General features: G+C 56.1%; 32 protein-coding genes (1 of these 32 running past the window's edge). 11 read left to right on the top strand and 21 right to left on the bottom strand.

Annotated features, from left to right (window positions below; translation table 11 throughout):
* Both envZ and ompR read right to left on the bottom strand, forming a co-directional pair.
* On the bottom strand, positions 1-1164 hold a 1164-nt coding region (gene envZ, locus GRPL_RS19310), incomplete at its 3' end, for a two-component system sensor histidine kinase EnvZ (protein WP_032698669.1).
* Positions 1161-1880, bottom strand: a complete 720-nt coding sequence (gene ompR / locus GRPL_RS19315; protein ID WP_001157751.1) for an osmolarity response regulator transcription factor OmpR — start codon at positions 1878-1880, stop codon at positions 1161-1163. The genes ompR and envZ, both read right to left, overlap by 4 nt.
* Positions 1881-2127: 247 nt before the next feature.
* Between ompR and greB the strand changes: the two genes are divergently transcribed.
* The 5 genes from greB to feoC all read left to right on the top strand — a co-directional run bounded on the left by greB (position 2128) and on the right by feoC (position 8262).
* Positions 2128-2601: a transcription elongation factor GreB gene (gene greB, locus GRPL_RS19320; RefSeq protein WP_032690445.1), complete on the top strand. Its 474-nt coding sequence runs from the start codon at positions 2128-2130 to the stop codon at positions 2599-2601.
* Positions 2602-2702: 101 nt separating this feature from the next.
* The gene (locus GRPL_RS19325; protein ID WP_032698667.1) at positions 2703-5033 is read left to right on the top strand and encodes a Tex family protein; all 2331 of its coding nucleotides are present in this window, start codon (positions 2703-2705) and stop codon (positions 5031-5033) included.
* Between the two features lie 407 nt (positions 5034-5440).
* Positions 5441-5668: a ferrous iron transporter A gene (gene feoA / locus GRPL_RS0125545; RefSeq protein ID WP_004868486.1), complete on the top strand. Its 228-nt coding sequence runs from the start codon at positions 5441-5443 to the stop codon at positions 5666-5668.
* 29 nt (positions 5669-5697) lie between these two features.
* Positions 5698-8016 (top strand): Fe(2+) transporter permease subunit FeoB, encoded by a 2319-nt coding sequence (gene feoB, locus GRPL_RS19330; RefSeq protein ID WP_032690443.1) that lies wholly within the window; start codon positions 5698-5700, stop codon positions 8014-8016.
* Positions 8017-8025: 9 nt separating this feature from the next.
* Complete coding sequence (gene feoC, locus GRPL_RS19335; protein ID WP_032690442.1) at positions 8026-8262, top strand: [Fe-S]-dependent transcriptional repressor FeoC; 237 nt, start codon at positions 8026-8028, stop codon at positions 8260-8262.
* A 63-nt stretch (positions 8263-8325) separates the two neighbouring features.
* Here feoC and GRPL_RS19340 read toward each other — a convergent pair whose 3' ends face one another.
* Together GRPL_RS19340 and bioH are read right to left on the bottom strand one after the other, a co-directional pair.
* On the bottom strand, positions 8326-8595 hold the full coding sequence (locus GRPL_RS19340; protein ID WP_004868491.1) for a YdgH/BhsA/McbA-like domain containing protein: 270 nt from the start codon (positions 8593-8595) through the stop codon (positions 8326-8328).
* A 109-nt stretch (positions 8596-8704) separates the two neighbouring features.
* On the bottom strand, positions 8705-9487 hold the full coding sequence (gene bioH, locus GRPL_RS19345; protein ID WP_032696903.1) for a pimeloyl-ACP methyl ester esterase BioH: 783 nt from the start codon (positions 9485-9487) through the stop codon (positions 8705-8707).
* Between the two features lie 37 nt (positions 9488-9524).
* Between bioH and gntX the strand changes: the two genes are divergently transcribed.
* The 3 genes from gntX to gntT all read left to right on the top strand — a co-directional run bounded on the left by gntX (position 9525) and on the right by gntT (position 12497).
* Positions 9525-10199: a DNA utilization protein GntX gene (gntX, locus tag GRPL_RS26580; protein WP_072010663.1), complete on the top strand. Its 675-nt coding sequence runs from the start codon at positions 9525-9527 to the stop codon at positions 10197-10199.
* Positions 10200-10257: 58 nt separating this feature from the next.
* Positions 10258-10833: a Fe-S biogenesis protein NfuA gene (nfuA, locus tag GRPL_RS19350; protein ID WP_032690439.1), complete on the top strand. Its 576-nt coding sequence runs from the start codon at positions 10258-10260 to the stop codon at positions 10831-10833.
* A gap of 347 nt (positions 10834-11180) precedes the next feature.
* Complete coding sequence (gene gntT, locus GRPL_RS19355; protein WP_032690438.1) at positions 11181-12497, top strand: gluconate transporter; 1317 nt, start codon at positions 11181-11183, stop codon at positions 12495-12497.
* A 104-nt stretch (positions 12498-12601) separates the two neighbouring features.
* On the opposite strand, the gene malQ is transcribed toward gntT, so the two are convergent.
* Both malQ and malP read right to left on the bottom strand, forming a co-directional pair.
* The gene (malQ, locus tag GRPL_RS19360; protein ID WP_032698665.1) at positions 12602-14689 is read right to left on the bottom strand and encodes a 4-alpha-glucanotransferase; all 2088 of its coding nucleotides are present in this window, start codon (positions 14687-14689) and stop codon (positions 12602-12604) included.
* A 10-nt stretch (positions 14690-14699) separates the two neighbouring features.
* On the bottom strand, positions 14700-17090 hold the full coding sequence (malP, locus tag GRPL_RS19365; RefSeq protein ID WP_032698660.1) for a maltodextrin phosphorylase: 2391 nt from the start codon (positions 17088-17090) through the stop codon (positions 14700-14702).
* 621 nt (positions 17091-17711) lie between these two features.
* Here malP and malT point away from each other — a divergent pair.
* Positions 17712-20417, top strand: a complete 2706-nt coding sequence (malT, locus tag GRPL_RS19370; protein WP_032690435.1) for an HTH-type transcriptional regulator MalT — start codon at positions 17712-17714, stop codon at positions 20415-20417.
* A 6-nt stretch (positions 20418-20423) separates the two neighbouring features.
* On the opposite strand, the gene GRPL_RS19375 is transcribed toward malT, so the two are convergent.
* From GRPL_RS19375 to glpE, 3 genes are all read right to left on the bottom strand, one after another.
* Positions 20424-21182 (bottom strand): DeoR/GlpR family transcriptional regulator, encoded by a 759-nt coding sequence (locus GRPL_RS19375; protein WP_004868507.1) that lies wholly within the window; start codon positions 21180-21182, stop codon positions 20424-20426.
* A 68-nt stretch (positions 21183-21250) separates the two neighbouring features.
* Positions 21251-22081: a rhomboid family intramembrane serine protease GlpG gene (gene glpG, locus GRPL_RS19380; RefSeq protein ID WP_032698658.1), complete on the bottom strand. Its 831-nt coding sequence runs from the start codon at positions 22079-22081 to the stop codon at positions 21251-21253.
* Between the two features lie 141 nt (positions 22082-22222).
* Positions 22223-22552: a thiosulfate sulfurtransferase GlpE gene (glpE, locus tag GRPL_RS19385; RefSeq protein ID WP_032690433.1), complete on the bottom strand. Its 330-nt coding sequence runs from the start codon at positions 22550-22552 to the stop codon at positions 22223-22225.
* A 213-nt stretch (positions 22553-22765) separates the two neighbouring features.
* Between glpE and glpD the strand changes: the two genes are divergently transcribed.
* The gene (gene glpD / locus GRPL_RS19390) at positions 22766-24274 is read left to right on the top strand and encodes a glycerol-3-phosphate dehydrogenase (protein WP_032698656.1); all 1509 of its coding nucleotides are present in this window, start codon (positions 22766-22768) and stop codon (positions 24272-24274) included.
* Between the two features lie 86 nt (positions 24275-24360).
* Here the strand turns inward: glpD and glgP are convergent, their stop codons facing one another.
* The 11 genes from glgP to GRPL_RS19450 form a co-directional block, all read right to left on the bottom strand.
* Positions 24361-26808: a glycogen phosphorylase gene (gene glgP / locus GRPL_RS19395; RefSeq protein ID WP_032698655.1), complete on the bottom strand. Its 2448-nt coding sequence runs from the start codon at positions 26806-26808 to the stop codon at positions 24361-24363.
* Between the two features lie 17 nt (positions 26809-26825).
* Positions 26826-28259, bottom strand: a complete 1434-nt coding sequence (gene glgA, locus GRPL_RS19400) for a glycogen synthase GlgA (RefSeq protein ID WP_032698654.1) — start codon at positions 28257-28259, stop codon at positions 26826-26828.
* Positions 28259-29554, bottom strand: coding sequence for a glucose-1-phosphate adenylyltransferase (gene glgC / locus GRPL_RS19405; protein WP_032690430.1), 1296 nt, complete (start codon positions 29552-29554; stop codon positions 28259-28261). The genes glgA and glgC overlap by 1 nt, the downstream gene beginning before the upstream one ends.
* An 80-nt stretch (positions 29555-29634) precedes the next feature.
* Positions 29635-31611, bottom strand: a complete 1977-nt coding sequence (gene glgX, locus GRPL_RS19410; RefSeq protein WP_032698653.1) for a glycogen debranching protein GlgX — start codon at positions 31609-31611, stop codon at positions 29635-29637.
* Positions 31608-33794, bottom strand: coding sequence for a 1,4-alpha-glucan branching enzyme (glgB, locus tag GRPL_RS19415; RefSeq protein ID WP_032698652.1), 2187 nt, complete (start codon positions 33792-33794; stop codon positions 31608-31610). Before glgB ends, glgX begins: the two co-directional genes overlap by 4 nt.
* A gap of 247 nt (positions 33795-34041) precedes the next feature.
* The gene (asd, locus tag GRPL_RS19420) at positions 34042-35148 is read right to left on the bottom strand and encodes an aspartate-semialdehyde dehydrogenase (protein WP_004868528.1); all 1107 of its coding nucleotides are present in this window, start codon (positions 35146-35148) and stop codon (positions 34042-34044) included.
* A gap of 426 nt (positions 35149-35574) precedes the next feature.
* On the bottom strand, positions 35575-36915 hold the full coding sequence (gene gntU / locus GRPL_RS19430) for a gluconate transporter (protein WP_032690426.1): 1341 nt from the start codon (positions 36913-36915) through the stop codon (positions 35575-35577).
* Positions 36915-37445 (bottom strand): gluconokinase, encoded by a 531-nt coding sequence (gntK, locus tag GRPL_RS19435; RefSeq protein WP_004868532.1) that lies wholly within the window; start codon positions 37443-37445, stop codon positions 36915-36917. The genes gntU and gntK overlap by 1 nt, the downstream gene beginning before the upstream one ends.
* A 186-nt stretch (positions 37446-37631) precedes the next feature.
* Positions 37632-38627, bottom strand: a complete 996-nt coding sequence (gntR, locus tag GRPL_RS19440; RefSeq protein WP_004868533.1) for a gluconate operon transcriptional repressor GntR — start codon at positions 38625-38627, stop codon at positions 37632-37634.
* Positions 38628-38741: 114 nt separating this feature from the next.
* On the bottom strand, positions 38742-39437 hold the full coding sequence (yhhW, locus tag GRPL_RS19445; protein WP_032690425.1) for a quercetin 2,3-dioxygenase: 696 nt from the start codon (positions 39435-39437) through the stop codon (positions 38742-38744).
* A 121-nt stretch (positions 39438-39558) separates the two neighbouring features.
* Complete coding sequence (locus GRPL_RS19450; protein ID WP_032698651.1) at positions 39559-40596, bottom strand: oxidoreductase; 1038 nt, start codon at positions 40594-40596, stop codon at positions 39559-39561.
* Positions 40597-40953: 357 nt separating this feature from the next.
* Here GRPL_RS19450 and yhhY point away from each other — a divergent pair, with 357 nt between their 5' ends.
* Positions 40954-41430, top strand: a complete 477-nt coding sequence (gene yhhY, locus GRPL_RS19455) for an N-acetyltransferase (protein ID WP_162180063.1) — start codon at positions 40954-40956, stop codon at positions 41428-41430.
* A 236-nt stretch (positions 41431-41666) separates the two neighbouring features.
* Here the strand turns inward: yhhY and ggt are convergent, their stop codons facing one another.
* Positions 41667-43298, bottom strand: the 3' portion of a protein-coding gene (ggt, locus tag GRPL_RS19460) for a gamma-glutamyltransferase (RefSeq protein ID WP_032690422.1). 111 nt of this gene lie beyond the right edge of the window; the window shows 1632 of its 1743 coding nt (coding positions 112-1743); the start codon falls outside the window, past its right edge — the gene reads right to left on this strand; it ends in the stop codon at positions 41667-41669.

The raw sequence follows: 43298 nt of genomic DNA, 5'->3' as shown, positions 1-43298 counted from the left end.
CTGGAACAGATGCTCGCGTTGTTCCGGCTTAATCCCCGGACCATCATCCTCAACCTGGAACCAGGCGCTGCTGGCTTCGCTACCGCTGCTGACCTTAATCCAGCCGTTGCCATACCGCGCGGCGTTAACCACCATATTAGCCAGCGCACGCTTGATAGAGAGCGGATGGATGCGCAGCGGAATCTCGCCGGCCTGCAGGTCCGTCGCGATTTCACGTTCGTAACCGCTTTCTGCCGCGATAACCTCACCCAGCACGGAGTTAAGGTCCGCCAGCTCCATCGGCATCTCCTGGCCCGTGCGCAGGTAATCAATAAACTGCTCGATGATGGCGTTACACTCTTCGATATCTTTATTGATCGACTCGGCAAGGTAACCGTCCTCTTCCCCCATCATCTCCGTCGCCAGACGAATACGCGTCAGCGGCGTACGCAGATCGTGGCTGACGCCGGCCATTAACAGCGTACGATCGTCTGCCAGCTGTTTTACGCCTGCGGCCATGTGGTTAAAGGCCCGGGTGACCGAACGCACTTCGGATGCACCGTACTCCCGCAGCGGCGGCGGAATGATGCCTCGCCCGACCTGCAACGCCGCATGTTCAAGATCGACCAGCGGCCGGTTCTGAATACGGATAAACAGCCAGGCGCCGCCGATCGCCAGCAGCATAATCGCCAGGGTATAGCGGAACAGCGGCGAGAAGTCGCCCTGGTGGATTTCCGTCAGCGGTACGCGTACCCAAATATTGGGCGACAGCCAGGTTTTCAACCACACCACGGGGGAGCTTTTGTTAACCTCGACCCGCACTTCGGTTGGCCCACCGAGCTGGTGCGCCATCTGCTGACTTAAAAACTCATAATGCTGCGCCCAGCGCAGGCCTGCGTCTTCCGCCGCTTCATTGGAATAGAGCGAAATGCCCAGCTCGCGATAAATTTCGCGGCGAAACGCCGGCGGTACCACCAGCTGGGTACCATCCTCCAGCTGCAGTTTATCGGTCATCAGCATACGCACTTCGTATGCCAGCACCTTATTAAACTGCTGGAGGCTCGGTAGAATCGCAAAATTCAGCACCACCAGATAGGTCGTCACCAGGCTGACAAACAGCAAGGTGACAATCAATAACAGGGTGCGAGCAAACGAGCTTCGCGGCGAAAAGCGCACGCGTTTCATGCCTTAGAGCCGTCCGGTACGAAGACGTAGCCTAGCCCCCACACGGTCTGGATGTAACGCGGATGTGCCGGGTCCTCTTCGACCATGCGGCGCAGGCGGGAGATTTGTACATCGATGGAACGCTCCATCGCGGAATATTCACGACCGCGAGCGAGGTTCATCAGTTTATCGCGGGAAAGCGGCTCGCGCGGATGGCTCACCAGCGCTTTCAGTACCGCAAATTCACCGCTGGTGAGCGGCATCGGTTCATCTTCGCGGAACATCTCGCGGGTGCCGAGATTCAGCTTGAATTTACCAAAGGCGATGACCGCCTCTTCCTGCGACGGCGCACCCGGCAACTCATTGGCCTGGCGACGCAGCACGGCGCGGATACGGGCCAGCAGTTCACGCGGGTTGAACGGTTTTGGAATATAGTCATCCGCACCGATTTCGAGGCCCACAATACGGTCAACCTCTTCCCCTTTCGCCGTGACCATAATGATCGGCATCGGGTTGCTTTGGCTACGCAGACGACGACAAATGGAGAGGCCATCTTCGCCCGGCAGCATCAAATCCAGTACCATCAGGTGGAAGGACTCACGAGTCAACAGACGATCCATTTGTTCAGCGTTGGCGACGCTTCGAACCTGGAAGCCTTGCTCGGTCAGATAACGTTCGAGCAGCGCACGCAGGCGCATGTCGTCGTCGACAACCAGAATCTTATAATTCTCTTGCATTGTTTATACTCCCAAAGGTTCACTGCAATTGTCAGTGCGTATTCTCAAAAAAGCCCGGGTCGCCGACCAGCTAAATCTGGTATATATTCCAGGCTAAATTGTTACAAAGCATATTTAACAGCAGCTTAAGTATACATTTAATCATAAGACACATTATTTATCCTGTCGGTATTATTACGCACTACGAATTGTGCGCAACCGCACATCGCCGCGCACCGTGTCCGACAATCAGAAGGTAGAACGATAAATGAAAACGCCGCTGATCACCCGTGAAGGGTATGAAAACCTTAAAAAAGAAATGGATTATTTGTGGCGTGAAGAGCGTCCCGAGGTCACCAAAAAAGTGACCTGGGCGGCCAGCCTTGGCGACCGTAGCGAAAATGCTGATTACCAGTACAACAAAAAACGTCTGCGTGAAATCGACCGCCGGGTACGCTATCTCACCAAATGTCTGGAAAATCTGAAAATCGTCGATTACTCCCCGCAGCAGGAGGGCAAAGTGTTTTTCGGCGCGTGGGTTGAAATCGAAAACGATGATGGCGACACCAGACGCTTTCGCATCGTCGGTTACGATGAAATTTTCGGACGTAAAGACTACATCTCTATCGACTCGCCGATGGCCCGCGCGCTGCTGAAAAAAGAGGTCGGCGACCTGGCGGTTGTCAACACGCCCGCCGGCGAAGCCAGCTGGTACGTCAACAATATCGAATATGTGAAATAGCGCGTCCGGAACAATCTGAGAGCCTCGTGTCACGACTGGCATTTTGCCGTGCCAGTCCGTATAACTATCCCCTGATTTTCGATCCACAAGATGAAATAGACATGATGAATGATTCGCTCTGCCGCATTATTGCGGGTGAACTTCAGGCCAGGTCTGAACAGGTAGAAGCTGCCGTTCGCCTGCTTGATGAAGGGAACACCGTGCCGTTTATCGCACGCTATCGTAAAGAAGTCACCGGCGGTCTGGATGACACGCAGCTGCGTAATCTGGAAACCCGCCTTGGTTATCTGCGTGAACTGGAAGACCGTCGTCAATCCATCCTCAAGTCGATCGGCGAGCAGGGCAAGCTGACCGATGCGCTGGAAAAGGCGATTACCACCACGCTGAGCAAAACCGAGCTCGAAGACCTTTACCTGCCCTATAAACCGAAGCGCCGTACCCGCGGGCAAATCGCCATTGAAGCCGGACTGGAGCCGCTGGCGGACCTGCTATGGAACGAACCGTCCCACGATCCGGAAACAGAAGCCGCGAAGTTTGTCGATGCCGATAAAGGCGTCGCCGATACCAAAGCCGCACTGGATGGCGCGCGTTATATCCTGATGGAGCGTTTTGCTGAAGATGCCGCGCTGCTGGCGAAGGTGCGTGACTACCTGTGGAAGAATGCGCACCTGGTTGCCACGGTGGTGAGCGGCAAAGAAGAGGAAGGGGCAAAATTCCGCGACTACTTCGATCACCACGAGCCTATCGCTACCGTCCCTTCGCACCGCGCGCTGGCCATGTTCCGCGGCCGTAACGAAGGCATCCTGCAGCTGGCCCTGAATGCCGACCCGCAGTTTGACGAGCCGCCGAAAGAGAGCCACTGCGAACAGATTATTATCGACCATCTCGGTTTACGGTTGAACCACGCCGTAGCCGACAGCTGGCGCAAAGGGGTTGTCAGCTGGACATGGCGCATCAAGGTACTGATGCACCTGGAGACCGAGCTGATGGGCACCGTGCGTGAACGCGCGGAAGATGAAGCCATCAACGTGTTTGCCCGTAACCTGCACGATCTGCTGATGGCCGCCCCCGCCGGGTTGCGCGCCACGATGGGCCTCGACCCGGGTCTGCGTACCGGCGTGAAAGTCGCCGTGGTAGATGGCACCGGTAAACTGGTTGCCACAGACACCATCTATCCGCACACCGGACAGGCTGCCAAAGCGGCGGTTGTCGTCGCAGCGCTGTGTGAAAAACACAACGTTGAGCTGGTTGCTATCGGCAACGGCACCGCCTCCCGCGAAACCGAGCGCTTCTTCCTCGATGTGCAGCAACAGTTCCCGAAAGTCACCGCGCAGAAAGTGATCGTCAGCGAAGCCGGGGCCTCCGTCTACTCGGCTTCCGAGCTGGCGGCCCTGGAGTTCCCGGACCTCGATGTTTCTCTGCGCGGCGCTGTTTCAATCGCCCGCCGTCTGCAAGATCCGCTGGCCGAGCTGGTTAAAATCGATCCGAAGTCCATCGGCGTGGGCCAGTACCAGCACGACGTCAGCCAGTCACAGCTGGCGCGCAAGCTGGATGCGGTGGTCGAAGACTGTGTTAACGCCGTCGGCGTGGATCTAAATACCGCATCCGTGCCACTGCTCACCCGCGTAGCGGGTCTGACGCGGATGATGGCGCAGAACATCGTCGCCTGGCGTGATGAAAACGGCCAGTTCCAGAACCGTCAGCAGCTGCTGAAAGTCAGCCGCCTGGGTCCCAAAGCCTTCGAGCAGTGCGCCGGGTTCCTGCGCATCAACCACGGCGACAACCCGCTGGACGCCTCCACCGTTCACCCGGAAGCATACCCTATCGTCGAGCGCATTCTGGCCGCCACCCGGCAGGCGTTAAACGATCTGATGGGCAACAGCAGCGAGTTACGCCATCTGAAAGCGGCCGACTTCACCGATGACAAATTCGGTGTGCCAACCGTCACCGACATCATCAAAGAGCTGGAAAAACCTGGTCGCGACCCGCGTCCGGAGTTTAAAACCGCGAAGTTCGCCGATGGTGTGGAAACCATGAACGACCTGCTGCCGGGCATGGTACTTGAAGGTGCGGTCACCAACGTCACTAACTTTGGCGCCTTTGTCGATATCGGCGTACACCAGGATGGTCTGGTGCATATTTCGTCGCTGTCGAATAAATTCGTCGACGATCCGCATACCGTCGTCAAAGCTGGCGACATCGTGCAGGTTAAAGTGATGGAGGTCGACCTGCAGCGTAAACGCATCGCACTGACCATGCGTCTGGACGAGCAGCCAGGCGAGAGTAACGCCCGGCGCGGCGGCGGGAGCGATCGTGCGCAGGGCAACCGCCCGGCGGCGAAGACGGCTAAACCGCGCGGCCGTGAGGCGCAGTCAGCTGGCAACAGCGCCATGATGGACGCGCTGGCAGCGGCCATGGGTAAAAAACGCTAATCTTTTCCCGGCCCCTCATTGCAGGGGCCATTTTCCCGCCCTTATTCTCTGACCCCGTGTTGGTATACTCCGAAAACCGATTAGCTCCGGTTAATACAGGCGAGTAAATAAGTTATTTATTAAGATTTCATTTTGTTAACCAATGAAACCTTAATTACACATTAAATGACAAAATAAATATTACCCTTATTTATCGCTACAGTGCAGACCTTGCGTCATATCAAAAAAACAGTATATTTCCGGCAAATGTCGATTATTAAACCATTTATGTATTGATGATAAAAACCATTATCATTATCATCATTCATAGTAAATATATCTTCTTCTCCGTTGACTATGCTCCCCGGTGCTGCGCGATGACCGCACACGGTAAACTCTCGTTCAGTTAGCGATTACAGGTAGGCCCTATGCAATTCACTCCTGATAGTGCGTGGAAAATCACGGGTTTCTCTCGCGATATTAGTCCGGCTTATCGTCAGAAACTGTTGTCCCTTGGAATGCTGCCAGGATCCTCTTTTAATGTGGTCCGCGTCGCGCCGCTCGGCGATCCCGTGCATATCGAAACCCGGCGTGTAAGCCTGGTATTACGCAAAAAAGATCTCGATTTAATAGAACTGGAAGCGGTTGCACAATAACACCTGACCCGGTACGCAGAGTCTGAAATATGAAAAAGTTAACTCTTGGTTTAATTGGTAATCCGAACTCCGGCAAGACAACATTATTTAATCAGCTTACCGGCGCCCGTCAGCGCGTCGGCAACTGGGCCGGGGTCACCGTCGAGCGCAAAGAAGGAGCCTTTACCACCACTGACCACCAGGTCACGCTGGTGGACCTGCCCGGCACCTATTCGCTGACGACGATCTCTTCACAGACCTCTTTAGATGAGCAGATTGCCTGTCACTATATCCTCAGCGGCGATGCCGACATGCTGATTAACGTGGTTGACGCCTCAAATCTGGAACGCAACCTCTATCTGACGCTGCAGCTACTGGAGCTGGGCATCCCCTGTATCGTTGCGTTGAATATGCTGGATATTGCCGAGAAGCAAAAAATCCGCATCGACGTTGACGCGCTGGCCGCCCGCCTGGGTTGCCCGGTGATTCCGCTGGTCTCGACGCGCGGACGCGGTATCGAAGCCTTAAAAATGGCCGTCGACCGCCACCAGCAAAATACGTCGCTTGAACTGGTGCACTACCCGCAGCCGCTGCTGCGTGAAGCCGAAAAGCTGGCTCAGGAGATGGCGCGGGAGATCCCGCAGCGTCAGCGTTGCTGGCTGGGTCTGCAGATGCTGGAGGGCGATATTTACAGCCGCGAGTACGCCGGAAACGCTGCGCATAAGCTCGACGATGCCCTGGCAAATCTGAGCGCGGAAATTGACGATCCGGCGCTGCATATCGCGGATGCCCGCTATCAGAGCATTGCCGCCATCTGCGATGCCGTCAGCAACACGCTCACCGCTGAGCCAAGCCGCTTCACCACAGCGATGGACAAAATCATCCTCAGCCGCGTGCTGGGGCTGCCCATCTTCTTATTTGTCATGTACCTGATGTTCCTGCTGGCGATCAACATCGGCGGCGCATTACAACCCATCTTTGACGCCGGGTCCGTGGCTATCTTTATTCACGGTATTCAGTGGCTGGGCTATACCCTGCATTTACCGGACTGGCTAACCGTTTTCCTTGCCCAGGGGCTGGGTGGCGGTATCAACACCGTGCTGCCGCTGGTCCCGCAAATCGGCATGATGTATCTGTTCCTCTCCTTCCTTGAAGATTCCGGCTATATGGCGCGAGCGGCATTCGTCATGGACCGCTTGATGCAGGCGCTGGGGCTACCGGGGAAATCCTTCGTTCCGCTGATTGTCGGCTTCGGCTGCAACGTGCCGTCGGTCATGGGCGCACGCACGCTGGATGCGCCTCGCGAACGCCTGATGACCATCATGATGGCGCCGTTTATGTCCTGCGGCGCGCGCCTGGCGATCTTCGCCGTGTTCGCCGCCGCGTTCTTTGGCCAGAATGGCGCGCTGGCGGTCTTCTCGCTGTATCTGCTCGGCATCGTGATGGCTATCCTGACCGGTCTGATGCTCAAACACACCATTATGCGCGGCGAAGCATCGCCGTTTGTGATGGAGCTGCCGGTCTACCACGTCCCGCATGTCAAAAGCCTGGTCATCCAGACCTGGCAGCGGCTGAAAGGCTTTGTGCTGCGCGCGGGTAAAGTTATCGTCATCGTCAGTATCTTCCTTAGCGCCCTGAACAGCTTCTCGCTCAACGGTAAGCTGGTGGATAACATTAACGATTCGGCGCTGGCCTCCGTCAGTCGTATTATCACGCCGATTTTTAAACCGATCGGCGTGCATGAAGACAACTGGCAGGCCACCGTCGGGCTGTTTACCGGCGCAATGGCGAAAGAAGTGGTCGTCGGCACGCTGAACACGCTCTACACCGCCGAAGACATTCAGAACGAAGCGTTTAATCCGCAGGAATTCCACCTCGGCGACGAACTGCTGGCCGCGCTGGACGAAACCTGGCAGAGCCTGAAAGATACCTTCAGCCTGAGCGTCCTGGCTAACCCTATCGAAGCCAGCAAAGGCGATGGTGAAATGGAAACCGGCGCCATGGGCGTCATGGGCAGCAAATTCGGCAGCGCGGCCGCCGCCTACAGCTACCTGATTTTCGTTCTGCTCTATATTCCGTGCATCTCGGTGATGGGGGCTATCGCTCGCGAATCCAGCCGTGGCTGGATGTCATTCTCCATCCTGTGGGGACTGAACATCGCCTACTCGCTCTCGACGCTGTACTACCAGACCGTGAGTTTCAGCCAGCATCCGCGCTACAGCCTGGTGTGTATCCTGGCGGTGGTGCTGTTTAACATCCTGGTCTTTGCTCTGTTACGCCGGGCACGCAGCCGGGTTGATATCTCTCTGCTGGCCACGCGTAAAACGCCGTCATCCTGCTGTCAGAGTCCGGCAGGCGATTGTCACTAAGGAGTCATCATGGCGTCGTTGATTGAAGTACGCGATATGCTGGCCCTGCAGGGGCGTATGCAGGCGACACAACTCAGCGCTCACCTGCATGCTCCGCAGCCGCTGGTCGAGGCCATGCTGAGTCGTCTGGAAGCCATGGGGAAAGCCGTGCGTATAACGGAAGACGCGGACGGCTGTTTGTCCGGCAGCTGCAAAAGTTGCCCTGAGGGAAAAGCCTGCTTGCAAGAGTGGTGGGCGCTACGCTGATCGCCCTTGGGCAATCAGCCTCTGAGCAATAAAACCAAAGCGGGTCCTGAGACCCGCTTTTGCTTATTTGTAGACGTCGGCGTTAGCGTGAACGGTTTTCTCGTTTTTCGAACCGGCAATCACCACAAAGTACTTGCCGCCCAGCTCATCCGCCTTCTTCGACAGATCGCGCTTTGCATCCATCGGTGACGTTGTTTTTGAGGTCGTAATGCTGCCGATTTTCGTCAGCTTCATTGACGCCACTTCATCTTTTTGAATCTCTTTCGCTGCAAACGCGCCAAAAGACAGGGACCCAATCACCAGAGATGCGACAATACCCGTAATAAGTTTCATAGCCTGAACTCTCCATAAGGTTGTTTTTATAGGCCACGGCGGCGACAGAAACGCATGCTCCCCGTGACAACCTAAGTATTGCTATGGTCGGGATTTTTGCCACAGCCGGCTAAAAATAATTGCGCAGGCGATTTTTCAACGCCACCAGCGGCTCACAGAACGCCTGCGGGTGCGAGATGAACGGCGCATGGGCCGCTTTTTCAAAGACCATAGATTCACTCTGCGGCCATAATGCATCCAGAACCGGCACAATTTTGCGCGGTACCAGGCCATCCAGTCGGCCATACAGCCGCAGGAATGGCAGGGTGATTGCGGCCAGAGGCTGGCGTAAATCGGCCGTTTTAAGGATCTCCAGTCCGCCGTTCAACACTTCTGCGGACGGCATCGGCAACGACAGCACGGTACTTTTCAACGCCCGGGCATCCTGGCGAGCGCTTTCCGTCCCCAGCGTTTGCAGCGCCAGAAACCGCTCTACGGTACGCTGGAAATCTTCGCTCAACTGCTGCTGAAAGCCACTTAGCACCTCCGCTTTGATCCCGGGCCAGTCGCCATCGGCGCCAAAACAGGGTGAGGACGCCACGGTGACCAGCGCCTGTACGCGTCCGGGGTGTTGCAAGGCAATCTGACTGGCCACCAACCCGCCGAGGCTCCAGCCCAGCCAGATAGCCTGCTCCGGGGCCTGGCTCAGTACCTGCTGTGCCATCTCTTCCAGCGACAGAGCGCCAAAGCCGCTGCTACGACCATATCCCGGCAGGTCAACCAGATGCAGCGTAAAGTGCGAGGCCAGTTCCGGCGTCACGCAATCCCATACCCTGGCATTCAGCCCCCATCCGTGCAGGAGCACAAGATGACAATTTCCTTCCCCCACGGTTTGCCACCAGATGTCGTTCATCAGTTACTGTTCTCTTTCCACCATTACGAGGTGAAATATGCTAACAGCACACAGCTTATGCTGGCTATGCCAAATGCCGGTGGCGATCGACAACTGGGGAATCTGCTCCTGCTGCGCGACCTCGCTGGCGCTTACCCATTCGCTTTGCCCACGGTGCGGTCTGCCTGCAGCGGTCAGCAGAGTCCCCTGCGGCCGCTGCCTGCGGAATCCGCCGCCGTGGCAACGGCTGGTGACGGTCAATGATTACCGGCCACCGCTGAGCGGTTTGATCCATCAGCTTAAGTTTTCCCGTCGCCCGGAACTGGCGTCAGCGCTGGCACGACTGCTGCTATTACGCGTTCGCCAGAGGGAAGGATTCCCTCGACCAGACCGGCTCGTCAGCGTCCCGCTATGGCAGCGACGTCAATGGCGACGAGGCTTCAATCAAAGCGACCTGCTATGCCGACCGTTGGCTTACTGGCTGCAGTGCGCCTGGCACCATGACGCTGTACGTCGCCAGCGACGCACTGCGACCCAGCACCACCTCTCTGCACGCTTGCGTAAACAGAACCTGAAAAATGCCTTTCAGCTTGAAATATCGGTGCGCGGCCTCCATATCGCCATTGTGGATGATGTCGTCACAACCGGAAGCACCGTCGCTGAAATATCCCGCCTGCTTTTGCGAAACGGCGCCGCGACGGTTCAGGTATGGTGTATATGCCGTACCTTGTAGACCCCTGCTGATGGGCGTATTATAACCAAGTAAAATAGTCAACTATTAGGCCAACGCTATGATCCGTATTTCCGATGCTGCACAAGCGCACTTTGCCAAATTGCTGGTAAATCAGGAAGAAGGGACACAAATTCGCGTATTTGTGATTAATCCCGGCACCCCAAACGCTGAGTGCGGCGTATCCTATTGCCCACCGGATGCGGTGGAAGACACCGACACGGCGCTGAAGTTTGAGCAACTGACTGCGTATGTCGACGAACTCAGCGCGCCGTATCTGGAAGACGCTGAAATTGACTTCGTTACCGATCAGCTTGGCTCTCAGCTGACGCTGAAAGCACCGAACGCCAAGATGCGCAAAGTTTCCGACGATGCTCCGCTGATGGAACGCGTTGAATACCTGCTGCAATCACAGATTAACCCGCAGCTGGCCGGCCACGGCGGACGCGTTACGCTGATGGAAATCACCGAAGACGGTCTGGCCATCCTGCAGTTCGGCGGCGGTTGTAACGGCTGTTCAATGGTCGATGTGACCCTGAAAGAAGGGATCGAGAAACAGCTGCTCAACGAATTCCCTGAGCTTAAAGGCGTGCGCGATCTGACCGAACACCAGCGCGGCGAGCACTCTTACTACTAAGTCCCCCCCCTCTTCCCGATGTTAAGCCCGGCGGCATTTGCCCAGCCGGGCCGCCCCTGCCGATGTTACCGCACAACATTTCCCCCTGAACCACCCGGCAAAAACCCGGGAAAGAGTATGACTTAAGTCTCATATTTAAAATTTTACCCCGACGGGTGATTCTCAACCTGCATATGTTACCCGTATCATCTCTTTCAGGCACCGCTGCTATAAAAATAGCCAGCTATCCTTTCCTACAGGAGTGATAGTCGATTTTATGGCGCCACACCGTTTGCCGGCTCAGGCAGAGCAAACGAAAAAAATTGAAATTTGACGTTACCCATAACAAATGTAAGGCCAGGTAAATTATGCCATTAGTCATCGTTGCTATCGGGGTTGCCCTGCTGTTGCTGCTGATGATCCGTTTCAAGATGAACGGCTTCATCGCTCTGGTTCTGGTGGCACTCGCCGTCGGACTTATGCAAGGTATGCCTCTGGATAAAGTCATCGTATCCATTAAAAACGGCGTTGGGGGAACCCTCGGCAGTCTCGCGCTGATCATGGGCTTTGGCGCTATGCTCGGTAAGCTGTTGGCGGATTGCGGCGGCGCTCAGCGAATTGCCACAACCTTAATCGCTAAGTTCGGGAAAAAGCACATCCAGTGGGCAGTCGTGCTGACCGGTTTTACCGTCGGCTTCGCGCTGTTCTACGAAGTGGGCTTTGTGCTGATGCTGCCGCTGGTGTTCACCATTGCCGCGTCTGCCCGCATTCCGCTGCTGTACGTCGGCGTTCCAATGGCGGCCGCGCTCTCCGTGACTCACGGTTTCCTGCCTCCGCACCCGGGCCCAACGGCGATTGCCACTATCTTCCACGCTGATATGGGTAAGACCCTGCTGTACGGTACGATTCTGGCTATCCCGACGGTTATCCTTGCCGGTCCGGTTTTCGCTCGCTTCCTGAAAGGCATTGATAAGCCGATTCCGGAAGGGCTGCACAACCCGAAAACCTTCAGCGAAGAAGAGATGCCGGGCTTTGGCGTCAGCGTCTGGACTTCACTGGTACCGGTGATCCTGATGGCGATGCGTGCCGTTGCCGAGATGATCCTGCCGAAAGGCCACGCCTTCCTGCCGGTTGCCGAGTTCTTCGGCGACCCGGTAATGGCGACCCTGATTGCGGTTCTCATCGCCCTGTTCACCTTCGGCCTGAACCGTGGGCGTTCCATGGAGCAGATCAACGACACGCTGACCTCTTCGATCAAAATTATCGCCATGATGCTGTTGATCATCGGCGGCGGCGGCGCCTTCAAACAGGTGCTGGTGGATAGCGGCATGGATAAATACATCGCCTCTATCATGCATGAATCCAACATGTCCCCGCTGTTTATGGCCTGGTCTATCGCGGCGGTACTGCGTATTGCGCTCGGTTCTGCGACCGTTGCCGCCATCACCGCCGGCGGGATTGCTGCACCGCTGATTGCCACCACCGGCGTCAGCCCGGAACTGATGGTTATTGCGGTTGGTTCCGGCAGCGTTATCTTCTCTCACGTGAACGATCCGGGCTTCTGGCTGTTTAAGGAATACTTCAACCTGACCATCGGCGAAACCATCCGGTCGTGGTCGGTGCTGGAAACCATTATCTCAGTCTGCGGCCTGGTTGGCTGTCTGCTGCTGGGGATGGTGGTGTAAGCCAGACGTCAGCATAAAAAAGGCCGGGTCCGCATACGCGACCCGGCCTTTTTGTTGGCCCTTTCTCACACCGTTTCCCCGGTGTCACCGGAGAAACGGCGGCACTATTTCTTCTTAGCGACCGCTTTGCGCCGCTTATCCAGATCCTTAATCAGCTTATTCACCCGCTCATCGGCAAACATCTGCTCAAGGGTCGTGGAGAGCTTACGCCGCCAGTTCGGATATTCGCTGCTGGTTCCCGGGATATTGACCGGGGTGGCCATTTCCAGCCAGTCTTCCGGCTGTAGCCCCAACAATGCGCTGTTGCTGTCCGCAATGTAACGCTGCATACCGCGATTGAGGGTCGAGGTCATCGCCATCAGCGAGGCATTATGCCCGGCGCGTTTAGGCAGGCAGCCATATTGATGCAGCGCATCCAGCAGCCCCTGCTTCGCCAGTTCACGATCCTGATACAGGCCACGCAGAACCCCTTCATCAGGATACAGACCTAACGATTTACCCAGCGTCAGGTCTCCGCTTTCCCAGTAACCGCGCAGCGTTGGCAGGTCATGCGTTGTCGCCACCGCCATTGATTGTTCCGGATACGTCTGCGGCGCGCGGAACGTCTTCTCATGGTCATTTTCGAAATAGAGCACTTTGTAGGAATAGACGCCGCTCTTACGCAGCTTGCCGACAATCTCCACCGGTACGGTACCCAGATCTTCGCCAATCACCATACAGCGATGACGCTGACTTTCCAGCGCCATAATCGATAACAGATCATCGACCGGATACTGCACATAGGCACCGTGGTCAGCGGTTTCACCATACGGAATCCACCACAGACGCAGAACCGACATCACATGGTCGATGCGCAAGGCACCGCAGTTTTGCATGTTGGCGCGCAGCAGCTCAATAAACGGCTCATAGGCACGGGCGACGATGATATGCGGATCCATCGGCGGCAGACCCCAGTTTTGTCCCAGCGGGCCAAGAATGTCCGGCGGCGCCCCGACGGAGGCTTTCAGACAATACAGCTCGCGGTCGCACCAGGTTTCCGAACCGCCTTCCGCCACGCCCACCGCCAGATCGCGGTACAGGCCAATCGGCATCGCGTCGTGCTGGCTGGTGTGCCAACATTCGGCGAACTGGCAATACGCCAGCCACTGCAGCCAGAGGTAGAAACTCACCTCGTCGGCCTGCTCGGTGCAGAACGCTTTCACTTCCGGGCTGTTGATATCCTGATACGCTTTTGGCCAGGCAGGCCAGCCCCAGCGCAGCGGATCTTGCTGTACCTGCCAGGCGTGCAGGGCGTCATACGCCGCCTGCCAGTACAGGCTTTCACCTTCACGAAGCACGAACTGGCGGAACTCCGTCATCGCCTCATCGTGACGGGCGGAAAATCGCTTCCAGGCCATGCGCAGCGCGGTCATTTTCAACGCGGTCACGGCGGTATAATCCACATCATCGGTTTGACGCGCGGCCTGTAATGCCCGCTGCGTCTCCGGCGATTGCCACCAGGCCTGCGCCTCTTTGCTCAGGCGAAAATCATCGACCGCGTTAACGTCAATATAGATAACGTTCAGCCAGCGGCGTGAGGATGGGCTGTAGGGACTGGCGCTCTCCGGGTTGGCCGGGTAGAGCGCATGAATCGGGTTAAGGCCGATAAACGCGCCGCCGCGCCGGGAAATCTCCGGCAGCATGGTGCGTAAATCGCCAAAATCGCCGATTCCCCAGTTTTTCTCCGAGCGCAGCGTATAAAGCTGTACGCAGGCGCCCCACAGTTTTTTCCCCTCTTTCAGGGCCTGTGGCTCATAGCAACGCACCGGCGTCACAATCGCCCGACAATGCCAGCGTTCGCCATCCTGAGTCAGGGTCAGCGAATGATAGCCTTCCGGCAGTTTGGCCGGCAGCGGGAGGGTCTCCCCTCCACGCACTTTGCCTTGATACTGTTTCCCCTCTTCGGTGGTGAGGATCCACTGGAATTCCCCACGACCGGCGACCGGCAGCGACATTTTCTTGCCGTGTGTGAAAACCTGCACCGGCGGCAGCGGGTCAACCGCCACTTTCGTGGCGGTTGTTGTACGATGCATCGCATCCAGCAGACGTTGTTTAGTCGCCGCAGCAATTGACTGCGGCTTACCGTGCGCATTGATGTAGTCAGGACTTATTCCCGCCGCCAGCGCGGCGTTATCAAGGCGTTTAGTCTCCATAGGCCTGTCCTTAGCGTTTTGCCTGCCAGATACGTTGTTGATAGTCGCGAATTGAGCGGTCGGAGCTGAACATGCCGCAGCGCGCGGTATTCAGAATCGTCGCGCGAGTCCAGGCTTCCTGGTCACGGTATAACTCATCCACCTGTTTCTGCGCGGCAACATACGCTTCGAAGTCCGCCAGCACCAGGTACGGGTCGCCGCCTTTCAGCAGGCTGTGCAGCATCTGGTCGAAAGCATGCTTGTCGCCATCGCTATACTTGCCGCTTTCCAGCTCTTTCAGGACCGCATCCAGCAGCTTGTCCTTTTTACGCCATTTCAGCGGGTCATAACCTTTCGCTTTCAGCGCCTTAACTTCTTCAACGGTGTTACCAAAGATAAAGATATTCTCTTCGCCGACCTGTTCGGCGATTTCAACGTTCGCACCATCAAGAGTCCCGACGGTCAGCGCGCCGTTCAGCGCCAGCTTCATGTTGCCGGTACCGGAGGCTTCTTTCCCCGCCGTGGAGATCTGTTCTGAGACATCCGCCGCTGGAATCAGCATTTCCGCCGCAGAGACGCAGTAATCCGGCAGGAAGACCACTTTCAGCTTGTCGCCCACCAGCGGATCGTTATTCACCGCCTGCGCCACCTTGTTGATAGCAAAAATAATATTTTTCGCCAGGTAGTAGCCCGGTGCGGCTTTCGCCCCGAACAGGAACACGCGTGGCACGCGGTCCGCCTGCGGGTTTTCACGAATCTCTTTGTACTGCGCCAGAATGTTCAGCAGATTGAGATGCTGACGCTTGTACTCGTGCAGACGCTTAATCTGGATATCGAAAATCGCCTGCGGGTTGATCTCGATGCCGGTACGCGTCTTAACAAACTCAGCCAGGCGAACTTTGTTAGCCAGCTTAATCTCACGGTAGGTCTGGCGGAACGCAGCATCGTCAGCATATTTCTCCAGATGGATCAGCTGATCGAGGTCGTTAGCCCACTCTTTCTTCAGCGTCTTATCCAGCAGCGCGGCCAGTTCCGGGTTGCACTGTTTAATCCAGCGGCGCGGCGTAATGCCGTTGGTCACGTTGTGGAACTTATTCGGCCACAGCTGGTGATATTCCGGGAACAGATCTTTCACCACCAGGTCGGAGTGCAGCGCGGCAACGCCGTTGACCGCAAATCCGCTGACCACGCACATGTTCGCCATGCGAACCTGCTTGTCATGCACCACCGCCAGTTTCGCCCACACCTGCTTATCGCCAGGCCAGGTTTTCTCGACCAGCTTCTTAAATCTGTCATTAATCTCTTTAATGATCTGCATATGACGCGGCAGCAGGGCTTTTACCAGCTTCTCGTCCCAGCACTCCAGCGCTTCAGGCATCAGCGTGTGGTTGGTATAGGCGAAAGTTTTGCTGGTGATGGCCCAGGCATCATCCCAGCTCAGCTGGTGCTCATCGATCAGCACGCGCAGCAGTTCAGGAATGGCGATGGTCGGGTGGGTATCGTTGAGCTGGATTACTTCGTAATCCGCCAGCTCTGCCAGCTTACGACCCGCAAGATGGTGGCGACGCAAAATATCGGCAACCGAACAGGCGCACTGGAAGTATTGCTGCATTAAGCGCAGCTTTTTCCCTGCCTGATGGTTATCGTTCGGGTAAAGCACTTTAGTCAGTTTTTCCGCGTCGATACCCTGCTGCTCTGCGCGCAGGAAATCGCCATCGTTAAATTTGGTCAGGTTAAATGGATGCGCATGGGTCGCCTGCCACAGACGCAGCGGCTGCGCCACGTTATTGCGGTACCCCAGCACCGGCAGATCCCAGGCCTGGCCGGTAATCACGAACGCCGGTTCCCAGGCGCCGCTTTTGCTGACCTTACCGCCGATCCCAACCTGCACATCCAGCTGTTCGTTATGACGGAACCACGGGTAGCGGCTACGCCCCCAGTCATCCGGCGCTTCAACCTGCTGGCCATCTTCGAAAGACTGGCGGAACAGACCATACTGATAATTCAGGCCATAGCCGGTTGCCGACTGGCCAACGGTCGCCATGGAGTCGAGGAAACATGCTGCCAGACGGCCCAGACCACCGTTGCCGAGGCCCGGATCGATCTCTTCTTCCAGCAGATCGGTCAGGTGAATGTCATGAGCCTTCAGCTCATCGCTCACCCCTTGATACCAACCCAGGTTCAACAGGTTGTTGCCGGTCAGGCGACCGATCAAAAACTCCATAGAGATGTAGTTGACGTGACGCTGCCCTTTGGCCGGTTTCGCCACCGGTTGAGCGGCCAACAGCTCGGCAAGCGCGCCGCTTACGGCGTGCCACCACTGACGCTGAGTCATCTCAGAAGCGGACTGTAAGCCAAAATGCTGCCACTGACGGGTCAGTGCAGCCTGAAACTGATCTTTATTAAAAGAAGTCTGTGACATAAGAAATCCGGGTCCTTTACTAAAACGTTGGCGTTAGTGTGCCGACCTCCTGAAGCAACGTCCTCATCCCGATGGGGATTAGGCAGGGAGGAGCAGCAGGGATGAGCGAAAAGTGTGATCGTGGCCACTATAACGGTAGCTCTCCGTCAGAAACATGCTGAAAAATTCACCACACAGAAACACTATGTTGCTCTTCACCATCAGAAGAATATTTGTTACAGGCCGAGACAAAGCGTTGGATAAAACACCATTCCGCAATTATCACGAAATAAAAATAAGCATTGTGTAAAAATAATCCTGCCTGATGACACAAATACGCCAAAACGATTATTTATAAGATTTCCCTTAAATTAACTTAATAAAAACATACAACTACGAAAAAATGGAGTGAATGCCATTTTACTTGTGCCGGGCGCGGGGAAAACCCAGTAACCACGCACGCTGGTACCGGTTTTACAACGAAAGGACTTTAATTGGGAATTTGTGACCTGGTGCAAATTCAAGAGCATAAAATTCGGACATAACTTGCAATAATTTTCATTATCGCCGACCTTAATAGTCATTAATTACGAAGCGCAAAAAAAATCGCAAATCCTCTCTTGCACAGCGAAATGATTAACTATGTTGATTCCGTCTAAATTAAGTCGCCCAGTCCGCCTTGAACACACCGTGGTTCGCGAGCGATTGCTGGCTAAACTTTCCGGCGCGAACAATTACCGTCTCGTGTTGGTCACCAGCCCCGCTGGGTACGGCAAGACAACGCTCATCTCTCAGTGGGCGGCGGGGAAAAATGAACTTGGCTGGTTTTCGCTGGATGAAGGCGATAACCAACAGGAGCGTTTTGCCAGTTATCTGATTGCCTCTGTTCAACAGGCTACCGGCGGCCACTGCGTGGCCAGCGAAACCATGGTGCAGAAACGCCAGTATGCCAGCCTGCCCTCGCTTTTCGCGCAGCTGTTTATTGAGCTTGCCGACTGGCAGCGCCCGCTGTATCTGGTGATTGATGATTATCATCTGATCAACAATCCGGTGATTCACGATGCGATGCGCTTCTTCCTCCGTCATCAACCGGAGAATATGACCCTGGTGGTGCTCTCGCGTAACCTGCCGCAGCTCGGCATTGCCAACCTGCGCGTGCGCGATCAGCTGCTGGAAATCGGCAGCCAACAGCTGGCATTTACCCATCAGGAAGCAAAACTCTTTTTCGACTGTCGTCTGGCTTCGCCGATTGAAGCTGAAGACAGCAGCAGGCTGTGCGACGACGTCGCCGGCTGGGCCACGGCGCTTCAGCTTATTGCTCTGTCCGCCCGCCAGAATAACTCCTCCGCCCACCACTCAGCCCGTCGTCTTGCCGGTATTAATGCCAGCCATCTCTCCGATTATCTGGTGGATGAGGTCCTGGATAATGTCGACGCGCGGACGCGTAACGTTTTGCTGAAAAGCTCGCTGCTGCGTTCAATGAACGATGCGCTCATCGTTCGCGTGACCGGGGAAGAAAACGGGCAAATGCAGCTGGAAGAGATTGAACGTCAGGGCCTGTTCATGCAGCGGATGGACGATTCCGGCGAATGGTTCCGCTATCACCCCCTGTTTGGCAATTTCCTGCGCCAGCGCTGCCAGTGGGAGCTGGCAACCGAATTACCTGAAATTCACCGCTCTGCCGCCGAAGGCTGGATGGCTCTGGGCTTCCCGAGTGAAGCCATTCATCATGCGCTGGCGGCCGGCGATGCGAAAATGCTGCGCGATATTTTACTGAATCATGCCTGGGGCATGTTTAACCACAGCGAACTGGGACTGCTCGAACAATCGCTGGCGGCGCTGCCGTGGTCAAACCTGCTGGAAAATCCGCGTCTGCTCCTGCTGCAGGCCTGGCTGATGCAAAGCCAGCACCGTTACAGCGAAGTCAACACCCTGCTGGCGCGCGCCGAGCAGGAGATGGACATGAAAATGGATACCGCGATGCATGGCGATTTCAACGCCCTGCGTGCACAGGTGGCCATTAATGCGGGCGATCAGGAAGAGGCCGAGCGTCTGGCCATGGTCGCGTTAGAAGAGCTGCCGTTGGCCAGCTACTATAGCCGAATTGTTGCGACATCGGTCCACGGTGAAGTGCTGCATTGTAAAGGCCAGTTAAGTAAATCTCTGGCGGTCATGCAACAGACGGAACAGATGGCCCGCCGCCACGATATCTGGCACTACGCGCTGTGGAGCATGATCCAGCAAAGCGAGATTCTCTTTGCCCAGGGCTTCCTGCAGGCCGCCTGGGAAGTGCAGGAGAAAGCTTTCCAGCTTATCCGCGAACAGCATCTCGAGCAGCTGCCGATGCATGAATTCCTGCTACGTATTCGCTCACAGCTGCTGTGGGCCTGGGCGCGGCTGGATGAAGCGGAAGCGTCCGCACGTAATGGCATGGATGTCCTGTCAAGCTATCAGCCGCAGCAGCAGCTGCAGTGTCTGGCCCTGATGGTGCAGTGCTCGCTGGCCCGCGGCGATCTGGATAACGCCCGCAGCCACCTCAACCGCCTGGAGAACCTACTCGGCAATGGTCACTATCATAGCGACTGGGTATCAAACGCCGATAAAGTCCGGGTGATCTACTGGCAGATGGTCGGTGATAAAGCCGCGGCCGCCAACTGGCTGCGCCAGACGCCGAAACCGGAATTCGCCAATAACCACTTCCTGCAAAGCCAGTGGCGCAACATTGCCCGGGCGCAAATTCTGCTGGGTGATTTTGACTCGGCGGAAATGGTGCTGGAAGAGTTGAACGACAATGCCCGCTCTTTGCGTTTGATGAGCGATATTAACCGCAACCTGCTGCTGCTCAACCAGCTTTACTGGCAGGCGGGACGGAAAAGCGAAGCGCAAAAAGTCCTGCTGGAGGCGCTCGCACTCGCCAACCGCACCGGGTTTATCAACCACTTTGTGATTGAAGGCGAAGCCATGGCGCAGCAGCTGCGCCAGCTGATTCAGCTTAATACGCTGCCGGAGCTGGAACAGCATCGCGCCCAGCGCATCCTGCGCGATATCAACCAGCACCATCGCCACAAGTTTGCCCACTTTGATGAGGGCTTTGTCGAACGGCTACTGAGTCATCCGGAAGTCCCGGAACTGATTCGCACCAGCCCGCTGACCCAGCGTGAATGGCAGGTACTGGGGCTGATCTATTCCGGCTACAGCAACGAACAGATTGCCGGTGAGCTGGACGTGGCGGCCACGACCATTAAAACCCACATTCGTAATCTGTATCAGAAGCTGGGAGTCGCCCACCGCCAGGATGCGGTACAGCACGCCCAGCGGCTGCTTAAAATGATGGGATACGGCGTTTAACGCCGTTTAGCACAGTTCCAGCTGAAGGTTGTTGTCCGTAATCACCTTCAGTACGCCTGCCGGCGGCATCACATCGGTGTAGACCGCATCGACCATGCTGATGCTGCCCATATTCACCATCGCATTGCGGCCAAATTTCGAGTGATCCACTACCAGCATCACGTGGCGCGAGTTTTCAATAATCGCGCGTTTGGTGCGAACTTCGTGGTAATCAAACTCCAGCAGCGAACCGTCGCTGTCTACGCCGCTGATACCGAGAATGCCGAAATCAAGGCGAAACTGGGAGATAAAGTCCAGCGTCGCCTCGCCGATAATGCCGCCATCCCGACTGCGCAGCTCGCCGCCCGCCAGAATAATGCGGAAATCCTCTTTCACCATCAGCGTGGTGGCCACGTTCAGGTTGTTGGTGACGATACGCAGATCGTTATGCTCCAGCAGCGCATGTGCAACCGCTTCCGGCGTGGTGCCGATATCGATAAACAGCGTCGCGCCATCGGGGATCTGGCTGGCCACCTTGCGGGCAATACGCTCTTTTTCCTGCGTCTGGGTGGCCTTCCTGTCGTGCCAGGAGGTATTTACCGAACTGGAAGGCAGCGCGGCTCCGCCGTGGTGGCGCAGGATCATCTTCTGTTCGGCGAGGTCGTTCAGGTCACGACGAATGGTCTGTGGGCTGACGGCAAACTGCTCAACCAGCTCTTCCGTACTGACATATCCCTGTTTTTTTACCAGCTCGATAATGGCGTCATGACGTTGTGTTTGTTTCATGAAATATCCCTGGGATTATAAGACTCGCATAAAGGCGCTGTCGTTGCAGAGAGCCGGGTAAGACGGCCCTATGTTCGCTTTCGCACATGTTGCGTATCGACAAACGCCATCGCCAGCCCGGTCAGGAGACCCGCCACATGCGCACCGTTCGCAATCGACATGCCAAAAACATCAAACCATCCAGCAATTAACCACACTAAAGAGAAGAGTATCAAGCCACGCTGCAAATAGACGCCGCTTTGCGGATCCCGTTCTCCACGCAGCCAGACATAGCCCATCAGCGCATACACGACGCCGGATAACCCACCAAACCAGGGGCCGCTAAACTGGTGCTGAATAAACCCGCTTAGCAAGGCGCTAATGACGGTAATGACCACCAGCTTGCCGCTGCCGATGCGTTTCTCCACCGCCCCGCCAAGGTACCACCACCATAGCAGGTTAAACAGGATATGCATCAGCGAGAAGTGCATGAAAGCATGGCTAAAGTAGCGCCAGACTTCAAATTTCAGCGACGGGTCATACGGCCAGGCCAGCAGCAACATTACCGGCTGGTCGCCGAGGATATTTTGCAGCGCAAAGACCGCAATGCAGACGAGCAGAATCGCCCATGTAAACGGCCCGGCGTTGTGGCGCAGGGTGGCAAAAAAGGGAAAGCGCTGGTAGCGCAGCCCGCTATTGGTGTGCCCGGATTGCCAGCTGGCCGCCAGATAACGCGGATCGGCAGGGTTTTCCAGGAAGCGAGCCAGTTCAGCCTGCACCCGCCCGGCCTGACTCTCATCGGCCAGCCAGACATCACTCTGATCATGCTGCTGAATGGTCAGGATAACGCCCTGTGTCGCCATGTAGTCGACAAACGCCTGGGCCACACGCGGGTTAGCAAAAGAGGTAATCATTAACATACAGCGGATCGCTTATTCCACACAAAGGGGGCTAGTATATACGAGTTTGCAGGAGTGGCGCGCCCGGGACGTCCTTGAACAACACATCCGCAGCCATGCCATCTGAAACAAGACGGGAATAACGGTATGACGTGCTAACGCTTAAAGCGCGCCATGTTCCACTTCCGCCGGGAAATGACGATGCCACGCATCGAAGCCGCCATCCACGCTGTAAACCTTGTCATAGCCCTGCTGTAGCAGATACTGCGCGGCGCCTTTACTGCTATTGCCGTGGTAACACATCACCATCACCGCGGTGTCAACGTCGTTATCGCGCATGAACGCGCCCAGCGTATCGTTGGTCAGATGAAACGCACCCGGCGTATGTCCCATCGCAAAACTCTGCGGATCGCGGATATCCACCAGCACCGCCATTGCCTGATGCAGTTTCTGGTGCGCTTCTTCAACATTGATACATTCAAAGTGGTCCATGTGCTCTTTCTCTATATAGCGGAATGATATTGCTGACCCGTTACCGGCCATGATTCTACTGCCTAGTTTACCGTCAGACGGGAAATAAACGCCAATATGTTACACGCATCACTCTGAAATGTTTTTTTGATGTTACCAATGGCGCGTTTGTTTGCTATATTGAGCGATAACGAACATTTATGAGCTTAAACGAAAGTGCCAGAGGTAGCGAACGTGGAAACCAAAGATCTGATTGTGATAGGGGGAGGCATCAACGGTGCCGGTATCGCGGCAGACGCCGCCGGGCGTGGTTTATCCGTACTGATGCTGGAAGCACGCGATCTCGCCTGCGCCACTTCCAGCGCCAGTTCGAAGCTGATTCACGGCGGGCTGCGCTACCTCGAACACTACGAATTCCGCCTCGTCAGCGAAGCGCTGGCCGAACGTGAAGTGCTGTTAAAAATGGCGCCGCATCTCGCCTTTCCGATGCGCTTTCGTCTGCCGCATCGCCCGCACCTGCGTCCGGCATGGATGATCCGTATTGGTCTGTTTATGTACGATCACCTGGGGAAACGTACCAGCTTACCCGGCTCAACCGGCTTGCGATTTGGCGCAGAATCGGTATTAAAACCTGAAATCGTGCGCGGTTTCGAATATTCCGACTGCTGGGTCGACGATGCGCGTCTGGTACTGGCTAACGCGCAGATGGTGGTACGCAAAGGTGGCGAGGTCCGGACCCGTACCCGGGCAATTTCGGCGAAACGTGAAAACGGCCTGTGGATTGTCGAGGCGGAGGATATCGATACCGGCGAGAAATTCACCTGGCAGGCCCGTGGCCTGGTCAATGCGACCGGCCCGTGGGTCAAACACTTCTTTGACGAAGGGATGCACCTGCGCTCACCGTACGGCATTCGCTTGATTAAGGGCAGCCATATTGTTGTGCCGCGCGTGCACACCCAGAAGCAGGCCTACATTCTGCAAAACGAAGACAAACGCATTGTGTTCGTGATCCCATGGATGGATGAGTTCTCGATAATCGGCACCACCGACGTTGAGTACAACGGCGATCCGCAGAAAGTGGCGATCGATGACAACGAGATCAACTATCTGCTGAACGCCTATAACGCACACTTCAAAAAGACGCTGTCCCGTGACGATATCGTCTGGACCTACTCCGGCGTCCGTCCGCTGTGCGACGATGAATCGGATTCGCCGCAGGCGATTACCCGCGATTACACCCTGGATATCCATGACGAACAGGGCCAGGCGCCGCTGCTGTCGGTATTTGGCGGCAAGCTGACGACCTATCGCAAGCTGGCCGAGCACGCGCTGGAAAAACTAACGCCCTACTACAAAGGCATCGGTCCGGCCTGGACCAAAACCGCGGTGCTGCCCGGCGGAGATATCGACGGTGACCGCGACGATTACGCGGCCAAACTGCGCCGCCGGTTCTCATTTATCAGCGAATCGATGGCGCGTCACTATGCCCGCACCTACGGCAGCAACAGCGAGCTGCTCCTCGCAGAGGCGGCATCGGTAGCGGATTTGGGTGAAGATTTTGGTCATGAGTTCTATGAAGCCGAGCTGAAATACCTGGTGGAGCATGAGTGGGTACGCACTCTTGAGGATGCCATCTGGCGCCGGACGAAACAGGGCATGTGGCTGAATGACCAGCAGCAGGCGCGGATCGGCGAATGGCTGGCGCAGCACGCGGGAAAGTCTGAGCTTTCGCTGGCGTCGTAAGCCACCACAACCTGCGCCTGCGGGGAGTTTACGCATAGAATGCATAAAAAACGGGGCCTGTGGCCCCGTTTTCACTGCGTAACCGGCTACAGCCTTACCGGGTCGATATGCCAGATATGGTCGGCGTATTCCTGAATCGTACGGTCAGAAGAGAAATAGCCCATGTTGGCGATATTATGCATCGCTTTCATCGCCCACTCTTCCGGATGACGATACAACTCATCCACCTTATCCTGGCAATCCACATAGCTACGATAATCAGCCAGCACCTGATAATGGTCACCGAAGTTGATCAGCGAATCCAGCAGATCGCGATAGCGACCCGGTTCCGACGGGCTGAACAGTCCGGTACCGATTTGCGTCAGCGCCTGATGCAGCTCCGGATCCTGTTCGTAAAATTCCCGCGGCTTGTAGCCGTTACGACGCAACGCCTCCACCTGTTCCGCGGTATTGCCGAAGATAAAAATATTATCCTCGCCCACGTGCTCCAGCATCTCGACGTTCGCGCCGTCCAGGGTACCGATGGTCAAGGCGCCGTTAAGCGCAAATTTCATATTACTGGTTCCGGAAGCTTCCGTACCCGCCAGCGAGATCTGCTCTGAAAGATCCGCCGCCGGAATAATCAGCTGCGCAAGGCTAACGCTGTAGTTCGGGACAAACACCACTTTTAGCTTATCGCCAATCTGCGGATCGTTGTTCACCACCGCCGCCACATCGTTAATGAGGTGAATAATGTGCTTGGCCATGTAATAAGCGGAGGCGGCTTTACCCGCAAAGATATTCACGCGCGGCACCCATTCGGCGTCAGGATCGGCCTTAATACGGTTGTAGCGGGTAATGACGTGCAGGACGTTCATCAGCTGACGTTTGTATTCGTGGATACGTTTGATTTGCACGTCAAACAGCGCTTTCGGGTTCACCACCACGTTCAGCTGATGGGCAATCACGTTTGCCAGCCGCTGCTTGTTCTCCAGCTTCGCCTGACGTACGGCCTGATTCACCGTCGGATAGTCAATATGCTGCTCCAGCTCCTTGAGCTGGCTCAGATCGGTACGCCAGGTACGGCCGATGTTCTCGTCCAGCACCTTCGACAACGGCGGATTCGCCAGCGCCAGCCAGCGGCGCGGCGTCACGCCGTTGGTGACGTTAATAAAGCGCATCGGGAAAATCTTCGCGAAGTCGGCAAACAACGACTCCACCATCAGCCGGGAGTGCAGTTCGGAAACGCCGTTCACCTTATGACTAATCACCACCGCCAGCCATGCCATGCGCACGCGACGGCCGTTGGATTCGTCGATGATCGACGTGCGACTCAGCAGCGCGGTATCATTGGGATACTGCTCCTGCAGCGTCTTCAGGAAGTAGTCATTGATCTCGAAAATAATCTGCAAATGGCGCGGCAGAATTTTCCCCAGCATATCGACAGGCCAGGTCTCGAGCGCTTCACTCATCAACGTATGGTTGGTGTAGGAGAAGACCTGGCAGGTGACTTCAAACGCCTCATCCCAGCCGAACTTATGCTCGTCAATCAGCAGGCGCATCAGCTCCGGAATCGACAGCACCGGATGGGTGTCGTTGAGGTGAATCGCAATTTTGTCTGCCAGGTTAGCAAAGGTTTTATGCAGCTGATAATGGCGGTTGAGAATATCCTGCACCGTCGCGGAGACGAGGAAATATTCCTGCCGCAGACGCAGCTCGCGCCCGGAGTAGGTCGAGTCGTCCGGATACAGTACCCGGGAGACGTTTTCGGAATGGTTTTTATCTTCTACCGCCGCGAAGTAATCACCCTGATTAAATTTACCGAGGTTAATCTCGCTGCTGGCCTGGGCGCTCCACAGACGGAGCGTGTTGGTCGCGTCGGTATCAAAGCCCGGGATAATCTGATCGTAGGCTTCCGCCAGGATCTCTTCGGTTTCAACCCAGCGCGCCTGTTTACCTTCCTGCTGAATGCGTCCGCCAAAGCGCACTTTGTAACGCGTATTATGCCGTTCAAATTCCCACGGGTTGCCGTATTCGAGCCAGTAATCCGGGGACTCTTTCTGCCGCCCGTCAACGATGTTTTGCTTAAACATCCCGTAGTCATAGCGGATACCGTAACCACGGCCAGGCAGGCCCAGCGCCGCCAGCGAGTCGAGGAAACAGGCGGCCAGGCGCCCAAGACCGCCATTGCCCAGCCCCGGGTCATTCTCTTCGTCAATCAGCTCTTCAAGGTTCAGCCCCATCTCTTCCAGCGCGCTGTTCACATCTTCGTAGATGCCCAACGACAGCAAGGCGTTCGAAAGCGTACGGCCAATCAGAAATTCCATCGACAGGTAATAAACCTGGCGTACTTCCTGAGAAAGCTGAGCGCGATTCGAGCGCAGCCAGCGCTCCACCATACGGTCGCGGACGGCAAACAGCGTGGCGTTGAGCCACTCATGCTTATTGGCGATGGCCGGATCTTTACCAATGATAAACATCAGCTTATAGGCAATAGAGTGCTTTAATGCCTCAACGCTCAGCGTGGGTGATGCATAGCTAAAGGGTACATTCATCACAATGACTCCTGTGGTTACAGCAAGCGTTGATAAAGTTCGCGATAAGAGTGCGCCGCGACCTGCCAGCTAAAATCCATATTCATCGCCTGACGCTGAACGTAACGCCAGAGCGACGGGCGCGACCACAGCACGAACGCGCGCCGAATTGCCCGCAGCAGCGATAGTGCATTGCTGTCCTCAAAGACAAAACCGCTGGCCACGCCATCGGCCAGATTTTCCAGCGAACTGTCGGTCACGGTATCCGCCAGACCACCGGTACGCCGCACCAGCGGCAGCGTGCCGTACTTCAGGCCATACAGCTGTGTTAAGCCACAGGGCTCAAAACGGCTGGGAACCAGAATCACGTCGGCGCCCCCCATGATGCGGTGTGAAAAGGCCTCGTGATAACCAATCTGCACGCCAACCTTGCCCGGATGCTCGGCGGCCGCAGCGAGGAAACCTTCCTGGAGTACCGGGTCTCCTGCGCCAAGCAGCGCCAGTTGCCCACCCTGCTCAAGCAGGCCCGGCAGCGCTTCGAGAACTAAATCCAGCCCTTTCTGGCTGGTCAAACGGCTGACCACGGCGAACAGCGGGACTTTGTCGTCTACTTTCAGCCCCATCGCGATTTGCAGCTGGCGCTTGTTCTCCGCTTTGTCCTCAAGGCGATCGCGGTCATAACGCGACGCCAACAGCAGGTCACTCTCCGGGTTCCAGATGCCCGCATCCACGCCGTTCAGGATCCCCGATAGCCGCCCCTCGTGCTGGCGCTGACGCAGCAGCCCTTCCATGCCGTAGGCAAATTGCGGTTCGGTTATTTCCCGCGCGTAGGTCGGACTGACCGCCGTAATATGATCGGCGTAATAGAGCCCGGACTTGAGGAACGAGATCTGGCCGTTGAACTCCAGGCCATGCATGTTATAGAACGACCACGGCAGTTCGATCTCATTCATGTGCCAGGAGTAGAACATCCCCTGATAGGCCAGATTGTGTACCGTAAAGACCGATTTCGCCGGTCGTCCACGCGCGGCCAGATAGGCTGGAGTCAGGCCCGCATGCCAGTCGTGAGCATGCACGACATCAGGACGCCAGAAAGGGTCCAGTCCGCAGGCCATCTCGCTACCTACCCAACCCAGCAGCGCAAAACGCAGCACGTTGTCGGTGTAAGCATGTTGGTTGGTATCGTGGTAAGGGCTCCCTGGGCGGTCGTAGAGATGCGGGGCATCAATCAAATAGATCCCCACGCCGTTATAGTGACCAAACAGCAGCGTCATGCGTCCGGCAAAAGTATCCCGCCGCGTCACCACCTGCGCATCGGTGACGCCACGGCGAATGTCCGGGAACGCCGGCAGCAGCACGCGCGTATCAATACCTTCAGCGATTTGCGCCGCAGGTAGCGCGCCGATCACATCCGCCAGACCGCCGGTTTTTAACAGCGGGAACATCTCTGAACATACATGTAAGACCTGCATTATCGCTCCTGTTTATGCCCCAACTTCCGCAACATATCACGCGTAACCAGCACGATGCCTTCCTCTGAACGGTAGAACCGACGCGCATCCTCTTCCGCGTGTTCGCCGATCACCATGCCCTCAGGAATCACGCAGGCACGATCGATTACGCAGCGGCGCAGGCGGCATGAGCGCCCCACCCACACTTCTGGCAATAAGACTGCCGAATCAATATTACAGAATGAATTCACGCGCACGCGCGGGAACAGCACCGATTGCACCACCACGGAGCCGGAGATAATACAGCCGCCGGAAACCAGCGAGTTCAACGTCATACCGTGACTCCCCGAGCGGTCCTGAACGAACTTCGCGGGCGGCAGAGACTCCATATGGGTGCGAATCGGCCAGTTCTGATCATACATGTCCAGCTCCGGCGTCACCGAAGCCAGGTCCAGGTTCGCTTTCCAGTAGGCTTCAAGCGTACCCACATCGCGCCAGTACGGTTCCGCATCCGGGTCAGACTGCACGCAGGAGAGCGGGAATGGATGTGCATAAGCCATGCCAGCTTCGGTTATCTTCGGAATAATATCTTTGCCGAAATCGTGGCTGGAGTTTTCGTCGTTATCATCTTCAGTCAGCAGTTCATAAAGATAATCCGCATCAAAGACATAGATCCCCATGCTGGCCAGCGATTTGGTCTCATCGCTCGGCATCGCCGGCGGCGTCGCCGGTTTTTCGACGAATTCGATAATTTTATCGCTTTCATCCACCGCCATAACGCCAAAGGCGGATGCCTCTTCGATGGGCACCGGCATACAGGCCACGGTGCAGCGAGCCCCTTTTTCGACGTGATCGATCAACATGCGCGAGTAGTCTTGCTTGTAAATATGATCGCCGGCGAGGATCACCACATACTCCGCTTTATAGCGACGAATGATATCGAGGTTCTGCGTCACCGCATCCGCCGTGCCGCGATACCAGTTTTCGCCATGCACCCGCTGTTGCGCTGGCAGTAAATCGACGAACTCGTTCATTTCTTCGCTGAAAAACGACCAGCCGCGTTGGATATGTTGCACCAGAGTGTGCGATTGATACTGGGTGATGACGCCGATGCGGCGAATACCTGAGTTAATGCAGTTAGATAATGCGAAATCAATTATGCGAAACTTACCGCCGAAATGGACAGCCGGTTTTGCACGCTTAATAGTTAAGTCCTTAAGCCGGGTACCGCGTCCACCCGCAAGAATCAACGCAACGGTTTTGATGGGGAGCTGACGCGCCAGCATCAACGGATCGTTCTTTTCTAGCCTAACCATGATTAACTCCTTTTGACATCCCAGCCTTCCTGTCCCTCTCACCGCGCAGCGGCCGCGAGTGCAACCGGAAGCTTCAGGGCTTACGACCTTTGAAATACGCACACTCCGTGCGCGGGCCCATGCCAGACAGCCATGACGACCGGATTATCCTCTCCGGCGAAAGGAGGAACGGCGTGCCACTCCCCCTCAGGTAATTCCATATGTGCCACCTCTGGGGTGGCATTCACCGTCATTAACCAACGGCCAGACAGCAAAATTTGCAGACGCGCGGTGCCGTGCTGCCATTCATCGGCAGTTAACGGTTGCGCATACTGGTTTAGCCAAACAACGTTGCCGTCCCCTTCCTGCCACCAGTGGTTACTGGTTAATGCCGGTATGCATCGACGCAGATGAATGAGCGCGGCGGTAAATGCCGTCAGCCCGCTATTTGCCTGGTTCCAGTCAAGCCAGGTCAATGCGTTGTCCTGACAATAGGCGTTATTGTTGCCGTGCTGGCTATGACCATGCTCGTCACCCGCCAGCAGCATCGGCGTGCCCTGCGCCAGCAGCAGCGTCGAGAGCAGGGCATGAACGCTGTCCCGACGCCGCTCAAGCACATCAAGACTCCCCCCTGTTCCCTCTATACCATGATTGCTGCTGTAGTTATTGTTAGTCCCATCGCGATTCTCTTCACCATTCGCCTCATTATGTTTCTGATTGAAACAAACGCAGTCGCGCAGGGTGAAGCCATCGTGGGCGGTGATCAGGTTCACCGCCGCAGCGGGCTGGCGACCGTTACGCGAAAAGAGATCGCTGGACGCAGCAAAACGCCGGGCAAACTCACCCAATGAGACGCTTTGTTGTAACCAGAAGCGCCTGGCGACATCGCGAAAATGGTCATTCCATTCGGCAAACAGCGGTGGGAAGTTCCCCACCTGATAGCCACCGGCGCCAATATCCCAGGGTTCGGCAATCAGCTTCACGGCCGCCAGCTGCGGATCGTTACGGATCGCTTCAAACAGCGGCGCATCCTGGCGAAATTCCGGCGTGCGTCCCATCACCGAGGCCAAATCAAAGCGAAAACCATCGACGTGGCACTCATCGACCCAAAACCGCAGACACTGGCGGGCATACTCCACCACGTCCGGCTGGCTGAGATTGAGCGTATTTCCGCAGCCGGTCCAGTTGTAGTAATCCCCGTCTTCTCTGATCCAATAATAGTTACGGTTATCGATTCCGCGCAAAGAGAAGGTCGGCCCTTCAAGATCAATTTCAGCACTGTGGTTCAGCACTACGTCGAGGATCACTTCAATACCCGCCGCGTGCAGCGCCTTTACCGCATCGCGAAACTCATCCAGCGCACGCTCAGGCTCGCTGGCATAGCGCGGATCGAGCGCGTACATCGCCATTGGGTTATAGCCCCAGTAGTTGCTTAACCCCATTCTCTGCAGGCGCGGTTCGCTGGCAAACTGCGCCACCGGCATCAGCTCCAGCGCCGTAATACCAAGGGTCCTGAAGTAATCGATCATCACCGGGTGACCCAGCGCTTTATAGGTGCCGCGAATCGACTCCGGCAGCCCGGGATGCAGCCAGGTCAGCCCTTTAACATGGGCCTCGTAGATAACCGTCTGGCCCCAGGGGGTCCCCGGCGGCGCATCGTTCTGCCAGTTGTAACGCAGATCCACAACCTGCGACTTTGGCGCAATCGCCGCGCTGTCACGATGATCGGGAAAAAGATCGCCTCCGTGGAGACGCTCATCATCGGGCAGTACGCCCTCAACCCGGTGACAGCACGGGTCGAGCAGCAGTTTGGCCGGATTAAAGCGGTGCCCCTGCGCCGGATCCCACGGCCCATGCACACGGTAGCCGTAGAGCAGACCCGGCCCGGCGGCAGGAAGCCAGCCGTGCCAGATATTGCCCGTGCGCGCAGGTAAATCGAACCGCTGCTCATTGCCTTGTGCATCAAACACGCAGAGCTCCACTCGCTCGGCATGGGCGGAAAAGAGCGTGAAATTCACCCCCTTTCCGTCATAGCTTGCCCCCAACGGCGAGGGTTTTCCGGCCGCCAGTGTCGTCATTCTGCCTCCCGTACCAGCCAGACGGTCGCCAGCGGCGGTAGCGTAATCGAGAGAGAATGCTCACGCCCGTGACTGGCGATGTCCTCACTTTCCACGATGCCGCCGTTACCGGTGTTGCTACCGTGGTAATGCATCGAGTCGGTGTTCAGCTCTTCACGCCAGCGCCCTGGCTGGTTAATCCCGAACCGATAGCCGTGACGCGGCACCGGCGTGAAGTTGCTGGCAACGATAATCTCATTGCCGGCCTTATCGCGACGGACGAAGACAAATACCGAGCGCTCATGATCATCGACAACCAGCCACTCAAAGCCGTACGGGTCAAAATCCAGCTCGTGCAGCGCCTTATGATGACGATAGGTATGGTTCAGATCGCGTACCAGGCGCTGGACGCCGTGATGCCAGTTATCGCCGCCTTCCAGCAGATGCCAGTCCAGGCTACCGTCGTGGTTCCACTCCCGCCCCTGGGCAAATTCATTGCCCATAAACAGCAGTTTTTTCCCCGGGAAAGCAAACATCCAGCCGTAGTAGGCGCGCAGGTTGGCAAACTTCTGCCAGGCATCGCCGGGCATCCGGTCAAGAATCGATTTTTTGCCGTGAACCACTTCATCGTGTGACAGCGGCAGGACGAAGTTTTCGGTGTAGTTGTAGAGCATCCCGAAGGTCATCTTGTCGTGATGATGACGACGATAGATGGGATCGAGCTTCATGTAGTCGAGGGTGTCATGCATCCAGCCGAGGTTCCATTTGAACCAGAAGCCAAGACCGCCCGTTGAAGACGGTCGTGAAACCCCGGCGAAGTCGGTGGACTCCTCCGCCATCGTGACCGCTCCCGGCGTCTGTTCGCCGAGCACGCGGTTGGTATTGCGCAGGAACTCAATCGCTTCGAGGTTTTCCCGGCCGCCGTACTCGTTGGGCACCCACTCACCCTCTTTGCGGCTGTAGTCGCGGTAGATCATTGACGCTACCGCATCCACGCGCAGGGCGTCGATCCCGAAGCGTTCAATCCAGTACAGCGCGTTACCGACCAGGAAGTTGCTGACTTCCCGGCGACCGTAGTTGTAGATCAGCGTATTCCAGTCCTGGTGATAACCTTCACGCGGGTCGCTGTGTTCATACAGCGCGGTACCGTCGAACGATGCCAGCGCAAAGTCATCCGACGGGAAGTGGCCCGGCACCCAGTCGAGAATGACGTTCAGACCCGCGGCATGGGCGGCATTCAGGAAGTAGCGGAAGTCTTCACGGGTGCCAAAGCGGCGGGTCGGCGCGTACAGCCCGGTCGGCTGATAGCCCCAGCTGCCGTCGAACGGATGTTCGTTTACCGGCAGCAGCTCCAGATGGGTGAAGCCCATCCACTTCGCGTAGGGCACCAGTTGATCGGCCAGTTCGCGGTAGCTCAGCCAGAAGTTGTTATCGGTATGGCGACGCCAGGATCCCAGATGGACTTCATAAATCGAAATCGGTGCATCAAACTGATTGGCCTGTTTGCGGGACTGCGGCTGTTCGATCTTTTCCGGCAGACCGCAGATAAGCGAGGCGCTTTCCGGGCGCATCTGCGCTTCAAAAGCATAAGGGTCAGACTTCACGCGCAGATGGCCGTGGGCGTCAATCAGTTCAAATTTATACAGCTGGCCATTATGCGCCCCGGGCACAAACAGCTCCCAGATGCCGGACTCTTTGCGCAGGCGCATCGGATGGCGGCGGCCATCCCAGTAGTTGAACTGCCCGACAACGGAAACCCGACGGGCGTTCGGCGCCCAGACGGAAAAGCGCGTGCCGGTGACGCCGTCCATCGTGTCGGCGTGCGCCCCCAGCGTTTCATAAGGCCGCAAATGGGTCCCTTCTGACAGCAGCCAGACATCAAGATCCTGCAGCAGCGGACCAAAGCGATAAGGGTCGTCAATCAGATTTTGCTGGCCATGCCAGGTGACCGCCAGCTGGTAACGAAAAGGATTTTTTCGCCGCGGCAGAACGCCGCTAAAGAATCCGCGTGAGTCGAGGCATTCGAGCTTGCCGACTTTGCGCCCGGTTTTCGGTTCAATAACCCATACATCGGTGGCATCGGGTAATAATGCGCGTACTTCCAGCCCGGCATCGGTTTGATGCATGCCAAGTACGGAAAAGGGATCCGCAAAATGGCCGGAAATAAGCGCATTAATCACGTCTCTATCGATACGATTAGACATGGTTTCATCCTGTTGTAAGTGTCGCCCTTTCCTGTATCTGGCGACTTTTTTTGACCTGAACGGTGCAGCACACTGTGCATCCTCCTGCTCCGTCCCACCTTCAGGTAAGGCAACGTTGTCGTTCCTTACTTAAAGCATAGCCAAGGCTGTCTTACCTCCGTTGGAAAAATCTGACATCCGCGTGTACTCCTTGTATTACGCAAAAAAAAGGAGGTGTAAAACACCCCCTTTTTTGTTCATCCAGTTATCAAGCCAGCTGGCGCAACATGCGTCGCAGTGGCTCGGCGGCGCCCCACAAGAGCTGGTCACCGACGGTGAAAGCCGACAGGTATTCCGGCCCCATATTCAGCTTACGCAGACGACCCACTGGCGTGGTCAGGGTGCCGGTGACGGCGGCCGGGGTCAGCTCACGCATCGTAATATCACGATCGTTCGGTACGACTTTGGCCCACGGGTTGTGTGCGGCCAGCAGTTCTTCCACGGTCGGGATAGAGACATCTTTTTTCAGTTTGATAGTAAACGCCTGGCTGTGGCAGCGCAGCGCGCCAACGCGTACACACAGGCCATCGACCGGAATGACTGACGAGGTGGCGAGAATTTTGTTTGTCTCAGCCTGACCTTTCCACTCTTCGCGGCTCTGGCCGTTATCCAGCTGCTTGTCGATCCATGGGATCAGACTGCCTGCCAGCGGCACGCCAAAGTTATCCACCGCCAGGTCGCCGCTGCGGGTCAGCGCCGTCACTTTGCGTTCGATATCCAGAATGGCGGACGCCGGGTTCGCCAGCTCTGTCGCCACGTGGCTATGCAGCTGGCCCATCTGGGTCAGCAGCTCACGCATGTGGCGCGCCCCGCCGCCGGATGCCGCCTGGTAAGTGGCCACGCTCACCCACTCCACGAGATCCTGGGCAAACAGGCCGCCGAGGGACATCAGCATCAGGCTGACGGTACAGTTGCCGCCAACAAACGTTTTCACGCCATTATTCAGACCGGCGGTAATCACATCCTGGTTTACCGGATCAAGAATAATGATGGCGTCGTCTTTCATGCGCAGCGAAGAGGCGGCGTCAATCCAGTAACCCTGCCAGCCGCTTTCACGCAGCTTCGGATACACGTCGTTGGTATAATCCCCGCCCTGGCAGGTCACAATAATGTCCAGTGCCTTCAGCGCGTCCAGATCAAACGCGTCCTGCAGCGTACCGCCGGTGCTGCCACCAAAAGAGGGAGCCGGCTGCCCCAGCTGAGAGGTGGAGAAAAAAACAGGGCGAATGGCGTCGAAGTCGCGCTCTTCAACCATGCGTTGCATGAGTACAGAGCCGACCATTCCGCGCCAGCCGATAAAACCAACATTTTTCATAACGTATTTCCTGGGAGATGTGTGCTGTTTGTGCCTAGCCAGTTTCCTGCTGGATCATCCCTCACATTACAAAATGCTGCTAAAGTCGCAAGTGAAATTAATCAATGATTGCGCGGCAATCAGAAAAGCAACTTATTGAACGCAGTTTCTGCCGACATCGGTACCCAGAAAAACCGCAAAGATTATCGGGGAAATGGTCGTGGGAAGGGAATATTTTCCGCCGCTTTTTTATTGATCTGGATTATGGATCTGCGCAGAAATTTAGCGATATCGCGCCGGTGGAGAAAGCGGAGAAAACCAGGCCTGATACGGCCTTATGAGGATTAATCCTTTCGTCTCATCGCTCAGCAGAGACGTTTTTTTTACGCTATTGGAGGGGCGATTTGCCCGGCCTCGCGTCGCTCGGCCGGACAATCTCAGCGGCGTTTAGCTTAACAACGTAAACGCGATCATACCGACGATGGCACCGGTAGTGCCGAGGATAGTTTCCATCATCGTCCAGGTTTTCAGCGTCTGCGCTTCGGTGGCGCCGGTAAATTTCCCGAACAGCCAGAAACCGGCGTCGTTCACGTGGCTCACTACGATGGAACCGCCCGCGATACAGATGGAGAGCGCCGCCATCTGCGCACCGCTGTAGTTCAGCTGCTCGATGACCGGCATGACCAGCCCTACGGCCGTTAAGCAGGCAACGGTCGCAGAACCCTGGATAATACGCACCGCCGCCGCCAGCACGAAGCAGGTAATGGCGATAGGTAATCCCATGCCCGTCAGCGCTTCACCGAGCGCCGGCCCTACGCCGGAGTCAACCAGCACCTGTTTGAAGACGCCGCCGGCGCCGATAACCAGCAGGATAATCCCCGCAGGCTGCAGCGCATGACCGCAGATCTCCATCACCCGATCTTTCGCCATCCCCTGACGTATCGCCAGACCATAGATAGCCACCAGACATGCGACCAGAATCGCGGTGAACGGATGGCCGATAAACTCAAACCATTCGTAAGCGCTGGAGCCAACCGGCACAAAACGCGCGGCGATGGTTTTCAGCCCCACCAGCACCAGCGGCAGGAGAATCAGCGACAGGCTAAAGGCAAAAGACGGCATCTTGCCTTCACCCAGGCTTGGTTCGCTAATATCGTCAGGAATATGCAGCTCAACGTAGCGGCTGATGAAGTTGCCCCACAGCGGCCCGGCGATAATCATTCCCGGAATCGCCGCACACAGACCAATCAGGATCATCCAGCCAAAGTCAGCATGCATTTGCGATGCCAACAGCATCGGCGCCGGCCCGGGCAGCAGGAACGCCGCCGCGGCCGCCACGCCTGCAAACAGCGGGATAACCAGTTTCACCAGGTTGGTACCGGTATGGCGCGCCATGGAGAAGGCCACGCTGATCAGCAGCACGATCGCCACTTCAAAAAACAGCGGCAGCGCGCAGATAAGACCGGCGAGGCCAATCGCGTAATGAGCGCGGCTGTGGCCGAAAGATTTCAACATCTTGACGGCAATCTGATCGACAGCGCCGGTTTCATGAAGAATCTTGCCAAACATCGCCCCGAGTGCCACGACGATCGCCAGGAAGCCCAGCGTCCCGCCCATCCCTTTTTCCATCGTCGCCGCAATTTTATCCAGCGGCATTCCGGAAAAGAGACCGGCACCAATAGAAACCACCATCAAAGCCACGAAAGCATGCATACGCGCCTTCATGACTAAAAACAGCAGCAGCAAAACGGAGCCCACTGCTGTTAAAACAAGCGTTAATGTACTCACTAGTTACTGCCTTTGTTGATCACCTCAATGGTGCTCGCGACCACGCCTTCCAGCGATTGATCAATATCGACGATTAAAACATCGCCTTCGTCTGCGCCAGGTTCCTGCAGCGTTTCAAACTGGGTCACCAGCATCTGGGTTTTAAAGAAATGGCCTTTACGCGCTTTCAGACGGCTTTCAATCAGGTCGAAATCGCCTTTCAGGTAGACGAAAGAGAGATTCGGATTGCCCTTACGAAGAATATCGCGATAGCTCTTTTTCAGAGCGGAACAGACGATCAGCGAGACTTTATTTGTACGCTGCATGGCAAAAGCGGCGTCGTTCAGCGCCTGCAGCCACGGTGTACGATCATCGTCGTTTAACGGTTCGCCGGAGGCCATCTTGTTGATGTTGCTACGCGGGTGCAGAAAGTCACCATCGAGAAACGCGGCATGCAGCTGATGCGCCACTTCGCTGGCGACAGCGGATTTACCACTGCCGGAAACGCCCATCAGGACATAGACGTGGTGATCATGGTTAGTCGTGCTCAAAGCTTCCTCCCACTGGACACATATACCAAGCCGTACTGGCTGCAAGAATACAGCGTGAAAGACTCGTATACAGATTGATTGTTACGGGTAACTGTTATCGGTAACATTGTCATGCCGGACTCAGGGATAAGCAATCACCATTCGTGCCAGAAATGAATATGTGTGATCTACTTCAAACTTGTCAGTCTAAATTGATCCGCCCGGTGACAATGTGAAACCTAAATCTAACATCTTCGGCGTCACGACTTCACCCCGAATGCGGGCCAGCAGCCGTTCGGCTCCAATGCGTCCCATTCGCTCGCGCGGGGTCAGCACGCTGGCCAGCCGCGGTTCCATCACCTGCCCAATATCATGGCCGTGGAAACCGGCGATCGCCATATCGTCCGGAATTTTCAATCCCAGGCGCTGACACTCAAAAGCGGCACCGACCGCAAGGTCATCGTTGGTACAGAAGATCCCATCGAGCTGCGGATATTCGCGACGCGCCTGGCGCATCAGCTCGATCCCTGACGAATAGGACGAAGATTGTTCAACCATCACGCTATACGGCGTCATGCCGGCATCGCGCATCGCCTGTTCATATCCCTTTTGCTTGATGATAGTACGTTCATCAAGACGCGCCCCCAGATACGCCACGTGGCGATGGCCGCGGGCAATAATCGCTGCGGTCATCTGGCGTGCGGCATCAAAGTTATCAAAACCGACGGCGATATCGAGGCACGGCGACTGGCTGTCCATCAGTTCAACCACCGGGATACCGGCAACTTCGATCATTTTCAGCGTGCGAGGGGTATGGGTACGTTCGGTGAGAATCAGGCCATCAATGTTCCATGAGAGCATGGATTCGAGACGCTTTTCTTCCATTTCCGGCTTATAGCCGTAGTGCGCGAGCATCGTCTGGTAGCCGAAGGCATCGGTGACGCTTTCAATTCCACGCAGCACTTCCGAGAAGACCTGGTTGGTCAACGAGGGCAGCAGCACACCAATAGCGCGACTGGTGGCATTAGAGAGGATATCAGGCGCACGATTGGGAATGTAACCCAGTTCATCGAGTGCAGCGGCAATCTTGCCACGCAGGGCCTCGGAAACCTGTTCCGGGTTACGTAAAAAGCGACTGACCGTCATTTTGGTCACGCCGACAAGATCGGCTACATCCTGCAGTACGGGTCTTTTCTTTTTCATCGTCCTGACTGTGATAACGGGGGAGACATTTTCCCAGTTTATCACGGACAAAGCGCAACCTTCCCAAACATCCGGGAAGGCTGCGCAATTTATTTACCCATCTGCACAACGGAATCAGACCGGCGGCAGATCGAACAGCAGGATCTCGCTATCGCTGTCGGCGTGTACGGAAATCGCCTGCTCGTCCCAAATCGCCAGGCCATCGCTGGTGGTCGCTTTGGTACCGTTAATCGTCACTTCGCCTTTCACCACCTGGATCCACACGCGGCGTTCCGCGGCAATCTGATGTACCGACTGTTCATCTTTCAGCAGCGCCCAGCGGTACAGTTCCATATCCTGGTGCACTTTCAGTGAACCGTCACGAGCATCCGGCGACAGAACCAGCTGTTTGCCCTGCAGAGCATCAAAGCGACGCTGTTCGTAGCGCGGAGTGATGCCGTTTTCTTCTGGCATAATCCAGATCTGGTACAGATGCAGTTTTTCTGTCTCGCTTGGGTTGTACTCGGAGTGACGGATCCCGGTACCTGCGCTCATGATCTGGAACTCGCCCGCCGGAACCTGCTCTTTGTTACCCATGCTGTCCTGATGCTCAACCGCCCCTTCCAGCACGTAGGTCAGGATTTCCATATCTTTGTGCGGATGGGTACCGAAGCCCTGGCCGGCATCAATCACGTCATCATTGATAACCCGCAGTGCCGAGAAGCCCATGAAATTCGGGTCATAATAGTTAGCGAAAGAGAAAGTATGCCAGGAATCCAGCCAGCCGTGGTTAGCGTGGCCGCGTTCGTTAGCTTTGCGTAAGTAGATCATGTTGCACCCCCGTATGTTTTCGATGGAGTCAGTGTGGACTCAATCTGCTCACGATCATAGAGGGTGAAAATTGACTCCTCTGTTCAAAAAATATGAATAATTACAGAGGAGCCAGGAAGGCTTATTTATCTAAGGTTATCGTGGCCGGAGAGGGCTGTTCAAATCCGCGTCCGAGGATCTCCATATTCGTGAGAACGTCAGATTCCTTGACGTAATTTGGCTGACCGTTAACGAGGGTTTCATACAGCGCATCATAGACCAGCCCATAGTCGCCGGTTTCAATCGGGATCTCTTCCCGCACGGTTTCACCAGCTTCATTGACGTACTCCAGCAGGCCAAACGTATCGTCCGCGCCGAATCCTGGCTCACCCGGCATAATATTGGCTTTCAGGCTGGTTTCCTGCCGATCGATACCATATTTGATAAACGAACCTTGATGGCCGTGAACGATAAACCTCGGGTACGCCAGCTTCACCAGGTGGCTGGTTTTAACAATGGCCTTCAGGTCGCCGTAGAACAGCTGGGCTTCAAACGTGTCATCCGGGTTGGCTTTGTTGCGCAGGCTGCGGATGTCATAAGCCACGTGGTCCGGGCGGCCAAACAGCGAGATGAGCTGATCCAGCGTATGCACGCCAAGACCGTAAAATGTGCCATCCTGCGGGACTCCGGGCTGGGTTTCTGCGACCGGGCGATAGAGGTCAAAATGGCTCTCAACTTCCACGATCTCACCCAGTTTGCCGCTCTCAATCACCTTTTTCATCGTCAGGAAACAGGAATCAAAGCGGCGGTTCTGGTATGGCGTCACCGTCAGTCCCCGACTCTTCGCCAGTGCAAAGAGCGCCTTTGCCTCTGCTAGCGTGGAGGTAAACGGTTTTTCTACCAGCACATTTTTACCTGCTTCCAGCGCCCGCTTTGCATATTCGAAATGGCTGTCCGCATGGGTACAGACGATCACTAGTTTTACCTGCGGGTCGTTGAGCACTTCGTCGAGGTCGCTGGTGAAATGAATATGAGAATACTGCGGCGCCTGCTCCTGCGGCTTCGCGCTGCGGCGATAGATATGCGCGACGCGCCAGCGGTCTTTGCGGTGCAGAACATAAGGAAGATGGTAGCGGGTCGTGCTTTTGCCAAACCCAATAAATGCGCAGTGCAGAGTCATACAGCCGTCCTTTGTTGAGGTTTCTGCTGCTCACCATAGCGCACCCCGGCGACGAACTTAACTCTTAACCCATTCAAGATGGTGGAAATGACCGGCAAAAAAGCCCAAAAAAAAAGCCAGCACCTGGCTGGCTAAAGTAATACTGGAAGCAATGTGAGCAATGTCGTGCTTTCAGGCTTTCCGCAAGGGTCTCCCTGAATGCAGGACAATAATAATCATTCTCATTCGCACTTGTCTACCTCTTTTTGCAAAAATTAGGCGTTGACGCATTTTTTAAACTCAGGGATGTTTAAAAGGCCAATAAAGTGGATGAAGACCGCGATGCCGCGGCACAGGAGAAGAGGAATGAGTGACATAGTGATACGCCACGCCGAACCGCGCGATGCAGAACCTTTACGCCAGCTGACGGCTCACCCGGAGGTCTATCACGACACACTACAGCTTCCTCACCCCTCGATGGAAATGTGGCAAGAACGTCTACAGCCCAGGCCTCACAGCCACCATCTGGTCGCCACTCTTGACCATAGCGTCGTCGGTCACCTGATGCTCAGCGTCGAGCCGCGGCCTCGCCGGAGCCACGTTGCCACCTTCGGAATGAGCGTTGACGCAGCATTCCACGGACGTGGAGTGGGCAGCGCGCTGATGCGCGAGATGATCAACCTGTGTGATAACTGGCTGCGCATCGAACGTATCGAGCTAACGGTATTTGCCGATAATTCATCCGCGCTGGCGCTATACCGGAAGTTCGGTTTTGAAATTGAAGGAACCGGCAGGAAATTTGCCCTGCGCAACGGCAAGTATGTGGATGCGCATTTCATGGCGCGCCTCAAGTAACCACTCAGCATTGCCCGGCGGCGCTATGCCTACCGGGCCCGTGATTGTGCATCATTCTGTAGGCCGGGTAAGGCGTCAGCCGTCGCCCGGCGTGTTATCCGCAGTTCCCCAAAATCTCCGCGCTACCGGCCAGGCGATGAACCTGGGAGACGGTAAATCCCCCCATTATGGACAATCGGGAATTTGCCCGGCGGCGCAAAGCTTACCGGGCCTGTGGCTTGCCCCTGGCAAATCAATCAGTAGCCCGCCGTCAAATCACCGGGCGAGCGCGGATCGGACGCGCCATACAGCGTCCCGTCCGGGCCCACCATAATGCTCTGGGTACTGCCCATCGCCTCTTTCAGCGCCACTTTCTGCCCTTTCTGCTCCAGCAGCTTCAGCGTATCCGGGCTAAACCCCTTCTCCACCCGCAGCTCATCCGGCAGCCACTGATGATGGAAGCGCGGCGCATTGGTGGCTTCCGCCACGTTCATCCCGAAATCAATGGTGTTGACCACCATCTGCAGTACGGTGGTAATAATGCGGCTGCCGCCCGGACTACCGGTCACCAGCCAGGTTTTCCCCTCTTTCACCACGATAGTCGGCGACATCGACGACAGCGGACGTTTTTTCGGCCCGACGGCGTTGGCATCGCCGCCCACCAGCCCATAGACATTCGGCACGCCAGGTTTCGCCGAGAAGTCATCCATCTGGTTGTTCATCAGTATCCCGGAGCTACCCGCCACAATACCGGTCCCGAAGGTGGTATTGAGCGTATAGGTGACCGCCACCGCGTTACCCTCTTTATCCACCACCGAGAAATGGGTGGTCTGGTTACTTTCATACGGCGCCAGTTTGCCCGGACGAATCTGGCTCGAAGGTTTGGCTTTGTTGATATCAATCTGTTCAGCAATCGATTTGGCGTAGGCTTTGTTGGTGAGCGCTTGCCACGGTACTTTGACAAAGTCCGGATCGCCGAGATACTCCGAGCGGTCGGCATAGGCATGCTTTTCAGCTTCCGCCATGACCTGCATGGCGTCTGCACTGCCGAAGCCATATTTATGCATGTCGAAGTTTTCGAGGATATTGAGGATCTGTACGATGTGGATCCCCCCGGATGAAGGCGGTGGCATCGAAAACACCTGATAACCGCGATACTCGCCGCTTATCGGCGTACGCTCGACCGCCTTGTAGCCGGCAAGGTCGGCTTTGGTGATCAGGCCGCCGTTTTTGTGCATTTCGTCGGCAATCTGATCGGCAATCGTCCCTTTATAAAAGGCATCCGGGCCATGCTCCGCGATCAGCTCAAGGCTTTTGCCCAGCTGTTTTTGCACCAGTTTGTCGCCTTTCTTCAGCGGCTCGCCGTTTTTCCAGAAGATGGCTTTACTGTTCGGGTGACTGGGGATGACTTCACTCCCGTAGGTCTTCAGATCGTCGGCCAACGCATCGTTCACCGTGAAGCCCTCTTCCGCCAGCTTAATCGCCGGGCGGATCACCTTGTTCAGCGGCATGGTGCCGTATTTTTCCAACGCTAATGAGAAGCCCGCCACGGTGCCCGGCGTACCGGAAGCCAGATGCGAAGTGAGCGATTTTTTGCTATCCGGGTTGCCCTGATCGTCAAGGAACATATCCCGGGTGGCCTGCTCAGGCGCCATTTCGCGAAAATCAATCGCCGTCGTTTTACCGTCTTTGGTCCGCAGCATCATAAATCCACCGCCGCCAATATTACCGGCCTGTGGATGCGTGACCGCCAGCGCATAGCCCACCGCCACCGCGGCATCGACGGCGTTACCGCCCTGACGCAGAATATCCACCCCGACGCGGGTTGCCATCGCATCCACCGAGGCAACCATCCCCTCCCGGGCACGAACCGGGTGAAAGACATCTTC

This window comes from Klebsiella planticola ATCC 33531 (assembly GCF_000735435.1).
GTDB lineage: Bacteria > Pseudomonadota > Gammaproteobacteria > Enterobacterales > Enterobacteriaceae > Klebsiella > Klebsiella planticola.
Note: the sequence above shows the minus strand (reverse complement) of the source record. Positions and strands in the feature narration are given on the sequence as shown.

Excerpts from the sequence above, each read along its gene's own strand:
- glpG (WP_032698658.1), bottom strand. The coding sequence starts at position 22,081 with ATGTTAATGATTACCTCTTTTGCTAACCCGCGTGTGGCCCAGGCGTTT.
- GRPL_RS19340 (WP_004868491.1), bottom strand. The coding sequence starts at position 8,595 with ATGAAACTTATTACGGGTATTGTCGCATCTCTGGTGATTGGGTCCCTG.
- feoB (WP_032690443.1), top strand. The coding sequence starts at position 5,698 with ATGAAAAAGTTAACTCTTGGTTTAATTGGTAATCCGAACTCCGGCAAG.
- glpE (WP_032690433.1), bottom strand. The coding sequence starts at position 22,552 with ATGGACCACTTTGAATGTATCAATGTTGAAGAAGCGCACCAGAAACTG.
- gntT (WP_032690438.1), top strand. The coding sequence starts at position 11,181 with ATGCCATTAGTCATCGTTGCTATCGGGGTTGCCCTGCTGTTGCTGCTG.
- GRPL_RS19375 (WP_004868507.1), bottom strand. The coding sequence starts at position 21,182 with ATGAAACAAACACAACGTCATGACGCCATTATCGAGCTGGTAAAAAAA.
- glgC (WP_032690430.1), bottom strand. The coding sequence starts at position 29,554 with ATGGTTAGGCTAGAAAAGAACGATCCGTTGATGCTGGCGCGTCAGCTC.
- glgA (WP_032698654.1), bottom strand. The coding sequence starts at position 28,259 with ATGCAGGTCTTACATGTATGTTCAGAGATGTTCCCGCTGTTAAAAACC.
- malQ (WP_032698665.1), bottom strand. The coding sequence starts at position 14,689 with ATGGAGACTAAACGCCTTGATAACGCCGCGCTGGCGGCGGGAATAAGT.
- greB (WP_032690445.1), top strand. The coding sequence starts at position 2,128 with ATGAAAACGCCGCTGATCACCCGTGAAGGGTATGAAAACCTTAAAAAA.
- nfuA (WP_032690439.1), top strand. The coding sequence starts at position 10,258 with ATGATCCGTATTTCCGATGCTGCACAAGCGCACTTTGCCAAATTGCTG.
- GRPL_RS19450 (WP_032698651.1), bottom strand. The coding sequence starts at position 40,596 with ATGACTCTGCACTGCGCATTTATTGGGTTTGGCAAAAGCACGACCCGC.
- bioH (WP_032696903.1), bottom strand. The coding sequence starts at position 9,487 with ATGAACGACATCTGGTGGCAAACCGTGGGGGAAGGAAATTGTCATCTT.
- malP (WP_032698660.1), bottom strand. The coding sequence starts at position 17,090 with ATGTCACAGACTTCTTTTAATAAAGATCAGTTTCAGGCTGCACTGACC.
- malT (WP_032690435.1), top strand. The coding sequence starts at position 17,712 with ATGTTGATTCCGTCTAAATTAAGTCGCCCAGTCCGCCTTGAACACACC.
- glgX (WP_032698653.1), bottom strand. The coding sequence starts at position 31,611 with ATGACGACACTGGCGGCCGGAAAACCCTCGCCGTTGGGGGCAAGCTAT.
- ompR (WP_001157751.1), bottom strand. The coding sequence starts at position 1,880 with ATGCAAGAGAATTATAAGATTCTGGTTGTCGACGACGACATGCGCCTG.
- asd (WP_004868528.1), bottom strand. The coding sequence starts at position 35,148 with ATGAAAAATGTTGGTTTTATCGGCTGGCGCGGAATGGTCGGCTCTGTA.
- glgP (WP_032698655.1), bottom strand. The coding sequence starts at position 26,808 with ATGAATGTACCCTTTAGCTATGCATCACCCACGCTGAGCGTTGAGGCA.
- feoA (WP_004868486.1), top strand. The coding sequence starts at position 5,441 with ATGCAATTCACTCCTGATAGTGCGTGGAAAATCACGGGTTTCTCTCGC.
- GRPL_RS19325 (WP_032698667.1), top strand. The coding sequence starts at position 2,703 with ATGATGAATGATTCGCTCTGCCGCATTATTGCGGGTGAACTTCAGGCC.
- gntR (WP_004868533.1), bottom strand. The coding sequence starts at position 38,627 with ATGAAAAAGAAAAGACCCGTACTGCAGGATGTAGCCGATCTTGTCGGC.
- yhhW (WP_032690425.1), bottom strand. The coding sequence starts at position 39,437 with ATGATCTACTTACGCAAAGCTAACGAACGCGGCCACGCTAACCACGGC.
- glgB (WP_032698652.1), bottom strand. The coding sequence starts at position 33,794 with ATGTCTAATCGTATCGATAGAGACGTGATTAATGCGCTTATTTCCGGC.
- gntX (WP_072010663.1), top strand. The coding sequence starts at position 9,525 with ATGCTAACAGCACACAGCTTATGCTGGCTATGCCAAATGCCGGTGGCG.
- feoC (WP_032690442.1), top strand. The coding sequence starts at position 8,026 with ATGGCGTCGTTGATTGAAGTACGCGATATGCTGGCCCTGCAGGGGCGT.